The sequence below is a fragment of the Salinivibrio sp. VGrn1 genome (assembly GCF_009377995.1).
GTDB lineage: Bacteria > Pseudomonadota > Gammaproteobacteria > Enterobacterales > Vibrionaceae > Salinivibrio > Salinivibrio siamensis.
The window spans coordinates 173,015-230,685 of the sequence record NZ_SATA01000002.1 but is presented as its reverse complement, the minus strand read 5'-3'; the positions used below and the strand labels follow the sequence as shown (position 1 = coordinate 230,685).

Here is a 57,671-nt window from a genome sequence, read left to right as displayed (position 1 = left end):
ATATCGGTTACGTCCAGCCTTTTGATTTGACAACATGGATCTTGGTTACTCAATAACCACAATAACCTTTCTTTTTGTAGCACGTTAAATTGGTTTGAGTTTGTTTGATATCAATAGTGGTGCTCTTCTGTGTGCTAGGGTAGCAATATTCATTTTGCCCTATGGAGCGCTTTACCATGCTACTGAATGTCACCGACAAACAAAAAGAGGATAAGATTCCACCGGTGCTCCGATTGGGCTTTAGGCCCTTCTTCCTCTTTGGTGCTCTGTACTCATGTCTGGTTATTATTATATGGAGTGGGCTTTACACGCATCCTGGAATGGTTTCACTGACCGTTCCCTCCCTTTGGTGGCATGCCCACGAGATGCTGTTTGGGTTTTCGATGGCCATTGTCGGTGGGTTCTTAATGACGGCGGTGCAAAACTGGACGGGTGTGCCGGGTACCCGAGGGCTGAAGCTTTTCGCCATTTTTTCATTATGGCTGTTGGCGCGGTTGAGCTTCTGGGTGGATGTCCCAATTTGGTCGAGCCTAGTACTTGATACCCTGTTTATGGCCTGCGTGGCATGGTCGTTGGGTTATCGCGTGGTAGTGACTAAGCGTCAGCGCAATTATCTGTTTATTCCTATTTTAGCGGTGGCGGCTTTGCTTAACGCATTGTCTTACGGCGTAATGCTAGGGGAAGTCTCACTACCTATTAATCAAGTTTGGCACAGTACCTTGTTGTGGTTCATGCTGCTTATTAGCGTCATGGGTGGCCGCGTGATCCCGTTTTTCACGGAGAAAAAGTTGGGTATACAGGTGTCCAGCCCACCTGTGTGGCTAGAGCGAGCGATTATCGCTCTGTTTGTGCTACTGATTGGCGTCACCTTGGTGTCCGGTACTGATAACATGGTCGCGCGTGGGTTGCTGCTTACAGCGGGTATTGCGCAATGTGTTCGGCTCTACCGCTGGCAAGGTTGGAGAGCGTACCAGGTACCAATGCTGTTCTCGTTGCACGTATTCTATCTCTTTTTACCACTTGGCTTGTTATTAAAAGCCTTGGTGATTAACCCCTGGGCATCAAATCTTATCTGGCACTTATTCGCGATAGGTGCGCTCGGTGGCGTTGTCTTGGCCATGATTGTGCGAGTCACGCTCGGCCATACTGGGCGCAATGTCTATCAAGGTCCCACTGTTTCTTGGCTCTTTTATGCCTTACTCATTTCAGCCCTCGTCCGTGTATTTGGCATGTGGTTTTGGCCCGTTTATACCCTAGAGCTTGTTTCTGCGTCTGCACTGCTTTGGGCGATCAGCTATGGCTGGTTTGCGGTGCGATTTGGCCCTATGTTGAGTCAAGCACGCGCAGATGGCGCGGCGGGGTAATGTATGACGCTTTACCGGACTGTGTTGGATTGATGCTAGGTAGTCTAACGCCTAATCATTGATGAGATGGCTGATAGAGATGGAAGGCGTTTATCAATTAGTAGGTTGTTTATTGTCGTTTTTTCTAGCGAACAACTAACATTAGACCTAATATGCAGTTACACACTTTAAAAGCGCTGTCTCATTTTTAATAATGGATTGAAAGAGGCCGGTTTTATTGCCGCCTCCTTCACTCTGCGTCACGGTGGGCGTGAGGTAGGGTGTTGCAAAAAGGTTGAATGGACGTCATCGCACGGGAACCACAATGAAAAAAACGAACTACTACGCTCTGAAGCTGGCGTTTATCTATTTCTTTTTTGCGACTTTGTGGATCTTATTCTCCGATCGCGTAGTGACTGCCTTATCAACGAATCTAGAGATGCATGAATTAGCACAAGCATTTAAAGGGCATTTCTTTGTGGTGGTGACATCGATTATGCTCTGGAACCTGGCAAGAAGGAATCACCTAGCGTTAGAGCGAGCGAGTGACATTGATAGTGTCACAGGGTTGCACAGCCCTTCAGTGTTTATGCGTCATGTGGATACCTTGCTTGCCCTACAGGAGCAACAAACCTCGTATGTTTTGGTGATTATCGACATTGATGGGTTTACATCACTCACCAATAAACTCGGGTTTGAACGTACTAATCATCTGCTGTCTGACATGGCTCATGCCATTGAGGTATCAACGCTACTCGATAAACTTACGTCGCGCGTCCACGCAGACCGCTTTGCCTGCCTTATAGCGTTAGGCGGTGCCAGCGATATGGAACTATATATTGATAGGTTGCACCGTGAGTGTCATCGTCATTTGCAACGATACGATCAAAAAGCCACTTGCTCGATAGGGGTGGCGTTATTTGGGCCAGATGGTGACGATGCCGCCACCTTGATGACGGCGGCTACGCGCGCCCTGAATGATGCCAAAAAGCGCAAAGGGGCGATAACGTATCATGATATTCATTTAACTGAGCAAGCTCAAAAGCGTAGGCAGCTCGTTTCCGCACTCAGGGTTGCGATCAATAACAAAGAGATTGAGGTTGTCTTTCAGCCGCAATATCGCTTGGCATCAGGCGAGCTAACCGGCTTAGAAGTATTGGCGAGATGGACCCATGAAACCTATGGTGTGGTGCCACCGAGTACGTTTATCAGGCTTGCCGAAGAGCAGGGTTTTTGCGAAGACCTAACGGCGCTCGTACTCGAAAAAGCTGCCAAGCAGTTACATGATAGCGGTCTGTTGGGAGCTGTCATTCAGCGTGTGTCGGTTAATATTTCTGCGGTTGAGTTTAATAGCGAAAGTGCAATCCGGCGTATTGATGACTACTTGCAATTGAATCCAGAATTCGCGCGTTACCTGTGCCTAGAAATAACCGAAACCGCGGCACTTGATGATATTCTTGAGTGCGCACGAGTGGTTGATACACTCAAACGCCATGGCGTGGCCTTCTCCATTGATGATTTTGGTGTGGGATATACCTCTTTAGGGATGTTTAACCGAATCAACGTCGATGAGATCAAGATTGACCGCAGTTTCATCCAATCGATGGAAACCGACAGTCGTGCCAAAGCGATCACTGCAGGTATTATTGATATTGCCAAACGACTTGACATAAACGTGGTGGCTGAAGGCGTGGAAACAGCCACTCAACTTGCACTATTGAAAGGCTTCGACTGTGAGCATGCACAAGGATATTATCTTGGTTATCCTGCTCCTCTCACGCAACTAACCGTGGCGCTATCGGTTTAGTGTATAGCTTCGCATACAGTGAATAGCACTTTTACTCCGCCTCTCTTTTTATTCTCACTCTGTCCTGAGTTCTTCGAATAATCTTTAACAAAAATTCTTAGCCTATGTGATCAAAACCACAATGGAACGCTTTATGTAACCGGTTTCTGTGATCCTTGTCTTCAACTTTGAAACCGGTTACTGAAACCGGTTTCTTTATTGAGTACTTTAGGGTCATCTGTTAACTATCCAGAGTGTCAAGAGGTATCAAAATGGTAAAAATTCTTCTTTGTTGTGCGGCGGGCATGTCAACCAGCATGGTGGTTAAGAAAATGGAACAGGCGGCCCAGAATCAAGGCATAGCGGCAGATATTCAAGCTGTTGGTTTGGATGAATTTGAAAATATGCTTCCGAAATTCGATATCTGCTTGCTGGGGCCACAAGTAAAGTATAAAGAAGCAGACTTCTCGGCAAGTGCAGCTAAACAAGACAAAAAAGTTAAAGTGATTAACACCATGGATTACGGAATGATGAATGGTGAAAAAATCCTCAACGATACATTAGTAGAGCTAGGTTAGGGGGTCGCAATGACGACATTAACGGATAATGTATTCGGATTTATTGAGAACAGAGTGACACCTATTGCCGGTAAAGCGGCGTCACAGCGTCATATTATGGCGATGAGAGATGGGTTCATCTCTGCGATGCCATTTATGATCGTAGGCTCATTTCTACTCATATTTGCGTTCCCGCCTTTTGCTGCAGATTCAGACTGGGCTATTGCACAAATGTGGTTGCAGCTTGCTGAGCAATATCAAGGGCAACTACTCACGCCATTTAACATGACAATGGGCATCATGTCTGTCTATATCACTGCTGCCATCTCTTATAACTTGGCACAAAGTTACAGCATGGAACCATTTATGCCAGCGATGCTGTCATTGATGTCCTTCCTATTGGTATCTGCGCCACTGACTAAAGGAGGACTGCCCGCCGGATATCTCGGAGGTACGGGCATTTTCACGGCAATTCTGGTTTCTCTTTACAGCACAGAGCTGATGTACTTTCTCCAACGGAAAAACATAGGCATCAAAATGCCGGACCAAGTACCTGGAAAAATCAAACAATCTTTTGATCTGTTGATTCCCATACTCTTGGTTGTACTGACCATATATCCTCTCAACTTATATGTTGAAAGTCAGACTGGCATGATCATCCCTGAAGCTATCATGACAGCGTTTAAACCTTTGGTCAGTGCTGCTGATTCGTTGCCGGCTATTCTTTTGGCCGTGCTACTTACACACGTGTTGTGGTTTGCAGGTATCCATGGTGCCGCTATTGTCGGCGGTATGTTGCAAGCTTTTTGGCTCACTAATCTGTCCGCTAATCAAACTGCGCTTGCTGCTGGTGCCCAAATTCCTCACGTGTTTGTGGAGGGTTTTTGGAGCTTCTTTATCGTGCTAGGGGGCTCTGGTGCGACATTAGGTCTGGTGTTTTTGTTTATGCGTAGTCGTGCCGCTCACCTAAAAACGATAGGGAAAATCAGTGTTGTACCCTCGCTATTCAATATCAATGAGCCAGTGATATTCGGTACTCCTTTGATTATGAACCCTACCTTTTTTATCCCATTTATTACAGCCCCACTAGTTAACGCTACGATTGCGTACTTTTGTGTCAAAACGGGGATTGTCGGTGCTGTGATTTCAGTGGTGCCTTGGACTGCACCTGCTCCGATTGGCGCGGCATGGGCAGCAGGTTGGGCAATTAGCTCTTCTTTATTGGTTGTTGTCCTCATGTTTGTGGCGACCGCCATTTATTACCCATTTTTTAAAGTGTATGAAAAACAGCTTTTAGTACAAGAAGCCCAAGGGGAGGAAAACTAATGACATTACCAGCAGATTTTGACCAAGAATCAACGGTGATGGAGCTCATCATCAATGCAGGCTCAGCAAAGTCTTTCGCAATGGAGGCGTTGAGAGCCGCGAAAGCGAGTGACTGGAACGCGGTTGACGAATACCTGTCTCAGTCGTCTGTCGCTTCGAAGCAAGCACATGATGTGCAGACTCAGCTGATTGGGCTCGATCAGGGCGAAGGAAAGGTGCCCGTGAATCTGGTGATGGTGCATGCCCAGGATCATATTATGACCAGCATGTTAGCCAGAGAACTGGTTGAAGAATTAATTGCTATTCACCGCAAACTGGATTCTGTGTAATTAATGTTACAATACTGAAAATCCGAAAGTTTGTAGTTTCGAGGGTATACCCCCTCTCACCTTTAGAGGTACGAATGGCCACAATTAAAGATGTTTGCAAGGCTGCCGGTGTATCTAAGGCAACAGTGTCCCGTGTCATTAATAAGACTGGACAGGTCAAAGAGAGCACCCGAGTGAAAGTTGAGGCAGCTATTGAACAATTGAACTATCGGCCCAGTAGCTTGGCACAAACATTAGCTGCAAGTAGCGGTAATAGTATTGGCCTAGTGCTATCAGACTTTGATGGTAGCTACTTTGGTAGTTTACTTAAGCAAGCATCTGCCAGTGCGACTAGGATGGGTAAGCAACTGATTATTGCTGATGGGAAAAATCAAGCTGAGTTTGAATTACAAGCAGTGAGCTCCCTGGTTGAACAGAAGTGTGATGTGATTGTGCTTTACAGCCGTCAGTTGACGACGCAACAACTTGTCGAGCTTAATCATGAAATATCCACGCCTTTGATTCACGTTGGGCAAGAGCTCCCAGAATCAGCAGGTTATTCAATTGCATTTGATCAAAAGCGCGCGATAGAATCTGCGGCGACCCACCTTATGAGCATTGGTCATCGACACATTGCGTATTTTGGGCCTTGTCCAACAACAAGAACGACCCAAGTTCGGTTAGAGGCTTTTAAAGCGATTACTGAGAAGCAGCCATTTTCTGTGGAAACACAGCATTTGGTGTGTGGCTTTGATGTAAAAGCAGCCTATGAACAAGCGCTGGAACAAATTCCCAAAAATTGGCGTTTCAGTGCCATTGTCGCAGCGAGTGATGATATTGCTATTGGTATTCTACGTGCCTGTCGAGAGAAAGGCGTTGATGTACCTTCAGATGTATCAATCGTGAGTATCGACAATGAAAAAATGACTGAGTTTGTTGTACCACAGCTTACGACAGTTGATATTCCTATCGAACGTATTACGGAAAGAGCGATGGAAGTTGCCCAACAACTTATCGAGGATCAAGTAACTATAAAACCAGAGATTGTTGTGGGTGATTTATTTGTGCGCGATTCGACTAAGCCTCTAGTATAAAAAGATTTTTTTATGAAATTTGCACATGATTTTCTTTTTGGTGCCGCGACGGCTTCTTATCAAATAGAGGGAGCAAAAGATGTCGACGGCAAAGGGCCAACTAACTGGGATGAGTTTGTAAAAATCCCGGGAAAAACCTTTGAAGGAACAACGGGTGAAGTAGCGATTGATCACTACCATCGTTACAAGGAAGATATTAAGTTAATGACTGAAATGGGACTTGAGTCTTACCGTTTCTCTATTTCTTGGGCAAGAATTATTCCTGATGGTGTAGGTGCTATAAACCCTAAAGGTATTGAGTTTTATAATAATATCATTGATGAGTGTTTAAAATATGGAATAGTTCCTTTTGTAACCCTGTATCACTGGGATCTTCCTCTCTCTTTGGAAAAAGATGGGGGGTGGTTAAATAGAAAAACAATCGATGCTTTTTTGAATTATGCAAATGTTTGCTTTGAGAGCTTTGGAGATCGTGTCAAACATTTCATTACATTCAATGAAACTGTTATTTTTTGTGGGCACGGGTATCTTGCAGGTGCACATCCTCCGGGTATTCACAATGCGCCAGAAAAGTATTTTCAAGCGACGCATCATGTCTTTACTGCGCATGCTAAAGCTGTAATCGCGTATAAAAAGCGTAAACAATATGGAGAAATAGGCTTGAGCCATGTCTTCACACCCGCGTTTTCAGTTGATAATAGTGAAGATAACCTATTTGCAGCTATGCATGCTAATCAGTTTAATCTTAATTGGTTTTATGATCCTATTTTGAAGGGAGAGTATCCAGACTATGTGATGGCGTGGCTAGAAACCCAAGGGATTCAACCCAAAATAACGGAAGATGATAGAGAAAGTTTAATAATGTCTGCACCGCTCAATGACTTTATTGGATTAAACTACTATCAGCCTATGCGAGTAGAAAGAATACATACGCCAGGCGATGTTGTTGAGCCGACGCGAGAGAACGCGACAGGAGCTCCAGGTAATCCGAGTTTTGACGGAGTGTATCGAACAGTTGCTATGGATGATAAGCGATATACAAAATGGGGGTGGGAAATATCACCTGATGGCTTTGTGAGTGGCCTACAGCTACTCAAAGAATACTATGGTGATGTTAGAATATATATTACTGAAAATGGTTTAGGGGATGAGGACCCTATTATAGAGGGGGAGGTCTGTGATATCCCGAGGATTCATTTTATTAATGATCACCTAGTGGCTGTTAAAAAAGCGATAGAGATCGGCGTAAATGTCAAAGGTTATTACGCATGGTCGGCAATTGATTTATTGAGCTGGCTCAATGGATTTAAAAAGCAATACGGATTTATCTATGTTGACCATGCTAATGGTTTAGCCAGGAAAAAGAAGGCATCGTACTATTGGTACAAAAAAGTAATAGAAACACGAGGCAGTAATCTTAAGAGCTAGTGCTTTGTCGCTAATCCGGCGGTAGTCCAAACGCGGGTGATTGAGCCCGCGTTTTTTTATCATAAGTTTGCGAATAGATCTGTGTATCTTCGGCTATATTAGCTTTACCTTTTTATACCATTAAATATCATACACCAAGCTATCTTTCGCCAAAAATGGCCAATTAAGGCGTTGTGGCTCCATGTCAGTGCCGTTGAAAAAGTATCCGCGGTGCGGCATCGCATACACGGTATCGCCCTTTTGATACGGTGCGGCTTGCCACGCATGATGAGTTAAGGTGGCTTCCCATAGTTGTTCACTTTCCCAGCCTTGTGGGGCGAGTGATACCCGCACCTCGGCACCGACCGGATTGATAGAGACCACACGCATGGGCAGCGAGAGTTGGCTATTGGGTTTATCGGCAAGGGTTAACTCATGGCTGCGGACATATAAACTGCCGGACTGTTGGGTGTGCGTGTTTAGTGTGGGTTGGATAAAGGCATTGCCATTTTGCCAGACACCTTGTTGATAGTGGCCGGAAAAAACATTCACGTTTCCTAAAAAATCAAACACAAAGCGGCTTTTTGGCGCAGCATACAGATCGACTGGGCTATCGACTTGCTCAATTTGCCCATTACTCATCACCACCACGCGATCCGATAGCTCGAGTGCTTCGTCTTGATCATGAGTGACAAACACACTGGTGAATGCCATTTCATCGTGCAGTCGGCGTAACCATTGGCGCAACTCTTTGCGCACTTGGGCATCTAATGCCCCAAACGGCTCATCAAGCAATAAGATTTCCGGCTGTGTCGCTAACGCTCGCGCCAGCGCGATACGTTGCTTTTGCCCGCCTGATAATTGTTCGGGATACCGCTGGCCCAGGTGGCCTAACTGCACGACCTCAAGCAGTTGATTAACCCTTTGTGTCATCGTGGCCGGTGAAGGACGCTCGCGACGCGGCATCACTTGCAAGCCAAAGGCGATATTCTCTGCCACCGTCATGTGTTTAAACAAGGCGTAATTTTGAAAAACAAACCCGACACGGCGATCACGCACATGAACGCGGGTGACATCGCGATCGCCAAACAGGATCTGGCCGCTGTTACTGCTTTCTAATCCGGCAATAATGCGCAATAAAGTGGTTTTCCCGGATCCTGAGGGGCCAAGCAGCCCCATCATTTCACCTTGCTCAATGGTGAGTGATAACGGCGATAACGCTTGGAATTGGCCAAAGTGTTTGGTGATATCGTTCAGTTGAATGCGCATGGCTTACGGCTCACTCTGGTTCGTTTGTAAGGTTAAGTGGGCAGGCGTTGATGCACTGCTTTCATTAATCGGCGCGGTACTGGCGTGCACGCGATGCTGACGCCATTCCACCAAAGCTTTTAGCGCCAAGGTGGCGAGTGCCATAAAGGCAAGTAATGAGGCACAGGCGAACGCCGCTTGGGTTTGGTAGTCCTCATAGAGCAGCTGTACCTGCAAAGGCAGGGTATTGGTTTGACCGCGAATGCTGCCTGACACCACAGCGACCGCCCCAAACTCGCCGATGGCGCGCGCATTAGTCAAAATGACCCCGTAGATGAGGGCCCACTTAATATTGGGCAAGGTGACGCGGCGAAAAAGCTGCCACCATGATGCGCCTAACACCACCGCTGCTTCTTCCTCTGCTTGTCCTTGCTGTTGCATGAGCGGGATCAGCTCGCGGGCGACAAAAGGGCAGGTAACAAAAATAGTGACCAACACAATGCCGGGTAGGGCAAACATCACTTGAAGATCATGCTCAAATAGCCACGCGCCTAGCCAGCCGTTACTGCCATAAAGCAGCAAATAGAGTAAGCCTGCGACCACGGGCGACACGGCAAACGGGATATCAATCAAGGTGGTGACCAGCTTTCTCCCCGGAAATTGGAAACGGGTGACCGCCCATGCCAACATCACACCAAATACGAGGTTAATGGGTACCGTGAGAACGGCCACCAACAATGTAAGGCCAATCGCGTGGCGGGTATCGGGCGCGAGTAAATGCTGAAAATAACTTGTGATGCCATCGGCGAAGGCAATGGAAAAGATGCTCACCAGTGGCACAACCAACACCAGCGCCACGAGCAGCAGCATAAGCGCGATTAAACTGCGCCTGATCCATGGGGTATCACCAATTCTCACCGAGTTTGTGCTCATAAAGTGTCCTTACCGCCCGTGAATACGTTTTAGATAACGGCCTTGCCAAAGGTTAATGGCAAACAACAATGACAGGGATGCCATCAAGATCACCGAGGCAATGGCACTCGCCGCTGGGAAATCAAACTCTTGCAAGCGAACAAAGATCATCAGCGACGTTATCTCGCTGACGTAGGGCATATTGCCAGCAATAAAAATCACCGCACCGAATTCACCCAGACTGCGGGTAAATGATAAGGCCACACCCACTAACAACGCCGGCTTGATGGTCGGCAGAATAATCCGCCAAAACACCGCACCGTCACTTGCCCCGAGCACAGTGCCCGCTTCTTCTTCCTCTTGGGAGATCTCTTCCAACACGGGTTGGACGGTACGTACCACAAACGGCAAGCTGGTAAACATCATGGCAATCACGATCCCAAGCGGCGTGTAGGCAACTTGGATACCGACGTTGGCAAGCACACTGCCTATCCAGCCGTTATTGGCGTACAGGGTGGCGAGCGTGACGCCGGCAACGGCGGTGGGCAGAGCAAACGGCAAATCAACCAGCGCATCGACGAAGCGTTTGCCTGCAAAGTCGTATCGCACCAGCACCCACGCAAAGAGTAGGCCAATCACACCATTTAATAATGAGGCAATCAGCGCCGCACCGGCCGTGACTTTATAACTGGCGACAATCCGTGGGTCAGTGATGGCGAACCAGTATTCTTGCCAACTCATTTGGCTGGTCTGCATGATAAGGCCGCTGGCCGGTAACAGCAGGATTAAGCTGATGAACAGCAAAGACACGCCCAAACTGATGCCAAACCCGGGCAGCACGCGCTGCTGACGTGCTGCCCAAGGTGTGGATTGGCGTTGATACGATAGCGATGGCATAGCGTCTCAATACCTAGAAAACATTAACGGCGTTGTAGTTGGTCGAGTTTTCCGCCACTGGCAAAGTGCGTTTTCATGGCCTCGTCCCAACCCCCTGCGATGGCTTCTACGGTCAGCAGTTCGACTTCAGGGAAACGATCGGCATTGTCTTTGACCACGTCAGGGTGATGGACGCGGTAGTTAAAATCGGCCAGTAAGCGTTGTGCTTTTTCGCTGTAAAGGTAAGACAAATACTCGGTCGCCAGCTTGGTAGTGCCGTTGCGTTTGGCGTTGCGCTCGACCACGGCGACGGGGAACTCGGCCAAAATCGAGGTTTTAGGCACCACAATATCGTATTTATCACTGCCATATTGCTGGCGGATATTATTGACCTCTGATTCAAAGGTGACCAGCACATCGCCAATTCCGCGTTCAACAAACGAGGTGGTTGCGCCGCGGCCGCCGGTATCAAACACCGCCACATTGGCGAGAAGCTGTTTCAAAAATTGGTCTTGCTGCTCGGTGTTATCTTTGCCGAATGCCTTTTGTGCATAACCGAGTGCGGCAAGATAGGTATATCGGGCGTTACCTGAGGTTTTTGGGTTTGGGAAGACAGAGGCTACGTCGTCCTTGGCTAAATCATCCCAATTTTCAATGTTCTTTGGGTTGCCCTTGCGCACCAAAAACGCGGTGGTGGAGTAGTACGGCGAGCTACTGTTGGGGAAATTCTCTTTCCAGTTTTTATCGATCAACTTGCCGCGATCGTACAACACCTGCACATCCGTGACTTGGTTGAAGGTGACCACATCCGCTTGCAGCCCTTGCATGATGGCGCGCGCCTGCGCCGAGGATCCACCGTGCGACTGCTTAATGGTCACCGATTCTCCGGTTTTTTCTTGCCAGTGCGCTGCAAACAGCGGATTGTAATCAGCAAAAAGCTCACGTGCGATATCGTAAGATGAATTCAAGAGGGTTTGCTCGGCGGCAGATACCGGCGCCGCGCTGGTGGCAAGCAAGGCCGAAAGAGCCAGAGTTTTGAATACCTTCATTGTTAAATCCTTGATGGCCGTTTGTTGCTGTTATCAGCAAAGAAAGTTGGGATAGGTCACAGAATAAAAGCAATTGAAGGGAATAAAAAACAGTTTAAATATAACCATTTTGTATATGTTAGTGAAAAAATGTCTGCGTGTCGTATCAAGCCTCCTTGTAGGATGTGGCGATAGACAGTCTCTTACGCGGTGTTGAGAGCATCCATCAGGCAGGCAATTCATGAAACATGAAGAGGTAAACAACGTGGCTGATTTCCCCACCCTTGAAGACTATGTGGGTCAGACCCCTTTGGTGCGCTTGCAGCGGTTAGCCGCAGAGACAGGCAGCACTGTTTTAGTTAAACTCGAGGGCAATAATCCGGCCGGTTCGGTGAAAGACAGACCCGCACTCAATATGATCGTGCAGGCAGAAGCGCGGGGTGATATCCAACCCGGCGATACCTTGATTGAAGCGACCAGTGGCAACACAGGGATCGCGCTGGCGATGGCGGCGGCGATTAAAGGTTATCGACTGATTTTAATCATGCCTGAAAACGCCACACAGGAGCGCAAAGATGCCATGCGAGCCTATGGCAGTGAGTTGATCCTCGTCTCTCAAGCCGCGGGGATGGAGGGCGCTCGCGATTTAGCTTTATCCATGCAAACACAGGGCAAGGGCAAAGTGTTGGATCAGTTCAATAACCCGGATAACTGGCGGGCGCATTTAACGGGTACGGGGCCAGAAATTTGGCAACAAAGCCAGCAACAAATCACCCACTTTATTGCCAGCATGGGCACCACAGGTACCATTGTGGGAACCTCAAAGTATCTAAAAACGCAAAATTCCGCGATTAAAACCATTGGTTTACAACCGACAGAGGGGAGCGCGATTCCTGGTATTCGCCGCTGGCCGGCTGAGTATTTACCGGGTATCTATACCGATGAAAATATTGATGAGGTGATAGATATTTCTGTGCAAGAGGCGAAAGAGACCGCGCGTGCCCTCGCCAGAGAAGAGGGTATTTGTGCAGGTGTTAGCTCGGGTGGTGCCGTGTTTGCTGCCCTGCAAGTCGCCAAAGCCGAACCCGGCTCTGTGGTGGTAGCCATTGTTTGCGATCGCGGCGATCGGTATTTGTCGTCGGGGTTGTTTTCTTCGTAATAGTCAGTCGGCATCTCATTCAATAGTATGAGCGCAATGGATGGCGCAATAAGCATCACACCATTCATTGATACAGTGGCTGCTTTGTTGGACGGTTTGGCAAACTAAGCATACAAAAAATAATTATTCATCCTATTGTTTAGTATAGTTTTTATTATTTACTTACATAATTGACACCTATCATGCTTGTTCATTAAAAAGTCTGACTGGTGTAACCATGGTGATTCGCTATGCTTTTTGGTATGGCGCGAATAGACGTCATTTAACATGTTCTCAAGCGCTCATGTGGATTGGCTAGCCACAGCAGATGAGAAGCGCAAGGAGCAAAAATATGGGCCTAGAGGTAATAGGGAGCCACCATGATGTTTAATCAAACAAAACGCTTGCTTGCCGAGAGTGAGAAAAATAGAGAGCATCTAGAGATCGAGCTAGATGCGATTAACGAAAGTGTTGCCACCATTACATTCTCAACAGATGGAACTGTCCTTAATTGCAATCAGTTGCTGTTGGATATTATCGGTTATGAGTCTGAAGAGGTTGTCGGGCAACATCACTCTGCGGTCTGTTTTCCTGAAACCTCGCAGTCTCAAGAATATCGAGATTTTTGGGCGCGGCTCGGTCAGGGTGAAAGACAAAAGGGAGTTGTCCGGCGCCGACATAAAAACGGTAACGAAATTTGGATGGATGCGACCTATTTTCCGGTTAAAGATAAGTCCGGAAAAGTGATTAAAGTCCGCAAAATCGCGTCGGACGTGACGCGGATCCACCAAGAAAAAGCCAAAAAAGAGGCGTTGTTTGTGGCGCTCGACCGTTCCATGGCGGCCATCATTTTTACCCCTCAAGGCAACATTATCCATGCTAACGACAACTTTTTAGCCACAGTGGGATATGAATTAGATGAAATCACGGGGCAACATCATCGCATGTTTTGCGACGCCGATTTTTATGAGAAAAACCCGGATTTCTGGGCAGAGCTAGAAAGTGGACAATTTAAAAGCGGGCAGTATCAACGTCGTGATAAATTTGGCAACGAAATCTGGTTAGAGGCCACCTATAATCCAATATTCGGTGATAGTGGGCGTGTTGAGAAAGTGGTGAAATTTGCTTCAAATATAACCACTAGCGTGCAGAAAAGCCATGCAGTCTCAGAAGCTGCTGAACTCGCCCACCATTCGTCAGCCGCGACACTTCAACATGTTGAGGATGGTAGTGCTTTGCTCAAAGAAGCGGTCGATATCACTAGCCATGTCACTGAGAAAATGCAATCAACGGCTGAGCAGCTCCATCAACTGACTGAGCATGCACAGAGCATTGAAGAGATTGTCACCACCATCAATCAAATTGCCGAACAAACCAACTTACTTGCCCTGAATGCGGCGATTGAAGCAGCACGAGCCGGCGAAATGGGTAGAGGGTTTGCCGTGGTTGCTGACGAGGTGAGAAGTTTAGCCAAACGCACCAGTGAATCGACAACGCAAATCGCAAATGTTGTCGATGAAAATAGAAAATTGACTCAGGGAGTGAGTGAGTCGATGGAAGAAGTCGTCGCAGAATCCGAACAGAGCCGAGAAAAGATTACGTCAGCGGAAGCCGTGATGCGTGATATTTATGCTGGTGCTGAGGAAGTCTCAGATACGGTTCAACGCCTCGCCAATTAGTATGGAAGAATAGCGCCCTACCAAAAGTAGATAATTAGGGCGCATAATCCCTTGCTAGATCTTTAAGCGTTTAATGGGGAGGATGCAGGTGGCCGCTGAAGGTAGGCGACAAAACGAATACTAACGAGCATGCTAACCATAAATAAAGCAATTGGGAGCGACCCTGAGCCAATGGCCGTGATTGCTGGGCCTGGACAAAGTCCAGCGAGTCCCCAGCCGGCGCCAAAGAGTAATGCGCCGCCGACGAGCTTTTTGTCAATCTTTCGCGTTTTAGGCAGGAAAAATTGATCGGCCATTAAGGGTTTTTTCTGCCGACGCACGGCCAAAAAGTAGCCGGGAACAAAAACCAGCAGCGCACCGCCCATCACAAATGCAAGGCTGGGGTCCCACTGGCCGAATACATCTAGAAAGCCAATCACCTTAGACGGGTTGGTCATGCCTGACACCATCATACCCACACCGAAGATAAAGCCTGAGAGTAGAGCAACAAGGCGGAACATAAGCGATAAACGTCCTTAAAGGTGTAAACGAACAAAAACAGTGACAAAGGCAGCACTCATAAAAGTAAGCGTTGCCACAATAGACCGTTTCGACAAGCGACCCATACCACAAATACCATGACCGCTGGTACAGCCGTTTCCGAGCGTTGTTCCTGCCCCGACCAATAATCCTGCGAGTACGGCAACCATAGGTGTTAATCCCGGTGTAAGGCTTGTGTAGTCGGGCAATTCGAAGCCAATGAATGGCATCAAGATACCAGCACTGACCATCCCCAGCAAAAACAACCCTCGCCATTGTGCCTCACGACCGCGTGATGACAACGCGCCTGACACTATACCGCTGATCCCCGCAATGCGACCATTCAAAGCTAATAGTGCCAGACAGGCTGTGCCCACAAGCATGCCACCAACTAAGGCTTCCCATGGAATTTGAAACGTCATGATTTTCCTTTCAGTGAGTCAAAACAGGTTACGATTAAATCAGACACGCAGCATACTGAGGTTTTAATATAAGTCAATACTAATTTAGTTTTTGAGTAAATAAATGGCGCGAGTGTTGGCTCTTGGGCTTCTCGACGTTCTAGCTCTCTATGTCATTCAACAAGGTGGCCAGTTCGTCAATACTTTGCACGGTACTTTCCACTAACTCACTAATCTGTTTACTCGACTGATGAGAGCTTTGGACTAACTGACGAACCTCATCGGGGACCACGGCAAAACCACGCCCAACCTCACCCGCGCGAGCAGCCTCTATGGCGGCGTTGAGTGCGAGTAAGTTAGTGCGCTCTGAAATGTTGTTGATGGTATCAATGATTTTCATGACCTCTTGGCTGGACTGAGAGACGGACTGCATTGATGTTTGTGTTTTTGCGACGGTTTTACGCGCGTACTGATATCGATACCGAACATGACATAATTGAGTATGTTGCCGGATAAATCTTTAAGTACACAGATTCTCGCATCAATCGCCAGTTGGTCATGTTGACCATCAAACTCGATCAACGCCGAAGCATACCCTTGTTTATCAATCGCTTCTTTTAATTCGTGAGTAATTTGATGATAAATAGAACGTGACGCCTCCTCACATGACTTGTCAACCTGCCCCAGCGCCTCTTCAAATAAGGGGTTCACGGAATCAAGTTTGCCAGTAGCGTCAATCTCCATAATGACGAGCGCGCCGCCAATAGCATCCAGTTTGCGGGTGAAATCTAAACAGGTTTGCTTGACTTGCGTAATATTGGCTTGTACGGATATAACATGGGTTAGTTGGTTTTGATTATCCCAAACGGGGTTTATCGATAAGGAGATCCAGTAGGGCTCTCCATTTTTATTATAATTCAATATTCCATCATAAAAGGGCTCATAACGAGCTAAATGATTGCGGATATCTTGTATGGTTTGGGGATCAGTATCTTGTCCTTGCAAAACATGCCCAGGCTTTTTCCCTTCCATTTCATTAAATGTATAGCCTGACATATCTTCATATCTTCGAAGCCGCGATTAACGTATACCACTTCACCTTTCGGGTTCGTCACCACTCGGTTTCGTTAGCGACCATGGACAGTAATCGCATTTCTTCTCGTCGTTGTACGGCATTAGTGACATCTTTTACGAATGCGGTATAGAGTGTCCGATTATCAAGACGCACCTTGGACAGTGAGAGTTGTCCCCAGAGACGATGGCCGTCTTTGTGTTCAATCTCAACTTCTCGACTGGTGCCAACAATTTTGTCTTCGCCGGTTTTGCGATTCTTATCGATATACGCATCATGGTTGGATTGAATTTCTAACGTCCGACGATACGATCCTCCCCGCCCTCTCTGTGTCGGTTAACATAACTATCATGATCAGCTTGCAGTTCGGTAGGGATCAGCATTGCCACGTTTTTACCTAGTACCTCGTTCGCGGCGTATCCCCATATATCCTCTGCGGCTTGATTAAAAAAGGTGATGTTATTGTGATGATCAATCGTGACAACGGCGATAATGGCTTGCTCAAATGCTTGTAAGTGAGTGTTAGAGCGACCTAGCATAGTTATCCTCTTGCTCAAAAAGGGAAATGAGACTCATTGGAGTGATGTCGCGACATCATGTACGATTTAATGACTAAAAGCCTTACAACTAATCATGACAATAGTTAAGGTATAAACAAGGTAGGGCAGATTTGCCAATAAACAAAAGCACGAGCGGGTGCTCGTGCTTTTTGACAGGGAGTATCTGAATGGTTAGGCGGTGGCGAATTTGTAGGTGCGATAGCCACCAATCAAGTTGCGGGCTTTAAAGCCATTGTTGACTAACTGGCGGTAGGCGACGTTGCCACGTAAACCGACTTGACAGTAAATCAAGATTTCTTTGTCTTTTGGCAGCTCATTAATGCGTCCGCGCAGCTCGTCGACCGGAATATGCACATCGCCTTCAATGTACTGGCCGTTTTCGCGCTCTGGCGCATTGCGCACATCCAGCAGTACTTGATCATCACGTAGTGTATCTAACTCGTGGTAATGAATTGCTTTTGCGTCACCCTTAATCAGGTTTGTCGCTACAAACGCCGCTTGGTTGATCACATCTTTGGCACTGCCGTAAGGTGGCGCGTAAGTCAACTCTAAGTGTTGAAGCTGCTCGACTGTCATACCAGCACGCTGCGCGACCGCCATGACATCAATGCGTTTATCAATGCCATCTTTGCCTACCGCTTGTGCGCCTAGAATAGCGCCCGTGTCGGGTGCAAATAACATTTTAAACGAGACAATTTCTGCGCCCGGGTAGTAACCCGCATGACTGGCAGCGTGAACATAGACTTTTTGATAATCAATGTTGGCCTGTTTAAGCTGCTTCTCATTTTGGCCCACCGAGGCAACGGCCAGCTCGAAAATCTTACAGATGGCGGTGCCTTGTGTGCCAAGATAATGCTCAGTGCTTCCTAGCATGTTGTCAGCGGCCATCCGCCCTTGACGGTTCGCCGGACCTGCCAGTGGCACTAACGTCGGTTTATGGGTCACAAAGTCGATTTCTTCCACTGCATCACCGACTGCGTAAATATCGGGGTCTTGGGTCTGCATGGTGCTGTTGACCACAATGCCGCCTTTTTCACCAATGGCAAGCCCCGCCTGTTGCGCCAGCGTGACTTCAGGCTTAACGCCAACCGCCATGATCAACAATTCAGTATGCAGCGTGTCACCATTATTTAGCATGAGGTTCAGTGAACCTTCTAGGTGTTGCGGCTCACTCGGCTCGCCGGCATCATCACTGGCGACATGCGTGGTGGGAATAAACTCGGCGGACTCCAGCGCTGTGCCTAGGCGTAAATCCACTCCTTGATCGCGAATGCTCTGGTGGGCAAAGCCGGCCATTTCGCGATCAACTGGCGTCATGACCTGATCGGCCATCTCCAATAGGGTGGTTTTAATCCCGCGTTGATGCAGCGCTTCCATCATCTCAAGGCCAATAAATCCTCCGCCAACGACAGTCGCATGGCTGGGGTTATTCATTTCAATGGTATGCAAAATCGCATCCATATCTGGAATATTGCGGAGCGAGTGGGTCAGCGGGTTATCTAAGCCAGGGATAGGCGGCATGATGGGGGCCGCACCTGGGCTTAACAACAACTTGTCGTAGCTTTCTTGATAATTGCTGCCATCGGCACGGGTGACGGTAACGGTTTTGGCTTCGCGATTAATCGCAGTGACTGTGCTGTTGATGCACACATCCACATTAAAGCGGGCGCGAAAACTATCTGGGGTTTGCAGCAAGAGTTTACTGCGATCGGTAATGTCACCGCCGACATGATAAGGCAAACCACAATTAGCGAACGAGACATACGGGCCACGTTCGAACATGATAATTTCGGCTTGTTCACTCAAACGGCGGGCGCGAGCGGCGGCAGAGGCGCCACCAGCGACGCCGCCAATAATTACGATTTTGGTCATCATGACTCCATCAAGCGTTGCTTAGTCCAAGTTTTTTCAGGAAAAAGGCAGCCGGACAAATCCCTGTAAACGCACTTTGGATCAGGTTTACGCCAATGAAGACGGTTAGCCAAACAAATTGGCTGTGAACTGTGAGGGTAAGCACGACAGAAAGTAGCACCATCATGCCAGCGATTACGCGTACGCCATTATCAATTGTCATAGCAAGACTCCTTTGCATCCTCTATACGATTACCCGACAGACCGAACCGCTTTGGCTCGAACGCCTTCAGTGTTTGTCGGCACTGGGATCACTCTAGAAGTTATATTTAGAAAAGTCTAATAATATTTAAACTAAATTAGAATTGACTAAATAAAATGCCGCGCTAAGCTATGAGTATTGGCGAGAGAGGAGTAGGCGATGGCAGAGTCAAGCGTGCGGTTTGAGGCAGAAAGCATACCTGACATGGACATTGTTGCCATGCGTGAGCAAGCGTCTTTGGTGGCGACCATGTTGAAAGTGATGGCCCATCCTGAGCGATTAATTGTGCTGTGCCAGCTTTTGGCCGGAGAGCGCTCCGTAGGGCAATTACTACAAGGATCGTCGCTCAGTCAGTCGGCGTTTTCCCAGCACCTTAGCGTGTTAAAGCGGCATCAACTGGTCAAGGTACGTAAGTCATCCCAGCAGGTGTTTTATCAGCTCAATGACCCCCACGTCGCGGCGATTATCGCCACCTTGCAGCGGATCTATTGTGCCTGATGTGTCTGAATCTGAGAGATCAGCACACATTCATTGCCCGTCGATGCGCTAAGTTAATTAACATTCAGCCATTTTACCTATCGTTTTCTTGTCGTTACTGACATCAGCCAAAGGATCGAATATGCGAGATGCCCAGCCACAAGGTCAGCTGATCACCCGAGTAATGAACAGCTTCTTCCCGCCTATCCTCATCGTGCTCGCACTGCTGGTCGGGGCGGCGGCGCTGTGGCTTACACCCAAAGAAGAAGATCCGCAAATCGTGGTGCCAATGGCAGATGTGGTGGTACAAGCGCCCGGTTTGAGTGCGCCACAAGTGGCAAAGCAGGTGACGCAGCCGCTCGAGAAAAAAGTCAGTCAAATTGATGGGGTGGAGTATGTTTATTCCACCACCCAAGCAGGCTCCGCGTTGGTCACGGTGCGCTTTTACGTGGGTGAAGATCGCGAGGCAGCCTTGGTGAAGCTTTATAACAAGCTGTACGCCAATCAAGCTGCGATCCCAGCTGCTGTGAGCGAATGGGCAATCAAGCCGGTGGAAATTGATGATGTGCCGATTGTGATTGCGGCGCTGCGTAGCGACAAACCGGACCAGCTCGACCATTATGCGCTGCGACGCATTGCCGAGCAGGCCACCTTGGATCTTAAAGCCCTTCCCGAAACCAATGCGGTGAAGGTAGTGGGCGGGGTGCCGCGGCAGGTATTGGTCACGCTCGATCCTGCGGCTATGGCTAGCTATCAGATCAGCGTGTCTGATCTGACTAATGCCTTTTCGCTAAGCCATCAAAAGCGAGATGTCGGGGATATTCAGCATCAGGGTGAGCGCTATGTATTAAAAACCGGCCAGTGGTATCAAAGCCTTGAGGAGATACGTCATTTAGTGGTGGCGGTGGTGAATGGCAAACCTGTGTACCTGCAGGATGTGGCCGAATTATCCGACGGTGCGCAAGAGTCCACCACAGATACCTGGATCCAATCGACCGATGATAGCCAGCCGCATCCAGCGGTGTTTCTCTCGGTGGCGAAGCAAAAAGGCTCGAACGCGGTGAGTGTGGCCGAGGATGTCACCGCCACGCTCAATCATCTGGTCGCCACGCAATTTCCTGAGGGCGTGAGCGTTGAGGTTATTCGCAATTACGGTCAAACCGCCGATGCCAAAGTAAAAAACTTGGTGTCCAGCCTCGGTATTGCGGTGCTCACCGTGGTGGTCTTTGTTGGTTTGTTCTTAAACTGGCGCAGTGCCTTAGTGGTAGCGATTGCGATCCCAATCAGTTATGGCGCGGCATTAGGGCTGGATTTAGCCTTTGGCTATTCGATTAACCGTGTCACCCTGTTTGCATTAATTTTGGCGTTGGGGCTGATTGTTGATGATCCGATTGCCAGTATCGACAACATTGAACGGCACCTGACTCATGATAATAAGCCGCGTGGACGCAAGATTGTGCTGGCGATGTTGGAAATCAAACGCGCATTGATCATGTCGACGGTGGCGATTGTGATTGTATTTACCCCGATGTTTTTTATCACCGGCATGATGGGGCCGTATATGGCGCCCCTTGCATTCAATGTGCCGGTCAGTGTGGTGATCAGTACCTTGGTAGCGTTTTTAGTCACCCCTTGGCTTGCCAAAAAAATTGTCCGCGCTTCCAATAAAGGTGATGACTATCGCATAGAGACCACGCCGCTGTACCGTGCCTACCGACGCGTGTTGCTGCCATTGCTCGAGAGTAATCGTCGCGCCAAAGCGTTTTTATGGCTAGTGGGCGTGTTGTTCGTCATCGCCGCCTTGCTGCCTGCTTTGCGCCTCGTGCCACTCAAACTCTTGCCGTATGACAATAAAAACGAGTTTCAGGTGGTACTGGATTTGCCGGAAACCGCCAATCATGTTGATACCTCCAACGTGCTGCGAGAGATGAACCGTTATCTACACACGCAAGCCGAGGTGGTGTCGGTATCCGGCTTTGCCGGGATCGCCTCACCGATGGATTTTAATGGCATGGTGCGCCATTACTTTACTCGTCATGCGCCTTACCAAGGTGAACTGCGGGTAGTGCTGGTGGATAAGCACCGGCGCACGTTGCAATCGCATGGCTTGGTCACGCGCATGCGTGATGAATTAGAAGCCATCGCAGCAAAATATGATGCCGAAGTGCAATTAGTGGAAATGCCGCCGGGGCCGCCGGTGCTGGCAACCATTGTCGCGGAAGTGTATGGCTCACCAAGCACGCCGTATTCAACCCTGCAAGCGCAAGCGACGCAGGTGGCCGAGCGATTAAAGCGTGAAGCCTTGGTGTCAGAAGTGAGCACCAGTATTCAAGGGCCTTTATCGAGCTGGCAGTTTGTCGTAGACCAAGAAAAAGCCGCCTTGTCAGGTGTTGCGGTGGCCGATATTAACCAAGCGCTCAGGGCCGCGAACCAAGGGGTTACACTGGCCCATTTGGCCGACGCCGATGAAATGGATCCTTTGCCCGTGAGGCTGCAACTTGCGCCAGATGCCCGTGATCAGCTTGATGCGCTGCTCGCCCTGCATGTACGTGGTCGAGCAGGGGTGGCGAAACAATCGGTTCAAGGTGCCTTGGTGGATGCGCCGCAGCCGCTGGTCGCGTTGAGTGAACTCGGCCATTTTGAGCGGCAACCGGTTGATCAGCCTATTTATCATAAGAATTTACGCCCCGTCGTGTATGTGTATGCCGAACCCACTGGAAGGGTACCGGGCGAGGTAGTCGCCGATATGATGGCTGATTTTAATCAACCTGAGTCGGACAGTACTCGCCCGCTATCAGCGCGTAGTTATCTAGATAATGGCGCGGGTGATGGTTGGCAAGTTGATGAGGGTATCGAGGTGGTATGGAGTGGTGAAGGAGAGTGGAAGATCACCATTGATGTCTTCCGTGATCTGGGGATTGCCTATGGTGCGGCACTGCTGGGCGTCTTTATAGTGATGCTGATACAAACCGGGCTACCGGCGGTGTCAGGCATTATTATGCTTGCAATTCCACTGACCGTGATTGGCATCATGCCAGGCTTTTGGTTGCTCAATGGTTTGAGCGGTCAGATCAGCGGCTATCCAAATCCGGCGCTGTTCACCGCCACCGCGATGATTGGCATGATTGCACTGGCGGGGATTGTGGTACGCAACTCACTGGTATTGATTGAGTTTATTCAACAGTCACTCGCTCAAGGTATGGCGCTGAGCGAAGCCTTAGTACAAGCGGGCGCGGTGCGAATGCGGCCTATTCTGCTCACCGCCGGCACCACCTTATTGGGGAATGTGATTATCACCCTCGACCCTATTTTCAATGGCTTAGCGTGGGCAATTATTTTCGGTATTGCTGCGTCTACCGTGTTTACCTTGCTGGTTGTGCCTGTGGTGTACAACCTTGCGTATCAAAATCACCCGACCCATGGCTTATCAGTAGAAGGAGAGGATGCATGAAGGCAAAAAAAGGCTTACTCGCACTGGTGCTAGGCACTGGGTTATTAACCCTGTTTTTGGTGATGGCTGGGGTGTTTACCTCGAATGTCGCGCCCGTCTCAACACCGACTGAGAGACCGAATGATGTTGAGACGCTGACGCTTAAAGCGGTCGAGCAGCCACAAACCCGCATTTTTTCCGGCCAGTTGGAGGCAAGACAGACGGCAACCTTAGCGGCGCGAATGACCGCAACCGTTGCGGAAGTGCTGGTTGATGTCGGCGACCGCGTTGAGCAAGGGGATGTGTTGCTGCGTTTGGATAATGCCGATCTCAGTGCCAAAGTCCGCCAAGTTCAACAAGCCTTGGCCTCGGCGCAATCGCAATTGAATACCGCGCGCAGTGACTACCGCCGCATGGAGACCTTGTTGGCGAAAAAGCTGGTGCCACAATCTCAATTCGATGAGGCGGAGAATCGCTTAAAAACGGCGCAGTCTGAATACCGTCGTGCCCTTGCTGCGGTGGATGAGGCTGAAACCCAATTTGGCTTTAGTCTGGTGCGAGCGCCGTTTTCAGGGTTGATCACGGATAAAATCATCAACCAAGGGGATACGGCGACACCGGGCGCGGCGCTGCTATCTCTGTATAATCCTGAAAGCATTGAAGCGACGGTCAATGTGGCGGAATCTGCGTTACCCTTTGTCGACATCGGTCAATCGTTGACGGTTACGCTCCCGACCTATGATAAAACCCTGACGGGCGTGGTGCGCACCGTGACACCGGCCGCCGATGCCACGTCACGCAGTTATCGTGTTGCCGTGACACTGCCAAACACGGAGGCGAGTGATACTTTGCTACCAGGAATGTTTGCAAAAGTGACCGTGTCACAAAAAGCCGAGCCAGTACTTTATCTACCGAGCAATGTGTATTATCAAATTGGACAACTTAACTATGTGAAGGTGCTCGATGCGGGTGAGGTGAGCACACGGCTGGTATCGCTCACACAGCAAGGACGCGTACGTAAGGGGTTAAAGCCTGGCGAAGTAGTTATATTGAATCCGTAAAAAATAAGTGATTCAGGTCGCGTTCTCGCAGATATCATCAATACTTAAGGTGAGTTTTCCTAAAAGGAGTTCACTATGAAAATAGCGACACTTTCTGCAACGGCAATCGCCGCGACAGCACTCACTGGCTCCCTACTATCCGGGCCAGCCCTCGCTTTAGAAACATCATCACTCAAAGCCTGTGGGGACGGTGCTGGTTGGCCACCATATACCTTTGAAAAAGGCGGACAAGTGCAAGGGTATGATGTTGACGTCCTTGACGCGATACTCGGCAAAGAAGGGATTGATGTTTCGGTCGAAATGCCTCCTTGGAAACGTTGTGTACTGCAGACGAAAGCGGGCAATTATGATATTGCGCTTAGTGCCTCCTACAGTGAAGAGCGGAACAAAGACTTTATTCTCAGCGAGTATTACTACACACTGCAGCCGAGCTACATCTATTCGACAAATCAGCACCCTAATGGCTTGAATATAAGCTCAGTGGACGATTTAAACGGCCTAAGAATGTGTGGTCTGCTTGGCTATAACTATACCGGCTTTGGTGTTGACGACAGTAAAGTCAGAAAATCAGCAAAAAGCTTTGATCAATTAGTGCAAAAAACAGAAGTAGGCCGCTGTGATGTCTTCTTGGCGCGTTATGAAATATTGGCGGGGTTTAAAGTGGCTAAAGGCACTGATTATCTCGCCGGTGGAATGCAAGCTGAACCTATTCCGGGAAACAGTGGTGATAAGTTCCATATGATGATCTCGCGTGAACATCCAGAAGCCATGGAAATAAAAGCCACGCTTGATGCCGGGGTTGAGTCAATGCGTAACGCCGGTGAATTACAGTCTATTCTCGATACTTATATTAAATAAATGTTTATTAACAACACAAAAAAGGGGTGGTGCTTCACCTCTTTTTCATTGTTGATAAATACTGTAGTAGAAAGACCAACAGACAGTCGTTTTAATAGTTGGGTGTAAACCCAGTCTATAGCACGAAAAAATGGTTTGCGCTCTCTTTCGATCAACCGATGGCGTTAATGGATAGCCCAGATGTGTTTTTCTCTGATTTTGCTTTGTACATATCTTGATCTGCCGAGGCCATCAGCTCATCTAAATCACGAGGGGACCGATGATTAAAGAGGGCACAGCCAATACTGAGCGATGGGTAGATATGATAGCGTTGCCATCGACATGCGGAGGCCTCGACCGTTTCTTTTAGGCTTTTTAGCACTTTGTTGACATCGCTAGGGTGTACATCTCGCAATACAACAATAAACTCGTCACCACCCATTCTTGCGACCAAGTCTGATGAGCGGGTGCTTTGGTTTAGCGCTGAGGCTACATGGCTAAGCAATGCATCGCCAGCTTCATGACCGTATGCGTCATTAACCTTCTTAAAATCATTTAAGTCGATATTGAGCAGCGCAAAGGACTCTTTTTTCTCTTGTGTGAGTGAATCAAGTTTTTCGATCGCGAACCGCCGGTTAGGAAGTTGGGTTAACTCGTCGACGAGTGCTTGTTTTTTCGCGATAAGAAAACTGCGATAGAAAAGTAATATCAGGCCATAAATAACGATAAATATGCCCGCGCTGATCACGTAAATCATGATACCTAGGCGCACGATTTCGGGCGAGCGTTTAAGTGTGTATTCGACGGCGAGAGACCATTCGCCGCTAGGTAAAGAAATCGGGACTGTAAAGTCGGCATTGACAGCTGTCGATTGGGAGCCATAAAAGTAAGCCAGTGTTTCACTGTTTTTGATGGCTACATTGGCGCCACTGAGATCGTATAATCCGACTTCACCGAGCATCTTGATATGGTCAATGACAACACTGACTCCTCCCCAGTAGTTCGACGTATCTGTCGGGGAGGAGAAGATAGGAAACCGTGCAATGATCGCTTGACCACCTTGAACGAGGTTAACGGGTCCGGCGATGTAAACGTCGCCAAGATTTCGCGCTTTTAATACCGCACGGTACTGGTCTGGACGAGAGCGAAAGTCTAATCCGATGGCAGCTTGGTTCCCTTCGAGAGGATACACATGACTGATAATATTATCGGGCGCTAAACCCACATTGCGGACATAATCTGCCTTGTCTAGGAGTTTTTGCGCCACACTGTCCCAATTGGCCATGGCGAATTCCGGATCAATGGTGACCACGGTCGCTAAGCTATCAGCGACATAGGTATCGTGATATATCGCCGCCTCAATCCGGGACCGTATCAAGGAGGCTTTACGATTAATGTCCTCTTGCTCTTCTTGGATGACTCGGTTGACGATAGTGTCGCCAATGAGAGCCGTCATGCCTAATGCAGCACCTAGGTACGCGAGCGTGAAAAGGATAAACCAAGTTTTAAGGCGGCGAGGTAAAACCATATTGCTCCAAGCTAAAAAAGGGGAAAAGAACCATTCTCTTCCCCTTAAGCAGATTCAATATTTCTGTATGCGATCAGTTTATGCCATATTTTTTCAGGATTTTTTCAAATGTACCATCTGCTTTTATCGTATTAAGCCCTTTATTGTAGGCATTGATAAACATCTGGCTATCGGGGTTGGCTTTGCCACTCGTGACATGTAAAGGGTTGGTTGAGAGCGCCTGGTCAGTAAAGGCAAACTGGTTACTATCAAGCCCCTCTTCCTGCATCACTGATTGGGCGACGAACTTGTCTTCCAAGGTCAGGTCAATACGGTCGGCGAGCAGCTTTTTCAAATTGGTTGCTAGGTTATTGACAACAGGTTTATCAAAATGCGTCGCCTCCAAAAACGCATCACCGTAGCCGTAATCGCGCACAATACCAACCACTTTTCCCTGTAAGTCATTTAAACTCGAGAACTGAAAAACGTCATCTGCACGTTTAATAAACGTTAGCTGATTGCTCATATAAGGGTTGCTGTAACGTAGGAACTCAGTGCGAGCTTCCGTGTGCCAAGTGGCGGGAAGCAAGTCGATATTCCCTTTGCTGACAGCATCGAGGGCGCGAGCCCATGGCATGTTTTTAAACTCGACTTCATAGCCTTGGGTGGCCATCGCAGCTTTGACAAGCTCGACAGAAATCCCCGGTCGATCGGGATCTGTGGTCACAAAGGGTGGCCACGGGTCTTGGGCCGCTGTCAGTGTTCTTGCCATCGCACTAGGCACCAGTAATAATATTGTCAAGATAACGGTAAACAGCTTTTTCATGTTCTCTCCTTGTTATTCCTTTGATTACGTTTTAAATTTCCCCATTTGTGCTTTGATGTCTTCACTTAGGGTAAGCACTTTGTCGGTGCGTGCTGCGTTTTCTTGTGCACCTTCAGTCACGTAATTGGTTGCTTCTGAAGCTTCATTGATTGCTTGACTCACTTCATCAATGGCTTGACGTTGCTCATCAGTGGCTTGCGAAATTTGTCCGCTACGCTCGGAAATATCCGTGATGGTCTCGCGCACCTGACTCACTGACTCTTGTGACTCTGAAACACGACCTGCTGTGCTCTCCAAAATACTACCAATGCGATTGATTTCTTTTTCTACCGACTCAGTCGCTTCACTCAACGACTTGATGTTGGATTGAATTTGCTCGGTGGATTCACTGGTTTTGACTGACAGACTGCGTACTTCGTCAGCCACCACCGCAAAGCCTCGGCCTTGCTCACCAGCGCGCGCCGCCTCAATCGCAGCGTTCAGCGCCAAGAGGTTGGTTTGTTCAGAGATATCATTGATGACGTTTACGACATCTGAGATTTTCTCACCTTCCTCAAGCAGTTTATGCATTTCAGCATTCACGTTCTCCATCTCTGAACGCATGTTGATGATTTCAGACGCGGAGCTCTCAATGGTGCCGTACACTTGGTTAACCAGATCCGTGGCACCCGCCGCACGGGTAGCCGCATCGTTCGCCGTATCCGCAACGGTAGCAATGGATTGATTCATCTGCGTAGCGGCGGCAGCAACGGTAGAGAGGCTTTGTTTCTGTTGCTCCAAGCGTTCCGCGTTCGTGCGCGCCATTTGCCCACTCTCTGCCGAAACCTCAGCGAGATTGATAGAAGCTTGGGTCACTTCATTGACAATTTCACGCAACGAAGCGGTGAAGTGGTTAATATGCTCGGTGATCTGGGCGAATTCTTTGTATTTCGGTGCTGGTATAACGGTAGAGAGATCGCCATCACCACTGGCGAGATCTCTGACGCGCCCAGTTAAATCGTTGAGCGGTTTAACGACGGTGGCAGTTAATGCCAAAATCAGGAACACAATCATCACAAGGTCGAGCACTAGCAGCTCAATGAGGCTTCGGGTGAGGGTCTCGGATAACTCCGCCTCGAGCCTGTCGGTGTTATAGAATACCTGAAGTGTCCCTACCTTGTTAGTTTCACCATACTCGGTAAATGAAAGCTCACTTTCTTCGTTGGGCATGGACTCGTACATCGACTTTTCGCCGTCGCCGATGTCTTTGGGCTGGCGTTGCCCCTCTTCATTGGGTGGCCCGAGGCGCAGAAAGACGATTGCCGATCCCTGATTATCGAGCACCCGAACGGCTTTGATATCGGGGGCTTTCAACTCGGCGGAAATCGACAGCTTGGCCGCTTCCAAATCGAAGTCCCAAATGGCTTTGGGCAAACTGAGATTCATACGATTGGTGGCATTTTCCACTGTGGTTTCAAGCGCGCTATTCAGTTCCTGTTTGGTATTTTGATAATCAATATAACTTGATATCCCTAATACCACAGAAACAGCAATAACCACTTGAGTGACAAATATTGCTTTTAGACTCTTAAACATAGCGCTACTCTTCCATTTACATTGTCATGCGACCTGACTGCGGCCACTTTCCCCTCGAGTGTTCATTATTCACCCAGGTGTTCTTTCATTACCTGTTCAATATTGATTTTCTTTAGTCCTTGATTGACGATGTCGCGCCATTTTTGCCCTTCGGCATTATCGGCAAACGCAATATAGAGTTTTTTATCAACCAATAGCTTTTTGTTCATTTGTAAATTGTCTTTAACGGCACTGAGAGCAGAGTCATTCTCTTTGAGATAGTCCAGCACATTGGCATCCACGACGGCTAGCGGGATACGTTCACGTCCTACTTTTTGTAAATTTTGTGTGTCACTGGTGACCGCAGACGACTTTAGTGTGCCATTCGCAATGCGCTCATCTAGTTCTGGTGTGTTGACATAGCCACGCACCACACCAATGGTATGTTGAGTAAGATCATCAAGGGTTGACCACTCGATAGGCCTATTGACGTTTTCAACGAACCCGAGCGGGCCTGTGCCTATGGGGTCAGAGAAGATCAGTTCGTCTGTTTCGTAGTGATATTCTGGGAAATAGCCAGCGTACTGCGCATCATTCTTGACCAAATACACGGTGCGCGACCACGGGTAAAATTCGACGTTAAGTTCGTGACCCATGGCTTGTACGGCCGCACGCACCACCGCAACGGATGCGCCCTGATTAGGCAAATTTTTGCCAGAATAAGGCGGCCATTCGAGCGATGGCATGGTGAGAGTATCGGCTCGAGCTGGTGTTGCTAGAAGAAGGGCCGAGAAAACGATGGCGAACAGATGCTTGAACATAATGACTCCAATTTATCCATGATTATCTTAAGCGTAGACGAGATAAAAATAGATGGGTGTTGTGATCTAGATGACTTGAAGCATTTCTAGAGTTTTACCGTAATAATGTGATGAAAATTAAGACTTTTGTGGTTTTTACAGACTGTTTATCAGCCATTGTGGAAGGAAAAAAGTGTTAGGGATTATTTGAGTGTCTATATATCTAGTAAAAAGTAGTTTTTGCCCAGACAAAAAGCCGCTGTTTGAAACAGCGGCTTGTCAGGGAGTGATTAATCACGCTCAAGGCTAACGTTAGCGTAGCTACGGTAGCCACGCACCATTACATGGTACTCGGTACCTTCTTGTGCACTAATACGACAGGTTTCATCGTTGCGATAGTTGTACGGGCGACAGTCCCAGCTATCAGTCGTGGGTTTGCTGCCTGCTTTTACATAAAGGTCGGCATCACCCGTGCCACCGCTCATTACCACATTGACGTTGCGGCTGCTATCAACTGTGAACGTAAAGAAGGTTTCACTGCCGCTACCACCACTTAGACCGGTAACCGGCTGGTTGGGCTGAAGCACGTTTCCACCGTTGTCACCACAACTTGCATCGACGCCTACGGTATTAAATGCATCGATAACGTCTTGCCCATTGTAAGCTAGGTCTTGCGTGGCTTTCACTACGCCGCACGCACCTTGGTCAAATGTGCTGCTGGCGGTCCAGTACAGTTGGTTCGCGGTGGTGAATACTTCAAAGCCTTTGCGAACATCCCAGTTTGCTTTGTTAGCGAGGAGGTAGAAAGCACGGTTATATACGCCGCTTGAATAGTGCACATTCATGCCATCACGGTACTGGCTGGCGTCATCAATTGATTTGCCATCGCGTGAAGGTTGATCAAAATAGCGCAGACCACCAGTGCCTTTAAAGATGTCGGCACCGACCACCCAATCGACTTCATCATGCATGTAGTATTCTGCCGCTTCACCGGCAATATCAGAAAACGCCTCATTGATCCCGCCCGACATGTCTGCATAGATGAGACCAGAGTTTTGCTCAGTAAAGCCGTGGCTGACCTCGTGGGCACTCACGTTGATATCGACCAGTGGGTAGAACGTTGATTTGCCATCCCCGAATGTCATTGAGCTACCATTCCAGAATGCATTCTCATAGTCGTTGCCGTAGTGGACGCGCATAGTGAGCTGGAAAGTCAGAGGTGCGGTGTTCATCCAATCTTGGTACATGTCAAAAACAACGTTACCGAAATAGTGCGCATCGTTCAGTGCAGAGTAAGCGCCGTTAACATATCTTTCGTCGTTGTAGTTACTGCTATCTGTACACGGGTAGGTGAAGGCAGTGCTGCCTGTGGTACCGTTCTCTAAATCGACCGTTTTCACTTTGTCGTTTTCTAACGTACACGTGGTGCCGGTTTTGTCGATAGGGAAGCCATCATAGTCCGTGCCATAAATATATTGGCCCGTTTTTTCGTTCCCACCAGGGCCTGTTCCAACGGCAGTCGCATGATTAATACCATCCCAGTGCTTCAAGATCTCACCAGTGTCGGCATCAATCATATAAAAAGGACGGCTTGGGTCGTCACCAGCGATAAAGAAATCAACGATGTAGACGAGCTGCGCATTCTGCTCATCATCCAGCTTGACCACCAAGCGAGTGTTCTCGTTTTCAAATGGGGCAGAGGTAATGGTTTGTTGGCTCTGCGTGAAAGCAGCCTTCGCGGTTTCTAAGGCCGCTTGGCTATTGAGCGCGGGTGAGATAGAGGTGATATCGTTCGCGACACCTTGTGCCATGGTACCGTAGACGTCGCTACGTTGACCTTGTTTTTCTGTCGCGACGACAGCCGTGTCAATAACGGGCACACCTTGATAGGTTTGCTGGTAACGCACTTTGACTTTGCCGTTTGGCAAGGTGATACGCTTCACTTCTTTGAACCCTAGTGGGTTGGCTTGTGAACCTGATGGCGCGTAAACACCTGCAGGTTGGTCTAAGACCTGACTTAGCATTGCATCATCAGTGACGTTAATCAGTTCTGCACTCAGTGCCGGTGTGCTGGCGACAACGCTAGAGGCGATAAGCCATGTCAATTTAGAGAGTTTCATTTTATTGCCCTAATTGTTGTTGAAAGATTCCTTTCTTCCCAACTGCACAATAGGAAGACGAACATGTCGGTTCGCATCTTTAACGTGGCCTATCAATAGAATCATTTACAAGCTCGTTACAATTAACCGTGTAAACAATAAATTACGCTATCGGCGTGTTTCAAACGTCAATAAGGTAGAAAACGCATGGTGACTAGTTTATATGACAGTTTCGCTGGTTAATTATTAATTGATGACCATAATTCTTTACAGCATAAATGACTGTTCATTTATGAGATATTTACCGCAATATTGATGAATATCCATGTCTATGAAAACGTGAACCATGCTCACACTGTGACTGGTATGGTGCCGAGGTGAAGCGGGCTGGTGGGTTGAAATAGCGCCAGCGCTAGTGGCCAAAAGAGACGCTTTAGCCATCAGCGCTCACCGGCCATCCGCTGGCCGGTGACAAACGCGTTAGGTTTTATGGCGCACGGCGTTGACCTGTACCTTGCGGTTTGGCCATAGGCGCTGGGTCTTTAGGCCAAAATAGGCTAGAGGGATGCTGCTTGATTTGTGTCAGCACCGCGGTTCTCACCGACTTCATATCCAACTCACAGTTACGCGAGCGCAGCGCAACGAATAATGCGAGACCAAAGCTGACCCACAGGTTAATAAAGCCAATCATCAACACAAAAAACAGACTGGATAAAACAGAAAACCACGACGTGTAATCGCTCATATGTGCGTATGCCGCGTGAGCAGATGAGAACGCCACGTGGCGAATATCAAGCGGAACATCAATAAGGTAGCCGACGTAGCTTGTCATGCCTAAAAGCACACCAAAAATAAAGTTACCGCCTAATGCACCATAATTTTGATGGATGTAAAGTGCTATCCGCTCTCGTCGTTGTAGCGAGATTGCGCGGAATAATGGATGGCCGATTAAGCGATCTTTGAGCTCAATGTAGTCCGCCCGATTATCAAGAATGCCGGTAATAATACCCGACAAAAACAGCCAGACCCCGGCAATAGCGGCGTAAAGCCAGGCTAAACCATTGATAGGATGAATGGCTGAGGTTTGATAGGCCGCTTGCTCACTGCTGAGTAGCGGGCTGTGGTAAAAGTGGCTAAACACCAGGCTCACCAGCACACTCACGGTAATTGCGGCGGTAATGTTTCCCCATACCGCAAACCATTGAGAGCGGTTTACATTAATCAGCAGGCGCGCGAGTTTTTTGCTGCGCGTACGCCCCATTTTGTTCTTTTCTACGTGCGCGGCAAAGTTTGCAGCTGTCATCGCCGGCTGTTTGGTGGCAATGGTAAAGTGTAAAATATGCACCAGCATAAAGCCGACGCCGTAGTTTAGGCTGACCAATAGCGCATTATTAAGTGGCGCAAGCTGCAGGCTTTCGATATACATCTTTACCCACGCTAGTAGCGAAATAATCACCCCAGCACCACAGGCCCCGCGCAGGATTTTAAAATAATCCTTTTTGGTCTTGGCAATGTAGTGCTCGCCGTGATTGCTTTTGTTTTGGGTGACACTTTGCGCAAAGGTGCGAGTGCTTTTGCGGTAAATCGCGCGCACACTGTTGCGTTCTGTCACCGAAATAAGCAATTGCCGCCAGAGGTTGAATACACAGCGCGCCTTCTGATGCGGGTGACGAAAATCAAGAATTTGGATCAACAGCACCATGCGATTTAATGTTTGATCCAAGCGCTCAAGCATACGTGAAGCGTGCGCGGAGAAGCCCATTTGGTTGATACCACGGGCTCGGATCCGCTTCACCTGCTGCTGGCATTGCTCAATCATCACCCAAAAATGTGCCCTGTCTTTGGGATCCAACGTCTCGTATCTAATCGCATTAACGAGTTGATGGGTTTCACGCTGTAGCGCGATGAAGGGGGAATCGACCTCGCTCAAACGGCGATCGATCCGAAGTAGCTCGGGATCAAGTTCCTCGGCGGCGATCCAGATAGACAGCATTTCTAGCGAATAACACAACTCGCTTTTTATATAAGCTCCGGTTGAGCGGATGGCTTCCGGGGCGGCGTTTTTGACGAGTAGACGGTATAGCTTAAACCAGCACTTATGAGAGATGGCCTTTACCCACGCTTTATCTTCACCACCGACAAAGTAACTGAGCAGATCATTGATGTCGTTGCAGCGTTTAGGCGGCGGGTTCACTTTGTTATAAAGTCGACGAAAAATGTCAGTCACAAGGCCGTTTTTAGAGAAAATCCCCAGCTGCACAAACGCCGGCGATAGCTTTATTTTCTTGGCCTCATTGCACACGCTATTGGCAAAGAGCGCGGCTTGAGAGGGGGAGTTGGCTAACGCTAAGACAAGCTGCTCAAGACGCAACTCTGCTAACTCGGGCGCACCCTCACGCAGGTAGGTAAAGAATACATCAAGGCGCTCTGTGTCAGTGGCACAGAGGGAGAAACCGTCTATCACTTTAAAGGCCGGTGTAATCGCAGGCATAAATCAATTTTCTTATCAGTCGATAGTCAACGCGCGCGTAGTCTACAAGAGGGAATGTATAGGGGGAAGAAAAAGTGTGTTTAGATCACATCTGCAATGCGTTGACTTGGCGACGGCAAGCATGGATTTTCTTGCTACACTGCCTGGCCCCAGCTTGGTGAACAGCCAAAATAAGTTGCGGCCATACTCCACATAGACACTGTGTGATAAATCTCCCATCGCACAACTGGCGACCTCACCCTTCTAGAATGGGGCACGTAGTACGCGGCGATTACAGGTTGTTGTGGGTGACGGAATTAAATGCCTTCAGCGCTTTTTGCCGATCCAGCCATTGCCCCACAAAATCTGCCTTCGCTAACATTTTGGACAATTAAGCACGAAAAAATCAGCATGGCTTTGATAAGCTAGCCTGACAACGTTGACGAAAAGGTGTGTTAGGTACCGAGAACTGATCGTCGGTAGCGTGGAAAATACTAGCTGGATAACCCGCCTATAGGTGGAAGCTCGCCATTTGAGTGCACGCTTTGTCGGCGCTCATTCACACTATCTCAGAATACGAAAGAAGAAAGTAAGTATAATCAATAGATTGGGCGAGTAGGCGCGGAGATAGTGTGAACGCGTCACCAGAGATAGGCGGCATGCACACTTTCTCGGAAACGAGATAGACCCTAAAAGCGATAAATGTTATTTATAACAGTGGTTTATATAAGAAAAGCCGGGCATAACGATTTTGGGGAATCGAGTGCGCATGCTAATAAAATGTTAGGTGTCATAAAAAGGAGAAATTCATGGAACACGTAGATTTATTTCCATTGTTACACAATAGGATGAATAAAGAAGAGGAATCAGTTCCCGAATATATTGGTGAATTTGATGGAGTATCTTCGTTGCCCAAAGGAGATTATCCAGCCATTTATTTTTGGGTTGATCGCGATAATTCAAATAGTGTCAGACTCTCCTTTAACACGCCAAAGCTTGAACGTTGGTGTATGGAAGAGGCAGTAGCCAATGGCTTTAACGCAGATTCGATCGAACCAAATGTAGAGCAAGCTCTGGCTACATTGCAACAAGTTAGTACACCAGCTTTTGAAGCCATGATTGCAGAGATGTTAAATTCTGAACTTGACTCACCAAACTCAGAAAATTCACAAGTAACAGAGCCTTCTAAACCTAAACAGTGGTGGCGGTTTTGGTGAAAAACACCTAACAAAACGCTGTAAATCTGATTCGCAAACGCGCGCCATTTTCGCTTCGCTCGAATCTTGGCACACGTTCACTCACAGTTTAAGCGGGCGTTATAGGGCATTCAGATCCAGCTACCTAATTTTTAGAATTTATGTCCACACAGAGGGATTATGGGAAGTCAAAACCAAATAAAATCTAAGTTGCTTGAAATGGAGGGCGGAAAATTTCAAAGACTCTGTGATGATTGGCTGTATAGAAAGGGGTATGAAAATATAAACCCTATTGGAATGATGAATACAACTGACCGAGTTGTTAAAGGTACGCCAGACTGTCTGTTTATGCAGAAGAATGGAAAGTATATTTTTTCCGAATATACCGTTCAACAGGATCGTTTAGCCAATAAGCTAAAAGGTGACATTGAAAAGTGCTTTGATGAAAATAAAACAAGCATTCCTGTAGATGAAGTTAGTGAAATAATCATATGTTATTTGGGTAAACTTACTACGGAAGAAATCAACGAACTCAGAACTTTTTGCTACGAAAGAAGAGTAATGTTGACTCTTAATGGCCTTGATTCAATTTCTTTGAGCATTAAAAATTCTTACCCAGTCCTTTCAGAAGAGTATTTAGATTTACCATTAGATACTGGCCAGTTGCTGAGTATTGATGATTTTATTGAAAGGTATGATAGGAGCAATTTTACAACGTCTATCGACAATGAGTTGCTATTCTGTGATGACTTGCTAAGTAATGCAATCAGCACTCTCAGTTCTTCTAATTTTCTACTTGTATCTGGTGCTGCCGGATTAGGAAAAACATTATTTTCAGTAAATTTGGCAAGACAAGCCCAACAAGAAAACAACAACACAAATGTTGTTTGTCTTTTTGATAAAGGTGCAGACTTAATAAGGGATATAACCGCATACTTTAGCGAACCAGGGGATTACCTGATTTTTGTCGACGATGCAAACAGGCTAGACAATCGACTTGATTACATACTTCACTATCTAAATGAAAAGGATGAAAGCCGGACTTTTCGAATTATCGCTACAGTACGAGATTATGCGCGAGAATCCGTTATAGAAAAGGTTAGTAAATATACAGAGCTTCAAGAGCAAGTCATTCCCCCTTTAACTGATGAGCAGATTAAAGAGTTGTCTGAAACATTATTTGGTATTAAAAATGGGGAGTACCAAAAAAGAATACAAGAAATATCCTGCGGCAACCCACGACTGGCTGTAATGGCATCAAAAGTTGCTATAGAAACAAATCAAATACAGTCTATCCAAAATGTTACTTCCTTATATAGCGATTACTTTGGGGAGAGCGAGAATGTAAAAATTGTGCTTGACGATGAGCGGTTGGTTGTTGCGGCTTGCGCTATTTCTTTCTTTAGAAAAATTGACAAACTTAATGAACAGCAAATGGGTATGGTGGAAAATTCCTTCGGCATACAGGCTGAGGAATTTTGGGAACTTGTTGATGTCTTACATAAAAACGAAATAGTAGATTTGTATGAAAGCGAGGTAGTGAAGATATCTGACCAAGTTCTATCTACTTACCTTTTTTATATATCCGTATTTGAAAAGAAGATAATACCATTCTCATTAATCGTTAAAGATTTTTATCCTGTGCACACCAGAACTATTGTTGATTCACTAAACCCTATCATTAGTGCCTTTGACCAAAGAAAAGTTGTTGCTGGCATTAGGAGTGAGGTTAAAGACATATTTGAAAAGTATTCTGAAAGTGAGAGTGTCGATAAATCGATAGAGTTTTTGAGCACCTTTTGGTTTGCTCTACCAACAGAGGCTTTGGTTTTTTCATCAAAGGTTATTAACGGAATGTCGGACGTTGATATTGATTGGAAAGGTGAAAATTATGAGGAGGCCAAGAAAGAGGCAGATAAATCATCTTTAATCAGTTTGTTAACAAGTTTTAGGTTTTATGATGAGCAAGAATTCAAAATGTCCTTTGAATTGCTGCTTAAATATCTTGCTAAAAGTAAGGCGTCCCTTGGCTTTGTAATACGAGCGCTGTCTGAACGTTATAATTTTAAGCCTAATGATTGTCGATACGGCTATTATGTACAATCGTTCATTGTAGATAAATTGATAGAACAGCTGGATAAAGGGGAAAACTACCTATTCAGTCGACTTTTTATTATAACGGCTAGTTATCTTCTAAAAGTTGAGCACAGAGAGTACCAGTGGTCTCGCGGTGATGAAATAAGCATAATAACTTTTAGACTATCTCCTGATGAATACCTACTCGCTTTAAGAGAAAAGATTATCTCAAACCTATCTTTTTTAATGGATAAAGATGAGTTGAGACCTTTCGTTATTGATGTGATTAGTGAGTGCATAGGCAGAGCAAGATATGAGGGAGCAGATATGGCTTATGCTGACCTTCGTTTTTTTGAACGATATTTTGTTAAAAAGTTAGATAAGGATAATTTGTCTCACTGCATGATAATGCAAGGCTATTGTGAGCACCTTGAATCTTTGAAGTTGCACTATCCAAAGGAGTGGAAAGAAGAATTCTTTAATGAAACGCTTAAACTTTCAAACTTACTTCTTGAAGACAGGCATGAACGGCGCATGCTTGAAATGAGTTATGAGGAATACAATCAATACCGCCACCAGAGTTTAGTTAAGCATTTTAAAGGTATTACAATAGCAAATTTCATTGGTTTCATTGATAGGTGTAAAGAATTGAATAGTGCCTTGTCGGGTAGAGATAGAGACTACTCCTTAAAAAATGGAATTGAAATGACTCTTCGTGCAATCGCTGAATCAGAACCAGAACTCTTTCCTGATATTGTATCTAGTTACATGGATTATGATGACTTTTTTGAAGTAAATCCTCATTTCATAGTAACCGACCTGTTTAAGGCTCAATCGAGTGAAGATGCTTTCTTACTGTTAAACAGCAAAGAATATCGGTGGAAGAAATTATGGCTATCTACTTATTTTGCATTGTTACCAGAGGAGTCCATTGTTGATAATGACGCGAACTTGTTAATAGAGCATATCAGCAACACTCCAAGCAATGAATTGCGAGGTTGGCTAGATTATTTGGATACGTATAAGCATATTGACGATGCTATTTATCGCAAAATTGTCAGAATTCTAACGGATAAATCCAATGAAGATGCTAACTATGCAAGATCACTAGGACACATATTCAGCAGCCACTCCAGTATATTTGGCAACTGGTTTAAACTATTTGAGCCAGACGAGGAATTGGTTTTTGATGCGTACTTAGCCGCCTACAGTCTAGATCGCTACTGCGATTATTCTGGCGATGCTTTAAAACATCTTTTAGATAGACGGTTCGAGTTTTTATATAAATTGATCGATCAAATATATGAAAAGGAAAGATGGCCTGACTTTCACACAGATATGCCAGAGTTAAATTTTTTATGGGAAAGAGAGGGTTACATCGAAGAAATTGAAGACTATGCGAAATATCTTCAGAGTAAAGACGAACATTCTTTCCGGTGTAGAGAGAATATATTTAGTAAGTTACTCACTAGAGAAAAAGGGGAAGCTGAATCGGAGGAAATGGCTCAGAAAAAACATGATTTTTTCTGTAATGCCGTAAAGAAAAATGCTACGGATATTAAATTTATGTGCTTTTTATTTAACTCTGCACAATACCTTAGTGAAGAATTCAGGCGGGAACTGTTAGAACTATTTCTTAGTGAAAATGCTAAATTTGAGGATTTTCAAACTCTAGATTACGAACTTACTACTCGGTCGTGGTCAGGAAGTCGAGTTCCCATCTTGGAGCGAGAAAGAAACTTCCTTGAAAGTCTGTTGCCACTTTTCAACTCAATTCAATTTCTTGAGCATAAATCCTATGTAGAGAAACAAATTGAGGGGAAATTAAAGGCTATTGAATATGAAAAGAAGAGAGATTACCTGGAAAGCAGATAGCTTGATATATAGTGAAAGAACACTGCCCTATGACAAGTTGCTGCACACGGATAGATTACTCGCTGTGCTCCTAATTTACCGGTGAGCAAGACGTTAGGTTTTTTATCAGGACTTGGTGCAAACTTCAAAAAGACGTATATTAGTCTTGTTGCTTATCCGTAATAAGGAGGTTGTGTGTGAGCAATTTAATAGGTCTAGTCTTGGGTTTTGTGTTGGTAATGCCATTGGCCGTGCTACTTCATGAGTTAGGGCATGCAACTCCTCAATTAATGACAGGTCAGTCGGTAGAAATTCGATTGGGAAGTGGAAGTAATGCTAAGGAATTTCGGGTTGGTAAATTAAAGCTCTTAATCACACCATTGTCGATGAATGTTGGCTTTGCTTCAATAGAAAGAAGTGTGAGCAAAAATTTGCAAGTTTTTTCGTTGTTAATGGGACCTGTTGTATCTCTAATTTTATGTATCGGCTTATATTTACTTAGTCGCTATGAATTACCGCATCTAGCTCAATATTTGGTAAATTTTGGACTGTACTTTTCACTGTTTCAATTTTTATTTACAGCAATACCAATGTACTATCCAAGCTACTTTGGTGCGTATGAGGGTATGCCTAGCGATGGGAGGCAAGTGCTAGAGTTACTTGGCTTAATGAAAGGTCAAGGGGCATAAACCTAACAAATGAGAATAAGTGTCGCACAGCCGACACTTTATTTGGGTGTTGAACAAGCCCGTTGCTTTATTAAGTAAATAGATCGAATGCGCATAGGTGGGTGCTGCGTCTGGCACTTTTTTCAGTGCGAGCGCAGCCAAGAAGTGAGTAGATAATATGTTACTTCAATACGTTACGTTAACGATGTGGTTTTTTCGGTTTGCTCTCCTGTGTTTAAGTGAACGCCATTCTCCTTATTCTGTTCGCCTTGCGCCCGCGACGAATCGTTTATATGTTGACTTTGAAATCGGTCAACGTTTTCTATGCCGTTATATGGCAAATTCAACCGAATCTATCAGTTGGTCAGAGGTATAAAGTGATCACTAAATTGTGTGAGAAATGTGGGCAAGAAACTGAGCATAAAGAAATCATAACGCAAAAGTCTTCGAAATATGGGAAAAGTAAAAAAGAACAGTTTAAGGCTTTTCTCGACGGTTTCTTTGGTGGTGTTGCCAGTCCTGTTGGTGCATCGTTGGACTTAATCGATCGATACGAAGTTTGTACAAGATGCGGGCATAAAACCTTAAAAAATCAGGGTAGCGAATTTCAATAGTAATTAAAAAACAGGCCACGTAATGGATAAACATATTGTCGCGTTAGGCGGTGGTGGTTGGATGATGGGAGAACAACAAAGCGAATTAGATCAATATGCGCTCCGTTTAACTGAGAAAAGCGATCCGAAAGTTTGCTATATTCCCACTGCCACTGGGGATGCTGAGGAGGCAATCGATCGTTTTTATCAGTCTAAACTCAGTCGCCGCTTAAGTCATTTTCCATTATTTAAACCCAACCTAGACTGGCGCACACATCTGCAAGAGCAAGATGTTATTTATGTCGGCGGTGGTAATACACGTTCTATGTTCGCAGTATGGAAAGCGTGGGGGATAGATAGAATTCTTCAAGATTGCTATGAAAGTGGCATCATATTGTGTGGTATGAGTGCGGGCGCAATATGTTGGTTCGACTACGGGATCACAGATAGCGATCCTGAGAAGTACTCCGTTATCGAGGGTCTGGGCTTTTTGCAAGGCCTGGCGTCAGCGCACTTTACGGAGAGTGACGCGAAAGCTGAGCTGTTTTCTCAGTTTGCCAGCCATCACGTAAACATGCCTTGCTACGGGATCAGTGATTATTCAGCACTACATTTCGTTAATGGTCAGTATCATAAGACGATTGCCAGTCAAACAGGGGCAAAGGTTACCGTCAAGAATCTTGATTAGACCAAGTGTTTTTCCGGCTCCCACATAGAAGCCGCCATTTTTATTGTGTGAGCTAAAACACATTTCCCTGTCACCTATGAGCCAAGATGATTGGAACCCTATTAATATATCGACTTGGTAAATAACTGAATAAATGGATTTATTATCAATAGCTTAAACATGGAAATTCTCCCAGAAATCGAAGTGTCGAACGCGCAGCATGAGGCTATTCAAGCGCTTAGAAACAAGGCATTTCCTGACCATCAAGTTTCCCGTTCTTACCATAAGCAGCTTCTCCACATGCGGGGATTGCAATACCAAGATAATCAACTGATTGGTTATATGGGGTTGGATTATAGGGCAGTGAATGTCGGTGGTGAGGTATACAAAGTATTAGGGGTGAGTGATTTTTGCATCGATAGCGCTTGGCAAAGAAAAGGGATTGGCTCGAGTATGCTGGCGCAACTGGCTGACTATGCGCGAGATAAAGACGTTGATTTCATTATTCTCATCTCTGATGTGCACGATTTTTATGTGGCTAATGGCTTTCAGCTTGTCGAGTCATATGCCTCTTGGCTACGCATCTATGAGCACACCAACTATGGCGTTGCGGTCGAGTATATCGATGAATTGTATGTAAAACCGATGAAAGACGAATCATGGCCTGCAGGCCATATGGATTGGCTTGGGTATATGTATTAATGCCTTCGGTAGACGTCGTTTATGGCGTGTAAGAGGGGTGAGTCGCCTTTGGCTGGGCGCCTGCAGCTATCTGCAGGCGCGTGATGATATCGGCAACTAAACGCCCTTGCTACTGCATTACCGCAAACGACTCGTAAGGGGCTAGTTTGTAGGTGGTGCTTAACTGTTTGACCGGATCCATATTGTAGCTAAGGCAGGTTAAGGCCTTATCGTGCCAGTGTGCGGGGAGGGTGATGGTTTGTTTTTGATCGCTAAAGTTGCTGACCACGAGAATACGGAGGGTATCGTCGAAGCGCTCGTAAGCCATCACGTTAGGGTGTGATTCATCTACAGGCGCAAACTGGCCGTGTACGATCACTGGGTATTGTTTGCGGAGCTTAATCAGTTCACGGTAGTGATAAAGCACCGAGCCGCTATTTTCAGTTGCCCGTGCCACATTGATGGTGGTGTAGTTAGGATTAACCGGTAACCAAGGTGTTCCTTGGGTAAAGCCTGCTTGCGGTGCGTTCTCCCATTGCATCGGGGTACGGGCGTTATCGCGACTGTTTTGGTAGACCGCCTCCATCATGGTGTCGGGATCAACGCCTTCGGCCACACGCAAGTGGTAAAAATTGCGGGTTTCGATGTCTTGATAATCGTCGATAGACGGGAAGGCGACATTGGTCATCGCAATCTCTTCCCCTTGGTAGATATAGGGCGTGCCTTTCATCAAGTGTAAGGTTGTGGCGAGCATTTTTGCCGAGCGGATTCGGTATTGGCCGTCGTGACCAAATTTGGATACGGCGCGCGGCAAATCGTGGTTGTTCCAAAATAGTGAGTTCCAACCGCTATCGGCCAGCTCTTGTTGCCATTTGAACAGTACCTGTTTGAGGGCGGCGACATCCAGCGGCACGGGCTGCCATTTATCGCCGTCTTTCCAGGTAGCGGTAATGTGTTCAAATTGGAACACCATGGAGAGTTCGTTGCGTTCCGGTGCGCTATAAAGTTTGGCGATCTCCGGCGTTGCGCCCCATGTTTCGCCGACGGTGAGCAAGTCTTTGTCGCCAAATGTGGCTCGATTCATTGCCTGTAGCAGAGGGTGAAGGTGCGGCCCGTTGCCGGTAATGCCTTTGTCGATTTCCTTACCAATTAAATCAATCACATCGAGGCGGAATCCGCCAATGCCTTTATCAATCCACCAGTTCATCATTTTATACACGGCGTCATGGACGGCAGGGTTTTCCCAGTTCAGATCGGGCTGACGTTTGGAGAACAAGTGAAAGTAATATTGCTCGGTGTTTGGCTCCCATTGCCATGCACTGCCACCAAAAATTGAGCCTTGATCATCGGGTGCGCTGCCATCGGGTTTGGCATCGCGCCAAATGTAAAAGTCGCGATAAGGACTGTTTTTGTCTTGAAGCGCAGCTTGGAACCAAGGATGTTCGTCGGAGGTGTGATTGACGACCAAATCCATCACGATTTTGATGCCGAGCGCGCCGGCTTTATCAATCAAGCGCGTCATGTCTTCCATGGTGCCAAATTCAGGCGCGATCGCGCAGTAATCGGAAATGTCGTAGCCATTGTCATCCATCGGCGATTGATACACCGGTGATAGCCATAACACATTGACGCCGAGCCAATGTAAGTAATCGAGTTTCTCGATAATTCCATTAATATCGCCAATGCCATCACCATTGGTGTCGTAAAAACTGCGAGGGTAGATTTGATAAACAACGGCATCATGCCACCAAGCGTTCTGCATACCGATTACCTCTTATCGACAATAAAAATCCTCAAAGCCTCAGCTTGAGATGTGGCCAACAGCCTAGCGCGCGAGCGGTGCCAAGAAAAATAGGCGTGACGCTTATTGATATAACCTATTGGCTATAGATAAGATGGTAATGGATAAAAAATAGGCGGTATCATTGAGCTGTGTATCCCTATTAGGCTATAAAGTAAGCTGTTAAATTGTGAGCGAGTGCGGTATGGATGTAGAAAAAGTTGCCGGCTACTTTATTGCGGTGGTTGAGGCAGGCGGTATTAAAGCGGCCGCGTTGCAGTTAGGGATCAGCCAACCTTCATTGACGGCACAGATCCAAAAGCTGGAGCAACGTCTCGCGTGTCAGCTATTGGTCCGCCATCCTCGTGGCGTCAGTATGACAGCCGCGGGAGAGCTTTATTATCAGCATGCCACCGCACAGCATGCCGCGCGGCAACGGCTTCATGCCCAGCTTCATGCATTGCAAGCGCGTGAAGCGGGACAAATAAAGCTTGGCACTGGGGAGGCGTGGTGGCCTTTGTTTGTTAAACCGGCAGTGCTTGAGTATCAAGCAGAGCGCCAGTGTGCGGTCCACATCGAATTTGGCAATCGCTTAGCACTGATGGCATCGCTGCTCAGTGGTGATGTGGATGTGTTTATCGGTCATGAAATTGACGATCTGGTTGCCAGCCAGCAAGTTCGCTTTATGCCCTTGTTTCAGGACGCGGAAAGCTACTATGTGGCTGATAACCATCCGCTACTCGCAAACACATCGACTCGCATCGACCCTCAGCGCCTGAGTGATTGGCCGTTGATGCGTGTCACGCCTGATCATGCCCGGCATGCGCATTTGCTGGCGAACCCCATCAGCCCAACGACGCACGTTAACCAAGTGGTGTTTGATGTTGATGCCCTCATTCCCGGTATCGACTTATTACACGACACTCAGGCGGTGATGCCCTATACCAGCAAAGCCGACACATACCTTGCTAGTCAGGGCGTGAGCGTGTTGACAACCCAGCCCAACAAAACGGGTAATGTTGGTTTATATACCCTGCGTAATGCGCGGCATGAGAAAGTCGAGGCGCTAGTCCAGCAACTGTGTGAGGCTGCGCAGCAGATAAACACCTCACCATGTCATACCAGTTAGGGTGAAGCTTATTGAACGAGAAAGTGCTAGACTAGGCCGCCTTTGTCGCACACTGTCTGTGTCGTGCTGGCTGCGAATGTAGGGATTAGCTAGCCGATTCAGCGTGTTCCAGTGGTGACATCGATGAAATCAATAGGTAGCGCCAATTACCAATTTGGCCTTAGCGCTGCTAATTTGTGGCGCAAATCACATGCAGTACCTTTATTATCAAAGGAAAGATGATGGTAATTCCAGAAAACAGCAGTATTGTTATTTTTGGTGCATCTGGCGATCTGACCTTCCGTAAGCTGATCCCAGCCCTGTACCACTTGTATGCGAACAAACAGCTGCCTGCGTCTTTCGCGATTCTTGGCGCAAGCCGCACCTTCTACAGTGACGAATCATTTCGCGATAAACTACGTCACTCCATGCAAGAGCTTGAAGAGACCGATCCTGCCACGCTCGACGCCTTTATGGCGCATGTGCACTATCAATCATTTAATATCTCTGACACCAACGAGTACGGTGCGCTGACAAGCCGCTTGGATGAGCTCTCTGACCAATACGGTTTTACACAGCGCAATACGCTTTTCTATCTCGCGACACCGCCAAAGTTGTATAACTTTATTCCTGCTTGCCTGGCAGCGCATGGCTTGAATGATGAAAGTAACGGTTGGAAGCGTTTGGTGGTCGAAAAGCCATTTGGTTACGATCTTGCCTCCGCGCGCCAGCTCGATAAAGACATTCATGCTTACTTTGCCGAGCACCAGATCTATCGCATTGACCATTACTTGGGCAAAGAAACGGTACAAAACCTGCTGGTTTTCCGTTTTTCTAATGCGATGTTTGAGCCGCTTTGGAACCGTAACTTTATCGATTATGTAGAGATCACCGGTGCTGAAAACCTTGGAGTGGAGGGTCGCGGTGGTTACTACGACCAATCGGGCGCAGTCCGTGATATGTTCCAAAACCATTTGCTGCAAGTGCTGTCGCTGGTGGCGATGGAGCCGCCCGCTCAAATCAATGCAGACGCGATGCGTGATGAAGTATTCAAAGCGTTGCAGTCACTCGAACCGCTCTCTGAAGACGACTTGCACAATAATTTGGTACTGGGTCAGTACACCGAATCTCACGTGGGCGGTAAGCCGCTGCCTAGTTACCGTGATGAGCCCGGAGTGGCGGAAGACTCGCGCACTGAGACTTATGTTGGCCTGAAGATGTTTATCAACAACTGGCGTTGGAATGGGGTGCCGTTTTATGTGCGCACCGGTAAACGCTTGCCAACTCGCGTGACTGAAGTGGTGATCCACTTTAAACAGACTCCGCACCCAGTGTTCGGTAAAAATGCGCCCGAAAACCGTTTGGTCATCCGCATTCAGCCGGATGAAGGCATTCAAATGAGCTTTGGCCTTAAAGAGCCGGGCGCAGGCTTTAACGCCAAAGCAGTCAACATGGACTTCCACTATACCTCACTGGAAGAAACCCAGATGCTGACGGCTTACGAGCGCTTGTTACTGGATGCCCTTAAAGGCGATGCCACCTTGTTTGCGCGTAGTGACGCGGTCGAAGCTTGCTGGCAGTTTGTTGAGCCTATTCTGCAGTACAAAGAAAATGACAAAGCCTTGTTTGGCTATGCCTGCGGAACATGGGGACCGAAAGAAGCAGATCAGTTGCTTGAGCGTGATGGTCATGCTTGGCGCTTTCCCTGCAAAAACCTGACTGACACGGAATACTGCGAATTATGATAAATGCTCGAATTTTTGATGATGCCGACGCGGTGGTCAATCATTTAGCGGACACGATGCAAGCCCTCAGTGAGCAAGATCGTGCCGTACACATTTCGCTTTCTGGCGGCAGCACGCCCAAAATGCTGTTTAAGCGTTTAGCCAGTGACGACTATGCCAATGCGATTCAGTGGCAAAACCTGCATTTTTGGTGGGGCGATGAGCGCTGTGTAGCACCGGATGACGCTGAGAGTAACTTTGGTGAAGCCAATAAGCTGCTGTTTAGCCACATTCGCATTCCGGAAGAGAACATTCACCGTATTCGTGGTGAAGACGACCCGGACGTGGAAGCGGCGCGCTTTAGTGCGGAAATGCAAGCCTTGATCCCAAGCGAAAACGGCACACCTGTGTTTGATTGGATCTTGCTGGGCGTCGGTGGCGATGGGCATACGGCCTCGCTGTTCCCGCACGATCCTCAGTATGACAATACCGCGCTCGCGCTGGTGGCCTCGCATCCTGAATCGGGTCAAAAGCGTGTATCAAAAACCGCCCGTGTGCTGCGCGCGGCGAAGAAAATCAGTTATCTGGTGTTGGGTGAAGGTAAGCAAGCGATCGTGCATGAGATCGCCACACACGAGCCCACTCAACTGCCATATCCTGCCGCCAATATCCGCAGTGCCAAAGGCACCACGGAATGGGTACTCGATGCCGCGGCAGCAAAAAAATTACCAGAACAGAATTAATGGAGAGCACGATGAAAGGTGATATCGGCGTAATTGGTTTGGCGGTCATGGGCCAAAACCTGATCCTTAACATGAACGACAACGGTTTTAAAGTCGTGGCACATAACCGTACCGCGGCCAAAGTCGATGAATTTCTGGAAGGCCCAGCGAAGGGCACCAACATTGTTGGCGCTTACTCGTTAGAAGAGTTGGTTGAGAAGCTCGAAAAGCCGCGCAAAGTGATGCTGATGGTTCGCGCAGGCGCCGTCGTGGATACCTTTATCGACAAACTGACGCCACTGCTTGACGAAGGCGACATCATTATTGATGGCGGTAATACCAACTACCCAGATACCAACCGTCGCGTGGCAGCACTGCGTGAAAAAGGCATTCACTTTATCGGTGCCGGTGTCTCTGGCGGTGAAGAAGGTGCCCGTTTTGGACCGTCTATCATGCCGGGTGGCTCTGAAGAAGCATGGCCAGCTGTTAAACCTATCTTCCAAGGTATCGCCGCGAAAACCGACGCCGGCGAACCATGCTGTGATTGGGTTGGACGTGATGGCGCCGGCCACTTTGTGAAAATGGTGCACAATGGTATCGAGTATGGCGACATGCAGCTGATCACCGAAGCGTACCAGTTCATGAAAGACGGTCTTGGCATGAGCCATGACGAGATGCAGCAGGTGTTTACCGATTGGAACAAAACCGAGCTGGATAGCTACCTAGTAGAGATCACCTCGGATATCTTGGGCTATAAAGACCAAGATGGTGAGCCACTGGTTGAGAAAATTCTCGACACTGCAGGCCAAAAAGGCACCGGTAAATGGACCGGCATCAACGCGCTGGATCTTGGCATTCCGCTCACTTTGATTTCTGAATCCGTGTTCTCACGTTGCCTGTCGGCACTTAAAGATCAGCGGGTCGCGGCAGAGAAGCTGTTTGAAAAACATATTCAACCGGTTGATGGTGATAAAGCCGAATGGGTTGACGCGCTGCGTCAAGCGTTGCTGGCGTCAAAAATTATCTCTTACGCGCAAGGCTTTATGCTGATGCGTGAAGCGTCTAATGAGAATGGCTGGGACCTCAACTACGGTAATGTTGCACTGATGTGGCGCGGTGGCTGTATTATCCGCTCAGCCTTCTTGGGTAATATCCGTGATGCGTTTGATAAGGATCCTAACTTGGCCTTCTTGGGCTCAGATGCGTACTTTAAAGGGATCTTGGATAACTGCTTGGCAGCATGGCGTAAAGTGGCGGCAAAATCGATGGAAACCGGTATCCCAATGCCATGTACCACATCGGCGCTGACCTTCTTGGATGGCTACACCACGGCACGCTTGCCCGCGAACTTGCTGCAAGCACAGCGTGACTACTTTGGCGCGCACACCTATGAGCGTCTTGATCAGCCGCGCGGTGAGTTCTTCCACACCAACTGGACAGGCACCGGCGGTAACACCGCCTCGACCACGTACGACGTGTAACGTACGACGTGTAACGTGACAGACTAAGTCACTGCCTGTCGCAATAACTAGAAAAGGGATGCCTCGGCATCCCTTTTTGTTGGCTTAAGCAATAAACTCACTTAGCATAAGCGAAAAAGGAGATCCTATGCCGCGTCCTAAAATGCCCCGCCGTATCTGCGGGACACCCCATACCAACTGTTTTAAACCCAACGCCATTCCACTCAGTGAGCTAGAGACAGTGACCATTGGTTTGGATGAGTTCGAAGCCATGCGTCTTGTTGATCATCAGGGTATGCAGCAACTGCAAGCGGCGGAAGTCATGGGCGTATCTCGTCAAACGTTAGCCAACCTAGTCAAACGCGCCCGCGCCAAAACCACCGCCTGCCTCGTAGAAGGCAAAGCCTTGGTGTTTGAGTCAGAAGAGTCGTGTTAGGTTAGCCATCTACAAAAACAAGATCTGTGCTGCGTGTGACTCACCAAGGTGCTTTTATGGTTTACTAAACTGTAATTTCACGTCAATGATTGCCGTGAAAATAGGTATTTTTAAACCAATACTTCCATTTAGTTATTGTCATTCATCATGCGGCTTAGCAAGGATGCGCGCGTGTTCGAAAAAGCATTCTGTCGCGCGACGTTGCAGCTTGACGCGAATACTCGCGATGTCTTGACGCAACTTTCCTCATTTTTCTCTCACAGAATAGTTTGCATATGCCACAAATCAAGCGTATTTTTGGCATATGCTATTTACATAAAGAGAGAACGGAAGATGACAATTGCTATTGCGATGAATCAAGACTGCCCTGCGGGACACTTTATGAAGGCCGAGCACTTTGCGCTGTTTGACGACGATGGCCAAGCACTCGTTCAGTTCGCCAACCCACGTGTAACAGAAGGTTGCGGTGCCAAAAACGCCTTGATAGCGATGCTGAAAGCTAACCAAGTAACACGTGTGGTGACTCGTCATATTGGCGAGCATGCGTTAGCGGGATTACTTGATGCTGGCTTACATGTTTATCAGTTAACTAATGGTCGCCTAAATCCCACCCAGTGGTTGTCGCCTGCGTACTGGCAACCGCTTACGGATGCCAGTCAAGGACGGCCGGCGTTGCAGCGAATGAAGCAGCAAAAACCACAACAACAGAACGCCGCTTGTCACTCAGAGCGCGGGAAAGGTTGTGGCGCGCAAGGCCGCAGTTCAGGTCATCAACATCGAGGGTGTGGTAAGGGGCAAGGTAAAGGCGGCCGCGTTCGTGGACAGGGTTGTGGTTGCCATGAATAAGCAGCCTGTTATCCCGCCGGTTTCCCATCATCAGTGTGTGGCTTGCAGTGACAACGGGCTGTTTAATCTTAGATTTTACCAAGACGATGAAACTGCAGTGAGCGCAAAAGTATGGTTAGAAAGCACTTGGCAGGGGTATCAAGATCAGCTACACGGTGGGGTGATTGCCACGCTTTTAGATGCAGCATTCACCCATTGTACCTTCTTGTTTGCCCCGCAAAGTGTGACAGGGTCACTTAATATTCGCTATCACCATCCAGTGCCCGTTGCCGTTGAGGCGGAGGTACGAGCATGGTGTGTGAAAGCCAAACATGGAATGAGTCAGTTGGAGGCAACGCTCACCGTTGCGGGCACTGTGTGTGCCAGTGCAACGGCAAGCTTTATGCGAATGCGTGCGTCAAAAACTAGCTAACGGCGCGGCGCAGGCGATCATGCACGGCAAGCCACGCTTCACCATGAGGAGGCTGGGCGAGCCAGATCTCATCGACGCCGAGTTGGTCGGCTTGGGCAAGTTGGTGATATAACGCTTGCCCGTAGCGTGCAGCGTCATCTGGCATGGCAATACAGACCAGATCATCCCGTGCTGGGGCATCGCCAAAGTGAAGCAAGGCCGCTCGTTTTTCAGGATGGGGCGCAGGGAGATCAGACAAGTCTGCCGCCACCATCTGTAACCGGGTGTTGGGTTGGTAATGGCTTCCCACATTGCCGGGCACCACGGTGTCGTGCTGCTCAGGGGCGTCGACTGTTTCACCCAGCACGGCGCTCAGCTCGCTGGCGGTGATTGGACCGGCGCGAAGTACGCGGAATGGACGCTTAGTAAGATCGACAATGGTCGACTCCAGCCCATGTTGGCAAGGGCCGCCATCAATCACCGCAGCGATCTTTCCGCCTAAACCATGCATCACTTGCTCCGCCGTGGTGGGGCTGAGCTTTTTATACGGGTTCGCAGACGGGGCGGCAACAGCAAGCTGATGGGTGGCGAGCAAGTCTAACAACACAGGTTGCGCGGGTACGCGAAGCCCAATGGTATCCAATCCACCCGTGACCACTGGTGAAATATGCTCGGCACGTGGCAACAGCAGTGTCATCGGCCCTGGCCAGAAGGCATTCGCCAGCTTATATGCTTCATCCGGGATTTGCGTTGCCCACTCGGTAATCGATGCGACGTCACCGAGATGCACAATCAAAGGGTGGTTCGCGGGTCGACCCTTGGCGGTAAAAATACCCGCGACGGCGTCTGGATTGCTGGCATCCGCTGCCAAACCGTACACGGTTTCTGTGGGCACCGCGACTTGTTCGCCGGCTTTTAGCAGTTCGGCGGCTTGTGTTAGGTCCGTTGAACACTGCGCTGAGAGAAGTTGCGTTTTCAACGACATGCTCCGTTTTATTTTGCTACGTTCAGGTGATACCACTGACCCGAGCGATCGCGTTGCCATACTGCACCTTGCGCATCAATTTGCATCAAGTACAGCCAGCCGTGATTCGCCAGCGCGGCTATATCGTCATGGCGTGCAAGTATACTATCAATTGCCTCCCGAGGGGCAGCGATAAATACGCTTAATCGCACTGGCTGGTGGCGATATCGACGGCCATCGTGCACGGATTGATGCGATAAGCCAATTCGTAAGTCGCCACCATTCCCTTCAAACACCCCAATGTGCCCACCCACGATGTTGTGGAGCAGCTTGTTGCCGCTGCCGAATTTTTCCGGTGCGGTGACAGAAGCAAAGTACTGCAGATTGATCCAATTGGTCACCACCATGGGCGCGGTGAGTATGGTTTCAAGCTGGCTAAAGTCACGGTCTTTGTGCATGTCGTAGTCGTGTAAAAAGCTGCGACCTTGCAAATTAATCTGTCGAGACAGGGTGCGCGGGCCTACGATTAACGCCGCGTTGTCACACAGTCCCCACTCAGGACGCATTTGCGCCCAGTCTTTGGCCCGTGTACCAAAGAAGCGTTTGAGTTTGGATGGCTGGGTAGGCGCCTGATCAAACTGGTTGGCGCGGGTAGCACGTGCTTGCTCGCTTGCGTTGACCAGCCAAGTTTGCCACTCGGTATGCTCGGGAGCGTGAAAGACATCCAGTGCGTCGGTGGTAGTGTTGTGCATGGCGGCATAAAAACGGGTACTGGCGGGAATCGTTACGCCTTGCTGTGCCATGGCATCGCGCACGTCGGCATCGTTCAGAAGCTGTGCGAGTACACGAACATTCACTTCACCGGTTTGTCCGCCGCAGGCACCACAGTCAAGCCCTGCTGCATGAGGGTTGTTACAGGTTTCACTGCCATGACCCACCAACAAGACGGCATCGGCCAGTTGATCAGCAATGCCCATTGCCCGCAAGATACCAGCGCCTAGCTCCGCCTTTTCTGCTGCGGTTAACGGTGTATTGTCACGGGTGAGCGCCCAATCACTGTCAGCATGGCTGAGTCGATTTAACGGGTTCTCGGTACCAGAAATGCGCAATGCGCGTTTTAGCAAGCTCACTAGCTTTAACATGCCACCGGCTTCGACCATGCCTAAGTTGGCGGCGGGCGCATCAAGACTGCGTTGCCAGCCGAGCTTGGTCATTCGCAACCAGCGTTCGGGGGTAGCATGGGTTTGTGAGGCGGTGACCGCTGGCGCCAGTAAACCGGGCAGTTGTGGGCGATGAATATGGCTATCAGTGGGCTGATAGGCAATCGGCAAGCCAAAAAAGCCAGCAAAGCCAAGGGTTTGAATTCGTTCGGATTGCGCTTCTAATGCGCGACGCATTGGCTCAGAGCGCACATCGATACAAAATACAGCCTGAAGCGTGGGGGAGGTGTCGAGCGTGTCGACACTGGCCTGCGCAGATAGGGCATGTGCCCAAGGGCGCTGCTGACTGATTTCCAGCGCTTGTTGCCAAATCCACAGGGGCGCGAGCTGTTGTTGTGCTTGGTGATACCAATGGCGGACATTCACCGCTTGATGGTGCATGGACTGACGAATGCTTGCCCACGCTGCGTCACGATGTTTAGCAAGCCAGCGTGCCAGCACTGTATCCCACGCGAGTAAAATCGCGAATAGGCCCATGCCATGATCTTGTTGTTCACTGTCACTGAGCTGTTGCTGCCAATCTAACCAAGCCTGCCAGCTTGCCCAACCCGATAAACCGTGCATGAGCGCGTGGCAATAGGCCAAGTTACCGTCTTGGTCGTGAAGAGTCGGTTGCCAAAAGTCGGCCGCTTCAGCGATCAATGCATCGATTTGGGTGGGTAGTGCGGCGAAATCGGCAAGCAAATCCACGCCAGTGAGGGTTTTAATGCCTTTATCTTGGCTCACCACATCCAACCAGCATTGATAAAGGTGCTCACCGCCTTGGCCTTGAGCATCAAAGCGCTGTGGGTATTGGTGATAGAGCGCGAGAAACTGGCTCACTTGCTGCTGAATTTCTTGCTGCCACGATAAGCCTTCTTGTGCTTCTCGAGTGCGGTCACACAACTCAGCTAATGGCTTCCAACGCGGGAGGTCACTGCTATGGCTACGCAGCGCACGCAGACAATCACTGACCGTCAATGCGCTGTCAGAGGTTGAAATGGCCTCGGCAAGATGTGCCTCACTAATGGGCGATTGCCAATGCGACAGATAGTACGCCGACGGCATTAGCGGACAGTGGCCACTTAACACCGCTTGTTCGGCAAAGACTTGCTCAATGGGGGTAAAGCGTTGCGGCCACCATGGATTCACTGCAATCATTTGATCCAACGGCCAGCTTGGCGCAATCGCGGCGACCGCTTGCTGGGTGGCATCGCGAAAATCGCTCACATTGAGGGACTCTGGGAGTGCAGATACGTTGGGCGTTTTCGCAATCATTAACGCGTCTCCTTATGCGGTTGCCATTGGGTCGTTTGTAGTTGGATTAAAGAAGCACTCGGCCACCATTTGAGTGTTAGGCGCGTCGCCCACTCATCAAGATAAGCCCCGGCGTTCAGCCAGATAAATAGGCGGTTGACCCACGCTTTGTGAGGCCAGTACTGGACCGCCATTGATAGAGCAAACAGCGCGATAAACAGCACTAGCGCAAAGGCATCGGCAAACAAATAGGTGGCATTTCCACCCGCGACAAACACAATCAAGCTATGTTTAATGGCGGCGTAAAGCCCAAGCAGGCCAAGGGCAAACATGCTACTGAGCAGCACGCGTGTCGGGCGAGCAGCGCCTGGGCGGGTAAAGGCCGGTAATAGCAGCATGGTCATCGCCATCCACAGCAACCAACCGGCGGCCAAACTATTTAAAATATCAACACCCAGATGCACGGCGACAATCAAACCGGCGGCGGTGGTCATCGCGGCAAGCCAATGGCAGCGAAGCGGAACTGAGGCGTCAGCCAGTTGGGTGGCGAGCCAATGATTCACGCCATTGCCGCTGTTGAGGAAAGAAAACGCCTTGTAGAAAGAGTGCGCCAGCAAGTGCAGCAGTGCCAACTCGTAAAGACCTAGGGCGATTTCGACTAACATCAGACCCATTTGTGCGACGGTCGACCACGCCAGTTTTACCTTAATGCTCACGCGTGTCAGGCTCACCAGTCCCGCCACCAGCGTACTGATACCTGCGATAACCAGCAGGGCAAGGCTGGCACTGGGGCTTGCCGCGAGCACTGGCGCGAATAGCATCAATAAGATCCCGCCAAGATTCACAATGCCAGCATGCAACAAGGCAGAGACAGGTGTGGGCGCTTCCACCACTTGAATGAGCCAGCCGTGCAAGGGTAGTTGAGCGCACTTGATAATCGCCACGCCCACCAACATAAAGGCGGCGATGCTTACAGTCAGCGTATGAGGTTGCTGGCTGACTTGAAACATCAATTGGTCAATCTGCGCGGTTTGGTAGTGGAAAAACAACAGTAAAAATGCGCCACCGAGTAGCAATTCGCTAAAGCGGGCGAGCAGCATTTTTTTGTGTGCCGCGAGTTGGGCGCGAGGCCGATGCGGATAGAAAAGAATTAAGCGACCCAATGAGAGGCTAACCGCCACCCAGGCGAGCCAAAACAGCAACAGGTGATTGCTGACTAAAACCAACAAGACTGCCGACAAGGTGAGCAGTAAAGAGGAAAGAAAACGGTGTTTGTCGGCTTCACCTGCAAACGCAGTGGCACTGTATCGCCAGATAACTCCGCCAAGAAGAGCAACCAGTGCGAGCAGCACCAGTTTGAGCGGGGTGACGAGAAATAGGGATAACATGACTTACCTCACAGCAATAGTTATGAGATACATTGTGAAAACTTACTACAGTTAAGTAAAATACATAATAAATTATTTTTCATTCTGTTTTAGAGAACGATGAGCCGACTCAACTACCATCATTTATATTATTTCTGGCAGGTGGCGCGTCACGGGAACCTGACCCAGACCGCCCGTCAGCTGCATATTTCGCAGTCGGCGCTGTCGTCGCAAATCAAGCAGCTTGAACAGGCGATGCAGGTGCAATTGTTTGAGCGCCAAGGTCGTACGTTGACGTTGACCGAAAGTGGCTATCAAGCGATGAACTATGCCGAAGAGATATTCCGCCAAGGGGAAGAGCTCGAGCAGTTGCTATCCAGCGGCGGGGCCCTGTCCAGTGCCACGATTCGCATTGGCACCTTATCCACCATGTCGCGGAATTTTATCGAGCAGTTTATTCAGCCATTGGTTAATCAACGAGAGTGCCGCTACGTGTTGCAGTCGATGGATCAAACCGGCTTGCTCCATGCGCTGTCTGATCACCAGTTAGATTTGGCGCTAACCAATATTGCGGTGCGGGGTACCAATAAACAGATTTGGCAGTATCAGCAATTGGCTCGCCAGCCGGTCGCTGTGATTGGTTGGCCGGGTAAAGCTTTGTCGCCGACCTTAGACGCCAGCTACCAGCATCAAGCGTGGGTGTTACCTTATGGCGATAACCCGATTCGCTCAGGGTTTGATGCCATCTCTGCCCAGTATCAACTCAAGCCTTACATCATGGCTGAAGCCAATGATATGGCGATGCTGCGCCTATTAACCCGAGACAATGACGCGTTGGCGGTGATGCCCGAGGTGGTGGTTCGCGATGAGCTAGATAGCGGCATGCTCACCCGCTATGCTTTACTGCCGAGTGTGTATGAGCCGTTTTATGCGGTATCGATCAAACGTCAGTGGGTGCATCCGCAACTTAGCTCGCTGCTAGAAGCGTTTAGATCTTCGCCGCTCGCGCATGGCGACGACCTTCGCGACGGCAACGGTCAGAGCAATACCTAACCTCGTCCCAACAGCGCGCCCACTTTTTACGCCATGTAAACGGCCTTTCGCACGTCAAACATACCTTACTGGGAAGATGTGGCTTTTTATGCGCCATCTTGGTTGTCTCCAGTAGACTGAGTGGCAGGTGAACGTGATTTTTGACTGCGCTTGTCCGCGTTCTCAGAGCTATTTGTTCGCTCAGGGCTGTTTGTTGGCTCAGGGCTGCTTGGACGCACATGGGTGGCGAGGATCCGTGCTTTCTCGATACGAACGGCGTCTTGTTGACGAAACGACCATAAAATATCTCGCGCACGTTTGCCGGTTTGTTCGATATCGACAATGGGTTTCGGGTAGTCTTCGCCAAGCACCACGCCGTACATCATCGCTTCCATGTCGGTCATTTGCCATGGGGTGTGGATCAAACTGTCGGGCAAGGGAGAAAGCTCGGGTAACCATTCACGAATAAATGCCCCCTCGGGATCTTGCTCCTGCGATTGTTTCACTGGGTTATAAATACGCAAGGTATTGGCGCCTGTCACACCAGCTTGCATTTGAAATTGGGGGTAATGAATACCGGGCTCAAAATCGAGAAATAACTGCGCGAGGTGATGCACACCGCGGCGCCAATCAATCAATAAATGGTGGGTTAAAAAGCTGACCAGCATCGCCCGCATCCGAAAGTTGATATAGCCAGTGACGTGTAGGCAACGCATACAAGCATCGACGAGCGGATAACCGGTATTACCTTGTTGCCATGCGCGCAGGTGCGCATCGCTCTGCGGACCATTTGCGTACTCAAAATGTAAGTAGCCTCGATTGACGGGCCGATGCTCCATGTGGTGCTCGCTTTCAAATTTCTGCATAAAATGACAGTGCCAATGCAAACGCGACACCATAGCTACCAGCGCTCGCCGCCAGCCTTTTTTCTGCCAATGGAGGAGGGTGATTTGATACATCTCGCGCAAGCTGATGTTACCCCATGCAAGATAGGGTGACAGTCGGGTACAGCTTTTGCGGCTGGCGAGCGGTTTAGAGATGTGGCGTTGATAGCGTTGTCCGCGCTCGCGGAAAAAAGATTGCAAGGTTTTATACCCCCAACTCGGCCCGCCGGGTTGAAAGCGTGGCGCGGGAGAGTCCCACCTGTGGTGATCGAGCGCGGGTAGCGTGAGTGATGCGTTTAGCCAGCGCGCTTGTTGCCAATCAGGATCGGCAAGGGGAG

At 48.3% G+C, this 57,671-nt stretch carries 50 protein-coding genes and 2 pseudogenes (1 of these 52 cut by a window edge); 28 read left to right on the top strand and 24 right to left on the bottom strand.

The genetic code is table 11. The features are described from left to right. The first annotated feature begins 176 nt into the window (after nt 1-176). The 7 genes from EHW56_RS04065 to EHW56_RS04035 all read left to right on the top strand — a co-directional run bounded on the left by EHW56_RS04065 (nt 177) and on the right by EHW56_RS04035 (nt 7,842). A complete protein-coding gene (locus EHW56_RS04065; protein ID WP_172969905.1) occupies nt 177-1,364 on the top strand; it encodes an NnrS family protein in 1,188 nt (395 codons plus the stop codon). A 304-nt stretch (nt 1,365-1,668) separates the two neighbouring features. Beyond that, nucleotides 1,669-3,150: a bifunctional diguanylate cyclase/phosphodiesterase gene (locus EHW56_RS04060; protein WP_152794158.1), complete on the top strand. Its 1,482-nt coding sequence runs from the start codon at nt 1,669-1,671 to the stop codon at nt 3,148-3,150. 251 nt (nt 3,151-3,401) lie between these two features. Then, nucleotides 3,402-3,707 (top strand): PTS sugar transporter subunit IIB, encoded by a 306-nt coding sequence (locus tag EHW56_RS04055; protein ID WP_152794156.1) that lies wholly within the window; start codon nt 3,402-3,404, stop codon nt 3,705-3,707. Nucleotides 3,708-3,716: 9 nt separating this feature from the next. Continuing rightward, entirely contained in the window at nt 3,717-5,012 is a 1,296-nt protein-coding gene (locus EHW56_RS04050; RefSeq protein ID WP_152794155.1) for a PTS sugar transporter subunit IIC, read from the top strand. Further along, on the top strand, nt 5,012-5,341 hold the full coding sequence (locus EHW56_RS04045) for a PTS lactose/cellobiose transporter subunit IIA (RefSeq protein WP_152794153.1): 330 nt from the start codon (nt 5,012-5,014) through the stop codon (nt 5,339-5,341). The genes EHW56_RS04050 and EHW56_RS04045 overlap by 1 nt, the downstream gene beginning before the upstream one ends. Nucleotides 5,342-5,415: 74 nt before the next feature. After that, nucleotides 5,416-6,414, top strand: coding sequence for a LacI family DNA-binding transcriptional regulator (locus EHW56_RS04040; RefSeq protein WP_152794151.1), 999 nt, complete (start codon nt 5,416-5,418; stop codon nt 6,412-6,414). A 12-nt stretch (nt 6,415-6,426) separates the two neighbouring features. Continuing rightward, on the top strand, nt 6,427-7,842 hold the full coding sequence (locus EHW56_RS04035; RefSeq protein ID WP_152798692.1) for a glycoside hydrolase family 1 protein: 1,416 nt from the start codon (nt 6,427-6,429) through the stop codon (nt 7,840-7,842). A gap of 120 nt (nt 7,843-7,962) precedes the next feature. Here EHW56_RS04035 and EHW56_RS04030 read toward each other — a convergent pair whose 3' ends face one another. Genes EHW56_RS04030 through cysP form a run of 4 tightly spaced genes read right to left on the bottom strand, consistent with a single transcriptional unit; the run spans nt 7,963 to nt 11,906 of the window. Further along, nucleotides 7,963-9,090 (bottom strand): sulfate/molybdate ABC transporter ATP-binding protein, encoded by a 1,128-nt coding sequence (locus EHW56_RS04030; RefSeq protein ID WP_152798690.1) that lies wholly within the window; start codon nt 9,088-9,090, stop codon nt 7,963-7,965. Between the two features lie 3 nt (nt 9,091-9,093). Then, nucleotides 9,094-10,002, bottom strand: coding sequence for a sulfate ABC transporter permease subunit CysW (cysW, locus tag EHW56_RS04025; RefSeq protein WP_152798688.1), 909 nt, complete (start codon nt 10,000-10,002; stop codon nt 9,094-9,096). Between the two features lie 9 nt (nt 10,003-10,011). Continuing rightward, nucleotides 10,012-10,878: a sulfate ABC transporter permease subunit CysT gene (gene cysT, locus EHW56_RS04020; RefSeq protein WP_152798686.1), complete on the bottom strand. Its 867-nt coding sequence runs from the start codon at nt 10,876-10,878 to the stop codon at nt 10,012-10,014. Between the two features lie 23 nt (nt 10,879-10,901). Further along, nucleotides 10,902-11,906 (bottom strand): thiosulfate ABC transporter substrate-binding protein CysP, encoded by a 1,005-nt coding sequence (cysP, locus tag EHW56_RS04015; protein ID WP_152794142.1) that lies wholly within the window; start codon nt 11,904-11,906, stop codon nt 10,902-10,904. Between the two features lie 244 nt (nt 11,907-12,150). On the opposite strand from cysP, the gene cysM reads away from it, so the two are divergent. From cysM to EHW56_RS15655, 3 genes and pseudogenes are all read left to right on the top strand, one after another. Next, a complete protein-coding gene (cysM, locus tag EHW56_RS04010; RefSeq protein ID WP_172969928.1) occupies nt 12,151-13,044 on the top strand; it encodes a cysteine synthase CysM in 894 nt (297 codons plus the stop codon). Between the two features lie 359 nt (nt 13,045-13,403). Then, nucleotides 13,404-14,162: pseudogene (locus tag EHW56_RS15660) on the top strand (PAS domain-containing protein); the annotation flags it as partial. A gap of 141 nt (nt 14,163-14,303) precedes the next feature. After that, nucleotides 14,304-14,702 carry a methyl-accepting chemotaxis protein gene (locus tag EHW56_RS15655; RefSeq protein ID WP_370517631.1) on the top strand — a complete coding sequence of 133 codons (399 nt, stop codon included), beginning with the start codon at nt 14,304-14,306 and terminating at the stop codon, nt 14,700-14,702. Between the two features lie 62 nt (nt 14,703-14,764). Here the strand turns inward: EHW56_RS15655 and EHW56_RS04000 are convergent, their stop codons facing one another. The 8 genes and pseudogenes from EHW56_RS04000 to EHW56_RS03970 form a co-directional block, all read right to left on the bottom strand. Further along, nucleotides 14,765-15,202 (bottom strand): YeeE/YedE family protein, encoded by a 438-nt coding sequence (locus EHW56_RS04000; RefSeq protein WP_152794138.1) that lies wholly within the window; start codon nt 15,200-15,202, stop codon nt 14,765-14,767. 15 nt (nt 15,203-15,217) lie between these two features. After that, on the bottom strand, nt 15,218-15,643 hold the full coding sequence (locus EHW56_RS03995; RefSeq protein WP_152794137.1) for a YeeE/YedE family protein: 426 nt from the start codon (nt 15,641-15,643) through the stop codon (nt 15,218-15,220). Nucleotides 15,644-15,782: 139 nt separating this feature from the next. Further along, nucleotides 15,783-16,055 (bottom strand): methyl-accepting chemotaxis protein, encoded by a 273-nt coding sequence (locus EHW56_RS15400; protein ID WP_152800400.1) that lies wholly within the window; start codon nt 16,053-16,055, stop codon nt 15,783-15,785. Beyond that, a pseudogene (locus EHW56_RS15395) lies at nt 16,019-16,681 on the bottom strand (PAS domain-containing protein); the annotation flags it as partial. The gene EHW56_RS15400 and the pseudogene EHW56_RS15395, both read right to left, overlap by 37 nt. A gap of 52 nt (nt 16,682-16,733) precedes the next feature. After that, entirely contained in the window at nt 16,734-16,928 is a 195-nt protein-coding gene (locus EHW56_RS15650) for a PAS domain S-box protein (protein ID WP_370517630.1), read from the bottom strand. A gap of 59 nt (nt 16,929-16,987) precedes the next feature. After that, complete coding sequence (locus EHW56_RS15385) at nt 16,988-17,233, bottom strand: PAS domain S-box protein (RefSeq protein WP_216644443.1); 246 nt, start codon at nt 17,231-17,233, stop codon at nt 16,988-16,990. 192 nt (nt 17,234-17,425) lie between these two features. Continuing rightward, a complete protein-coding gene (locus EHW56_RS03975) occupies nt 17,426-19,126 on the bottom strand; it encodes an FAD-dependent oxidoreductase (RefSeq protein ID WP_152798682.1) in 1,701 nt (566 codons plus the stop codon). Nucleotides 19,127-19,136: 10 nt separating this feature from the next. Next, nucleotides 19,137-19,328, bottom strand: coding sequence for a DUF2892 domain-containing protein (locus EHW56_RS03970; RefSeq protein WP_077578356.1), 192 nt, complete (start codon nt 19,326-19,328; stop codon nt 19,137-19,139). Between the two features lie 243 nt (nt 19,329-19,571). Between EHW56_RS03970 and EHW56_RS03965 the strand changes: the two genes are divergently transcribed. The 4 genes from EHW56_RS03965 to EHW56_RS03950 all read left to right on the top strand — a co-directional run bounded on the left by EHW56_RS03965 (nt 19,572) and on the right by EHW56_RS03950 (nt 25,193). Continuing rightward, complete coding sequence (locus EHW56_RS03965; protein ID WP_152798864.1) at nt 19,572-19,865, top strand: metalloregulator ArsR/SmtB family transcription factor; 294 nt, start codon at nt 19,572-19,574, stop codon at nt 19,863-19,865. Nucleotides 19,866-19,986: 121 nt separating this feature from the next. Then, nucleotides 19,987-23,295 carry an efflux RND transporter permease subunit gene (locus EHW56_RS03960; protein WP_227486433.1) on the top strand — a complete coding sequence of 1,103 codons (3,309 nt, stop codon included), beginning with the start codon at nt 19,987-19,989 and terminating at the stop codon, nt 23,293-23,295. Next, on the top strand, nt 23,292-24,335 hold the full coding sequence (locus tag EHW56_RS03955; RefSeq protein ID WP_152794130.1) for an efflux RND transporter periplasmic adaptor subunit: 1,044 nt from the start codon (nt 23,292-23,294) through the stop codon (nt 24,333-24,335). The genes EHW56_RS03960 and EHW56_RS03955 overlap by 4 nt, the downstream gene beginning before the upstream one ends. 75 nt (nt 24,336-24,410) lie before the next feature. After that, nucleotides 24,411-25,193, top strand: coding sequence for an ABC transporter substrate-binding protein (locus tag EHW56_RS03950; RefSeq protein ID WP_152798680.1), 783 nt, complete (start codon nt 24,411-24,413; stop codon nt 25,191-25,193). Nucleotides 25,194-25,344: 151 nt separating this feature from the next. On the opposite strand, the gene EHW56_RS03945 is transcribed toward EHW56_RS03950, so the two are convergent. The 6 genes from EHW56_RS03945 to EHW56_RS03920 form a co-directional block, all read right to left on the bottom strand. Continuing rightward, a complete protein-coding gene (locus EHW56_RS03945) occupies nt 25,345-26,700 on the bottom strand; it encodes a diguanylate cyclase domain-containing protein (RefSeq protein WP_152798678.1) in 1,356 nt (451 codons plus the stop codon). 73 nt (nt 26,701-26,773) lie between these two features. Further along, on the bottom strand, nt 26,774-27,505 hold the full coding sequence (locus EHW56_RS03940; protein WP_152794124.1) for an ABC transporter substrate-binding protein: 732 nt from the start codon (nt 27,503-27,505) through the stop codon (nt 26,774-26,776). Nucleotides 27,506-27,529: 24 nt separating this feature from the next. Continuing rightward, nucleotides 27,530-29,080: a methyl-accepting chemotaxis protein gene (locus tag EHW56_RS03935; RefSeq protein WP_152794122.1), complete on the bottom strand. Its 1,551-nt coding sequence runs from the start codon at nt 29,078-29,080 to the stop codon at nt 27,530-27,532. A 65-nt stretch (nt 29,081-29,145) separates the two neighbouring features. Further along, nucleotides 29,146-29,880 (bottom strand): ABC transporter substrate-binding protein, encoded by a 735-nt coding sequence (locus EHW56_RS03930; RefSeq protein WP_152798676.1) that lies wholly within the window; start codon nt 29,878-29,880, stop codon nt 29,146-29,148. A 269-nt stretch (nt 29,881-30,149) separates the two neighbouring features. Then, nucleotides 30,150-31,979: a M4 family metallopeptidase gene (locus EHW56_RS03925; protein ID WP_152798674.1), complete on the bottom strand. Its 1,830-nt coding sequence runs from the start codon at nt 31,977-31,979 to the stop codon at nt 30,150-30,152. 466 nt (nt 31,980-32,445) lie between these two features. After that, complete coding sequence (locus EHW56_RS03920; RefSeq protein ID WP_152794116.1) at nt 32,446-34,449, bottom strand: recombinase; 2,004 nt, start codon at nt 34,447-34,449, stop codon at nt 32,446-32,448. Between the two features lie 788 nt (nt 34,450-35,237). Here EHW56_RS03920 and EHW56_RS03915 point away from each other — a divergent pair. The 6 genes from EHW56_RS03915 (at nt 35,238) to EHW56_RS03895 (ending at nt 42,184) form a co-directional block, all read left to right on the top strand. Then, nucleotides 35,238-35,645 carry a hypothetical protein gene (locus tag EHW56_RS03915; RefSeq protein WP_152798672.1) on the top strand — a complete coding sequence of 136 codons (408 nt, stop codon included), beginning with the start codon at nt 35,238-35,240 and terminating at the stop codon, nt 35,643-35,645. Nucleotides 35,646-35,804: 159 nt separating this feature from the next. Next, entirely contained in the window at nt 35,805-39,575 is a 3,771-nt protein-coding gene (locus EHW56_RS15295; RefSeq protein ID WP_172969903.1) for a DNA replication protein, read from the top strand. Nucleotides 39,576-39,751: 176 nt separating this feature from the next. Then, nucleotides 39,752-40,243, top strand: coding sequence for a hypothetical protein (locus EHW56_RS03910; RefSeq protein WP_172969902.1), 492 nt, complete (start codon nt 39,752-39,754; stop codon nt 40,241-40,243). 356 nt (nt 40,244-40,599) lie between these two features. Continuing rightward, complete coding sequence (locus EHW56_RS03905; RefSeq protein ID WP_172969927.1) at nt 40,600-40,836, top strand: hypothetical protein; 237 nt, start codon at nt 40,600-40,602, stop codon at nt 40,834-40,836. A gap of 22 nt (nt 40,837-40,858) precedes the next feature. Next, nucleotides 40,859-41,503, top strand: coding sequence for a peptidase E (locus tag EHW56_RS03900; RefSeq protein WP_152798670.1), 645 nt, complete (start codon nt 40,859-40,861; stop codon nt 41,501-41,503). A gap of 159 nt (nt 41,504-41,662) precedes the next feature. Beyond that, the gene (locus EHW56_RS03895; protein WP_152798668.1) at nt 41,663-42,184 is read left to right on the top strand and encodes a GNAT family N-acetyltransferase; all 522 of its coding nucleotides are present in this window, start codon (nt 41,663-41,665) and stop codon (nt 42,182-42,184) included. Nucleotides 42,185-42,293: 109 nt separating this feature from the next. Here the strand turns inward: EHW56_RS03895 and EHW56_RS03890 are convergent, their stop codons facing one another. Beyond that, entirely contained in the window at nt 42,294-43,925 is a 1,632-nt protein-coding gene (locus EHW56_RS03890; protein ID WP_152798666.1) for an alpha-glucosidase, read from the bottom strand. Nucleotides 43,926-44,148: 223 nt separating this feature from the next. Between EHW56_RS03890 and EHW56_RS03885 the strand changes: the two genes are divergently transcribed. The 7 genes from EHW56_RS03885 (at nt 44,149) to EHW56_RS03855 (ending at nt 50,651) form a co-directional block, all read left to right on the top strand. Beyond that, on the top strand, nt 44,149-45,072 hold the full coding sequence (locus tag EHW56_RS03885) for a LysR family transcriptional regulator (RefSeq protein ID WP_152798664.1): 924 nt from the start codon (nt 44,149-44,151) through the stop codon (nt 45,070-45,072). 221 nt (nt 45,073-45,293) lie between these two features. Continuing rightward, nucleotides 45,294-46,796 carry a glucose-6-phosphate dehydrogenase gene (gene zwf, locus EHW56_RS03880; RefSeq protein WP_172969926.1) on the top strand — a complete coding sequence of 501 codons (1,503 nt, stop codon included), beginning with the start codon at nt 45,294-45,296 and terminating at the stop codon, nt 46,794-46,796. Continuing rightward, nucleotides 46,793-47,518, top strand: a complete 726-nt coding sequence (gene pgl, locus EHW56_RS03875; RefSeq protein WP_152798660.1) for a 6-phosphogluconolactonase — start codon at nt 46,793-46,795, stop codon at nt 47,516-47,518. Before zwf ends, pgl begins: the two co-directional genes overlap by 4 nt. 11 nt (nt 47,519-47,529) lie before the next feature. After that, nucleotides 47,530-48,978, top strand: a complete 1,449-nt coding sequence (gene gnd, locus EHW56_RS03870; protein WP_152798658.1) for a decarboxylating NADP(+)-dependent phosphogluconate dehydrogenase — start codon at nt 47,530-47,532, stop codon at nt 48,976-48,978. Nucleotides 48,979-49,105: 127 nt separating this feature from the next. Beyond that, a complete protein-coding gene (locus tag EHW56_RS03865) occupies nt 49,106-49,393 on the top strand; it encodes a DUF134 domain-containing protein (RefSeq protein WP_152794095.1) in 288 nt (95 codons plus the stop codon). Nucleotides 49,394-49,726: 333 nt separating this feature from the next. Then, nucleotides 49,727-50,239 carry a NifB/NifX family molybdenum-iron cluster-binding protein gene (locus EHW56_RS03860; protein WP_172969901.1) on the top strand — a complete coding sequence of 171 codons (513 nt, stop codon included), beginning with the start codon at nt 49,727-49,729 and terminating at the stop codon, nt 50,237-50,239. Further along, entirely contained in the window at nt 50,232-50,651 is a 420-nt protein-coding gene (locus EHW56_RS03855) for a PaaI family thioesterase (protein ID WP_152794091.1), read from the top strand. The genes EHW56_RS03860 and EHW56_RS03855 overlap by 8 nt, the downstream gene beginning before the upstream one ends. Here EHW56_RS03855 and EHW56_RS03850 read toward each other — a convergent pair. From EHW56_RS03850 to EHW56_RS03840, 3 genes are read right to left on the bottom strand one after another with little or no spacing between them, the layout of a single operon-like run. Continuing rightward, nucleotides 50,644-51,615, bottom strand: coding sequence for an L-threonylcarbamoyladenylate synthase (locus tag EHW56_RS03850; protein WP_152794089.1), 972 nt, complete (start codon nt 51,613-51,615; stop codon nt 50,644-50,646). The genes EHW56_RS03855 and EHW56_RS03850 overlap by 8 nt on opposite strands. Before the next feature lie 8 nt (nt 51,616-51,623). Further along, nucleotides 51,624-54,071 (bottom strand): DUF2309 domain-containing protein, encoded by a 2,448-nt coding sequence (locus EHW56_RS03845; protein WP_152798656.1) that lies wholly within the window; start codon nt 54,069-54,071, stop codon nt 51,624-51,626. Further along, a complete protein-coding gene (locus EHW56_RS03840; RefSeq protein WP_152798654.1) occupies nt 54,071-55,438 on the bottom strand; it encodes an NADH-quinone oxidoreductase subunit L in 1,368 nt (455 codons plus the stop codon). The genes EHW56_RS03845 and EHW56_RS03840 overlap by 1 nt, the downstream gene beginning before the upstream one ends. Before the next feature lie 99 nt (nt 55,439-55,537). Between EHW56_RS03840 and EHW56_RS03835 the strand changes: the two genes are divergently transcribed. Continuing rightward, nucleotides 55,538-56,470 carry a LysR family transcriptional regulator gene (locus EHW56_RS03835; RefSeq protein ID WP_046075806.1) on the top strand — a complete coding sequence of 311 codons (933 nt, stop codon included), beginning with the start codon at nt 55,538-55,540 and terminating at the stop codon, nt 56,468-56,470. Here EHW56_RS03835 and EHW56_RS03830 read toward each other — a convergent pair. Together EHW56_RS03830 and EHW56_RS03825 are read right to left on the bottom strand one after the other, a co-directional pair. Then, the gene (locus EHW56_RS03830) at nt 56,406-56,567 is read right to left on the bottom strand and encodes a DUF2256 domain-containing protein (RefSeq protein WP_074214700.1); all 162 of its coding nucleotides are present in this window, start codon (nt 56,565-56,567) and stop codon (nt 56,406-56,408) included. The genes EHW56_RS03835 and EHW56_RS03830 overlap by 65 nt on opposite strands. Further along, nucleotides 56,557-57,671 carry the 3' portion of a deoxyribodipyrimidine photo-lyase gene (locus EHW56_RS03825; RefSeq protein ID WP_152798653.1) on the bottom strand. Its footprint extends 460 nt past the window's final position, so 1,115 of the gene's 1,575 nt are visible here — the last part of the coding sequence; the start codon falls outside the window, past its right edge — the gene reads right to left on this strand; the stop codon is at nt 56,557-56,559. The genes EHW56_RS03830 and EHW56_RS03825 overlap by 11 nt, the downstream gene beginning before the upstream one ends.

What these genes read in the sequence shown, in the direction of transcription:
- EHW56_RS04065 (WP_172969905.1), top strand. Translation starts at nt 177, where the DNA reads ATGCTACTGAATGTCACCGACAAACAAAAAGAGGATAAGATTCCACCG.
- EHW56_RS04060 (WP_152794158.1), top strand. Translation starts at nt 1,669, where the DNA reads ATGAAAAAAACGAACTACTACGCTCTGAAGCTGGCGTTTATCTATTTC.
- EHW56_RS04055 (WP_152794156.1), top strand. Translation starts at nt 3,402, where the DNA reads ATGGTAAAAATTCTTCTTTGTTGTGCGGCGGGCATGTCAACCAGCATG.
- EHW56_RS04050 (WP_152794155.1), top strand. Translation starts at nt 3,717, where the DNA reads ATGACGACATTAACGGATAATGTATTCGGATTTATTGAGAACAGAGTG.
- EHW56_RS04045 (WP_152794153.1), top strand. Translation starts at nt 5,012, where the DNA reads ATGACATTACCAGCAGATTTTGACCAAGAATCAACGGTGATGGAGCTC.
- EHW56_RS04040 (WP_152794151.1), top strand. Translation starts at nt 5,416, where the DNA reads ATGGCCACAATTAAAGATGTTTGCAAGGCTGCCGGTGTATCTAAGGCA.
- EHW56_RS04035 (WP_152798692.1), top strand. Translation starts at nt 6,427, where the DNA reads ATGAAATTTGCACATGATTTTCTTTTTGGTGCCGCGACGGCTTCTTAT.
- EHW56_RS04030 (WP_152798690.1), bottom strand. Translation starts at nt 9,090, where the DNA reads ATGCGCATTCAACTGAACGATATCACCAAACACTTTGGCCAATTCCAA.
- cysW (WP_152798688.1), bottom strand. Translation starts at nt 10,002, where the DNA reads ATGAGCACAAACTCGGTGAGAATTGGTGATACCCCATGGATCAGGCGC.
- cysT (WP_152798686.1), bottom strand. Translation starts at nt 10,878, where the DNA reads ATGCCATCGCTATCGTATCAACGCCAATCCACACCTTGGGCAGCACGT.
- cysP (WP_152794142.1), bottom strand. Translation starts at nt 11,906, where the DNA reads ATGAAGGTATTCAAAACTCTGGCTCTTTCGGCCTTGCTTGCCACCAGC.
- EHW56_RS15655 (WP_370517631.1), top strand. Translation starts at nt 14,304, where the DNA reads ATGCAATCAACGGCTGAGCAGCTCCATCAACTGACTGAGCATGCACAG.
- EHW56_RS04000 (WP_152794138.1), bottom strand. Translation starts at nt 15,202, where the DNA reads ATGTTCCGCCTTGTTGCTCTACTCTCAGGCTTTATCTTCGGTGTGGGT.
- EHW56_RS03995 (WP_152794137.1), bottom strand. Translation starts at nt 15,643, where the DNA reads ATGACGTTTCAAATTCCATGGGAAGCCTTAGTTGGTGGCATGCTTGTG.
- EHW56_RS15400 (WP_152800400.1), bottom strand. Translation starts at nt 16,055, where the DNA reads ATGCAGTCCGTCTCTCAGTCCAGCCAAGAGGTCATGAAAATCATTGAT.
- EHW56_RS15385 (WP_216644443.1), bottom strand. Translation starts at nt 17,233, where the DNA reads ATGCTAGGTCGCTCTAACACTCACTTACAAGCATTTGAGCAAGCCATT.
- EHW56_RS03975 (WP_152798682.1), bottom strand. Translation starts at nt 19,126, where the DNA reads ATGACCAAAATCGTAATTATTGGCGGCGTCGCTGGTGGCGCCTCTGCC.
- EHW56_RS03970 (WP_077578356.1), bottom strand. Translation starts at nt 19,328, where the DNA reads ATGACAATTGATAATGGCGTACGCGTAATCGCTGGCATGATGGTGCTA.
- EHW56_RS03965 (WP_152798864.1), top strand. Translation starts at nt 19,572, where the DNA reads ATGGACATTGTTGCCATGCGTGAGCAAGCGTCTTTGGTGGCGACCATG.
- EHW56_RS03960 (WP_227486433.1), top strand. Translation starts at nt 19,987, where the DNA reads ATGCGAGATGCCCAGCCACAAGGTCAGCTGATCACCCGAGTAATGAAC.
- EHW56_RS03955 (WP_152794130.1), top strand. Translation starts at nt 23,292, where the DNA reads ATGAAGGCAAAAAAAGGCTTACTCGCACTGGTGCTAGGCACTGGGTTA.
- EHW56_RS03950 (WP_152798680.1), top strand. Translation starts at nt 24,411, where the DNA reads ATGAAAATAGCGACACTTTCTGCAACGGCAATCGCCGCGACAGCACTC.
- EHW56_RS03945 (WP_152798678.1), bottom strand. Translation starts at nt 26,700, where the DNA reads ATGGTTTTACCTCGCCGCCTTAAAACTTGGTTTATCCTTTTCACGCTC.
- EHW56_RS03940 (WP_152794124.1), bottom strand. Translation starts at nt 27,505, where the DNA reads ATGAAAAAGCTGTTTACCGTTATCTTGACAATATTATTACTGGTGCCT.
- EHW56_RS03935 (WP_152794122.1), bottom strand. Translation starts at nt 29,080, where the DNA reads ATGTTTAAGAGTCTAAAAGCAATATTTGTCACTCAAGTGGTTATTGCT.
- EHW56_RS03930 (WP_152798676.1), bottom strand. Translation starts at nt 29,880, where the DNA reads ATGTTCAAGCATCTGTTCGCCATCGTTTTCTCGGCCCTTCTTCTAGCA.
- EHW56_RS03925 (WP_152798674.1), bottom strand. Translation starts at nt 31,979, where the DNA reads ATGAAACTCTCTAAATTGACATGGCTTATCGCCTCTAGCGTTGTCGCC.
- EHW56_RS03920 (WP_152794116.1), bottom strand. Translation starts at nt 34,449, where the DNA reads ATGCCTGCGATTACACCGGCCTTTAAAGTGATAGACGGTTTCTCCCTC.
- EHW56_RS03915 (WP_152798672.1), top strand. Translation starts at nt 35,238, where the DNA reads ATGGAACACGTAGATTTATTTCCATTGTTACACAATAGGATGAATAAA.
- EHW56_RS15295 (WP_172969903.1), top strand. Translation starts at nt 35,805, where the DNA reads ATGGGAAGTCAAAACCAAATAAAATCTAAGTTGCTTGAAATGGAGGGC.
- EHW56_RS03900 (WP_152798670.1), top strand. Translation starts at nt 40,859, where the DNA reads ATGGATAAACATATTGTCGCGTTAGGCGGTGGTGGTTGGATGATGGGA.
- EHW56_RS03895 (WP_152798668.1), top strand. Translation starts at nt 41,663, where the DNA reads ATGGAAATTCTCCCAGAAATCGAAGTGTCGAACGCGCAGCATGAGGCT.
- EHW56_RS03890 (WP_152798666.1), bottom strand. Translation starts at nt 43,925, where the DNA reads ATGCAGAACGCTTGGTGGCATGATGCCGTTGTTTATCAAATCTACCCT.
- EHW56_RS03885 (WP_152798664.1), top strand. Translation starts at nt 44,149, where the DNA reads ATGGATGTAGAAAAAGTTGCCGGCTACTTTATTGCGGTGGTTGAGGCA.
- zwf (WP_172969926.1), top strand. Translation starts at nt 45,294, where the DNA reads ATGGTAATTCCAGAAAACAGCAGTATTGTTATTTTTGGTGCATCTGGC.
- pgl (WP_152798660.1), top strand. Translation starts at nt 46,793, where the DNA reads ATGATAAATGCTCGAATTTTTGATGATGCCGACGCGGTGGTCAATCAT.
- gnd (WP_152798658.1), top strand. Translation starts at nt 47,530, where the DNA reads ATGAAAGGTGATATCGGCGTAATTGGTTTGGCGGTCATGGGCCAAAAC.
- EHW56_RS03865 (WP_152794095.1), top strand. Translation starts at nt 49,106, where the DNA reads ATGCCGCGTCCTAAAATGCCCCGCCGTATCTGCGGGACACCCCATACC.
- EHW56_RS03860 (WP_172969901.1), top strand. Translation starts at nt 49,727, where the DNA reads ATGACAATTGCTATTGCGATGAATCAAGACTGCCCTGCGGGACACTTT.
- EHW56_RS03855 (WP_152794091.1), top strand. Translation starts at nt 50,232, where the DNA reads ATGAATAAGCAGCCTGTTATCCCGCCGGTTTCCCATCATCAGTGTGTG.
- EHW56_RS03850 (WP_152794089.1), bottom strand. Translation starts at nt 51,615, where the DNA reads ATGTCGTTGAAAACGCAACTTCTCTCAGCGCAGTGTTCAACGGACCTA.
- EHW56_RS03845 (WP_152798656.1), bottom strand. Translation starts at nt 54,071, where the DNA reads ATGATTGCGAAAACGCCCAACGTATCTGCACTCCCAGAGTCCCTCAAT.
- EHW56_RS03840 (WP_152798654.1), bottom strand. Translation starts at nt 55,438, where the DNA reads ATGTTATCCCTATTTCTCGTCACCCCGCTCAAACTGGTGCTGCTCGCA.
- EHW56_RS03835 (WP_046075806.1), top strand. Translation starts at nt 55,538, where the DNA reads ATGAGCCGACTCAACTACCATCATTTATATTATTTCTGGCAGGTGGCG.
- EHW56_RS03830 (WP_074214700.1), bottom strand. Translation starts at nt 56,567, where the DNA reads ATGGCGCATAAAAAGCCACATCTTCCCAGTAAGGTATGTTTGACGTGC.